The sequence below is a fragment of the Bradyrhizobium sp. CCBAU 11430 genome, assembly GCF_028128855.1.
Taxonomy (GTDB): Bacteria; Pseudomonadota; Alphaproteobacteria; order Rhizobiales; family Xanthobacteraceae; genus Bradyrhizobium; species Bradyrhizobium ottawaense.
Genome location: NZ_LBJV01000069.1, coordinates 168,376 through 223,783, shown reverse-complemented (window position 1 = coordinate 223,783; position 55,408 = coordinate 168,376). Strand labels below are relative to the sequence as shown.

Annotated in this window: 57 protein-coding genes and 1 tRNA gene (2 of these 58 running past the window's edge); 25 read left to right on the top strand and 33 right to left on the bottom strand. The window is 64.9% G+C overall.

Annotated elements, in window-relative coordinates:
- From ugpA to XI04_RS29440, 5 genes are all read left to right on the top strand, one after another.
- Positions 1-207, top strand: the final stretch of a protein-coding gene (gene ugpA / locus XI04_RS29460; RefSeq protein WP_028139466.1) for a sn-glycerol-3-phosphate ABC transporter permease UgpA. The gene continues 675 nt to the left of window position 1, outside the view; 207 of the gene's 882 nt are visible here — the last part of the coding sequence; its start codon lies beyond the left edge, outside the window; the stop codon is at positions 205-207.
- Positions 207-1,055, top strand: a complete 849-nt coding sequence (gene ugpE / locus XI04_RS29455; RefSeq protein ID WP_028139465.1) for a sn-glycerol-3-phosphate ABC transporter permease UgpE — start codon at positions 207-209, stop codon at positions 1,053-1,055. Before ugpA ends, ugpE begins: the two co-directional genes overlap by 1 nt.
- Before the next feature lie 13 nt (positions 1,056-1,068).
- Entirely contained in the window at positions 1,069-2,157 is a 1,089-nt protein-coding gene (locus XI04_RS29450; protein WP_028139464.1) for a sn-glycerol-3-phosphate import ATP-binding protein UgpC, read from the top strand.
- Positions 2,158-2,419: 262 nt separating this feature from the next.
- A complete protein-coding gene (locus XI04_RS29445; RefSeq protein ID WP_028139463.1) occupies positions 2,420-2,845 on the top strand; it encodes an Hsp20 family protein in 426 nt (141 codons plus the stop codon).
- A 50-nt stretch (positions 2,846-2,895) separates the two neighbouring features.
- On the top strand, positions 2,896-3,168 hold the full coding sequence (locus tag XI04_RS29440) for a DUF1150 family protein (protein ID WP_007598581.1): 273 nt from the start codon (positions 2,896-2,898) through the stop codon (positions 3,166-3,168).
- Positions 3,169-3,296: 128 nt separating this feature from the next.
- Here the strand turns inward: XI04_RS29440 and XI04_RS29435 are convergent, their stop codons facing one another.
- The 13 genes from XI04_RS29435 to XI04_RS29375 form a co-directional block, all read right to left on the bottom strand.
- Positions 3,297-4,319, bottom strand: a complete 1,023-nt coding sequence (locus XI04_RS29435) for a glycoside hydrolase family 5 protein (RefSeq protein ID WP_271623870.1) — start codon at positions 4,317-4,319, stop codon at positions 3,297-3,299.
- A gap of 13 nt (positions 4,320-4,332) precedes the next feature.
- On the bottom strand, positions 4,333-5,628 hold the full coding sequence (locus tag XI04_RS29430) for an O-antigen ligase family protein (RefSeq protein WP_212477482.1): 1,296 nt from the start codon (positions 5,626-5,628) through the stop codon (positions 4,333-4,335).
- A 33-nt stretch (positions 5,629-5,661) separates the two neighbouring features.
- Positions 5,662-8,901 (bottom strand): autotransporter outer membrane beta-barrel domain-containing protein, encoded by a 3,240-nt coding sequence (locus XI04_RS29425; RefSeq protein ID WP_212477484.1) that lies wholly within the window; start codon positions 8,899-8,901, stop codon positions 5,662-5,664.
- 182 nt (positions 8,902-9,083) lie between these two features.
- Positions 9,084-9,545 carry a PTS IIA-like nitrogen regulatory protein PtsN gene (ptsN, locus tag XI04_RS29420; RefSeq protein ID WP_014438750.1) on the bottom strand — a complete coding sequence of 154 codons (462 nt, stop codon included), beginning with the start codon at positions 9,543-9,545 and terminating at the stop codon, positions 9,084-9,086.
- 231 nt (positions 9,546-9,776) lie between these two features.
- Positions 9,777-10,403 (bottom strand): ribosome hibernation-promoting factor, HPF/YfiA family, encoded by a 627-nt coding sequence (gene hpf, locus XI04_RS29415; RefSeq protein ID WP_028139460.1) that lies wholly within the window; start codon positions 10,401-10,403, stop codon positions 9,777-9,779.
- Between the two features lie 201 nt (positions 10,404-10,604).
- Positions 10,605-12,236 (bottom strand): RNA polymerase factor sigma-54, encoded by a 1,632-nt coding sequence (gene rpoN / locus XI04_RS29410; protein WP_038950982.1) that lies wholly within the window; start codon positions 12,234-12,236, stop codon positions 10,605-10,607.
- 90 nt (positions 12,237-12,326) lie between these two features.
- A complete protein-coding gene (gene lptB / locus XI04_RS29405; RefSeq protein WP_212477486.1) occupies positions 12,327-13,334 on the bottom strand; it encodes an LPS export ABC transporter ATP-binding protein in 1,008 nt (335 codons plus the stop codon).
- Positions 13,335-13,556: 222 nt separating this feature from the next.
- Positions 13,557-14,270 (bottom strand): LptA/OstA family protein, encoded by a 714-nt coding sequence (locus XI04_RS29400; protein WP_271610553.1) that lies wholly within the window; start codon positions 14,268-14,270, stop codon positions 13,557-13,559.
- 4 nt (positions 14,271-14,274) lie between these two features.
- Positions 14,275-15,009 (bottom strand): LPS export ABC transporter periplasmic protein LptC, encoded by a 735-nt coding sequence (gene lptC / locus XI04_RS29395; protein WP_271610554.1) that lies wholly within the window; start codon positions 15,007-15,009, stop codon positions 14,275-14,277.
- A gap of 159 nt (positions 15,010-15,168) precedes the next feature.
- Positions 15,169-15,783 carry a ribonuclease D gene (locus XI04_RS29390; RefSeq protein WP_018323452.1) on the bottom strand — a complete coding sequence of 205 codons (615 nt, stop codon included), beginning with the start codon at positions 15,781-15,783 and terminating at the stop codon, positions 15,169-15,171.
- Between the two features lie 103 nt (positions 15,784-15,886).
- Positions 15,887-17,188: a UbiA family prenyltransferase gene (locus XI04_RS29385; RefSeq protein ID WP_271610555.1), complete on the bottom strand. Its 1,302-nt coding sequence runs from the start codon at positions 17,186-17,188 to the stop codon at positions 15,887-15,889.
- A gap of 229 nt (positions 17,189-17,417) precedes the next feature.
- Entirely contained in the window at positions 17,418-17,993 is a 576-nt protein-coding gene (locus XI04_RS29380) for a hypothetical protein (protein ID WP_244625910.1), read from the bottom strand.
- Positions 17,993-19,156, bottom strand: a complete 1,164-nt coding sequence (locus tag XI04_RS29375) for a hypothetical protein (protein WP_271610556.1) — start codon at positions 19,154-19,156, stop codon at positions 17,993-17,995. Before XI04_RS29375 ends, XI04_RS29380 begins: the two co-directional genes overlap by 1 nt.
- Here XI04_RS29375 and XI04_RS29370 point away from each other — a divergent pair.
- The 3 genes from XI04_RS29370 to XI04_RS29360 all read left to right on the top strand — a co-directional run bounded on the left by XI04_RS29370 (position 19,155) and on the right by XI04_RS29360 (position 22,039).
- On the top strand, positions 19,155-19,565 hold the full coding sequence (locus tag XI04_RS29370) for a hypothetical protein (protein ID WP_271610557.1): 411 nt from the start codon (positions 19,155-19,157) through the stop codon (positions 19,563-19,565). The two genes, XI04_RS29375 and XI04_RS29370, sit on opposite strands and share 2 nt — an antisense overlap.
- 354 nt (positions 19,566-19,919) lie before the next feature.
- Positions 19,920-21,191, top strand: a complete 1,272-nt coding sequence (locus XI04_RS29365) for an MFS transporter (RefSeq protein WP_038972315.1) — start codon at positions 19,920-19,922, stop codon at positions 21,189-21,191.
- 365 nt (positions 21,192-21,556) lie between these two features.
- Positions 21,557-22,039 carry a lysozyme inhibitor LprI family protein gene (locus tag XI04_RS29360; protein ID WP_271610559.1) on the top strand — a complete coding sequence of 161 codons (483 nt, stop codon included), beginning with the start codon at positions 21,557-21,559 and terminating at the stop codon, positions 22,037-22,039.
- Positions 22,040-22,345: 306 nt separating this feature from the next.
- On the opposite strand, the gene XI04_RS29355 is transcribed toward XI04_RS29360, so the two are convergent.
- Positions 22,346-22,432 (bottom strand) — tRNA-Leu (locus tag XI04_RS29355).
- 151 nt (positions 22,433-22,583) lie between these two features.
- On the opposite strand from XI04_RS29355, the gene XI04_RS29350 reads away from it, so the two are divergent.
- Positions 22,584-23,549, top strand: a complete 966-nt coding sequence (locus tag XI04_RS29350; RefSeq protein ID WP_095424860.1) for a complex I NDUFA9 subunit family protein — start codon at positions 22,584-22,586, stop codon at positions 23,547-23,549.
- A gap of 60 nt (positions 23,550-23,609) precedes the next feature.
- Here the strand turns inward: XI04_RS29350 and XI04_RS29345 are convergent, their stop codons facing one another.
- The 3 genes from XI04_RS29345 to XI04_RS29335 form a co-directional block, all read right to left on the bottom strand.
- The gene (locus XI04_RS29345; protein ID WP_271610560.1) at positions 23,610-24,350 is read right to left on the bottom strand and encodes an SDR family oxidoreductase; all 741 of its coding nucleotides are present in this window, start codon (positions 24,348-24,350) and stop codon (positions 23,610-23,612) included.
- A gap of 3 nt (positions 24,351-24,353) precedes the next feature.
- Entirely contained in the window at positions 24,354-25,679 is a 1,326-nt protein-coding gene (locus tag XI04_RS29340) for an FAD-binding oxidoreductase (RefSeq protein ID WP_271610561.1), read from the bottom strand.
- Positions 25,680-25,801: 122 nt separating this feature from the next.
- Positions 25,802-26,608, bottom strand: a complete 807-nt coding sequence (locus tag XI04_RS29335) for an undecaprenyl-diphosphate phosphatase (protein ID WP_028139439.1) — start codon at positions 26,606-26,608, stop codon at positions 25,802-25,804.
- A gap of 169 nt (positions 26,609-26,777) precedes the next feature.
- On the opposite strand from XI04_RS29335, the gene XI04_RS29330 reads away from it, so the two are divergent.
- The 3 genes from XI04_RS29330 (at position 26,778) to XI04_RS29320 (ending at position 29,591) form a co-directional block, all read left to right on the top strand.
- Positions 26,778-27,470, top strand: coding sequence for a glutathione S-transferase family protein (locus XI04_RS29330; protein WP_028139438.1), 693 nt, complete (start codon positions 26,778-26,780; stop codon positions 27,468-27,470).
- Positions 27,419-28,594: a tRNA epoxyqueuosine(34) reductase QueG gene (gene queG / locus XI04_RS29325; RefSeq protein ID WP_271610562.1), complete on the top strand. Its 1,176-nt coding sequence runs from the start codon at positions 27,419-27,421 to the stop codon at positions 28,592-28,594. Before XI04_RS29330 ends, queG begins: the two co-directional genes overlap by 52 nt.
- A gap of 199 nt (positions 28,595-28,793) precedes the next feature.
- The gene (locus XI04_RS29320) at positions 28,794-29,591 is read left to right on the top strand and encodes an acyl-CoA thioesterase domain-containing protein (RefSeq protein ID WP_271610563.1); all 798 of its coding nucleotides are present in this window, start codon (positions 28,794-28,796) and stop codon (positions 29,589-29,591) included.
- A 132-nt stretch (positions 29,592-29,723) separates the two neighbouring features.
- Here XI04_RS29320 and XI04_RS29315 read toward each other — a convergent pair whose 3' ends face one another.
- Together XI04_RS29315 and XI04_RS29310 are read right to left on the bottom strand one after the other, a co-directional pair.
- The gene (locus XI04_RS29315) at positions 29,724-30,191 is read right to left on the bottom strand and encodes a nuclear transport factor 2 family protein (RefSeq protein WP_028139435.1); all 468 of its coding nucleotides are present in this window, start codon (positions 30,189-30,191) and stop codon (positions 29,724-29,726) included.
- A 29-nt stretch (positions 30,192-30,220) separates the two neighbouring features.
- Positions 30,221-31,006 (bottom strand): alpha/beta hydrolase, encoded by a 786-nt coding sequence (locus XI04_RS29310; RefSeq protein ID WP_271610564.1) that lies wholly within the window; start codon positions 31,004-31,006, stop codon positions 30,221-30,223.
- A gap of 246 nt (positions 31,007-31,252) precedes the next feature.
- Between XI04_RS29310 and infC the strand changes: the two genes are divergently transcribed.
- Entirely contained in the window at positions 31,253-31,792 is a 540-nt protein-coding gene (infC, locus tag XI04_RS29305) for a translation initiation factor IF-3 (protein WP_080670072.1), read from the top strand.
- A gap of 196 nt (positions 31,793-31,988) precedes the next feature.
- Here the strand turns inward: infC and XI04_RS29300 are convergent, their stop codons facing one another.
- On the bottom strand, positions 31,989-32,393 hold the full coding sequence (locus XI04_RS29300; protein WP_038972318.1) for a hypothetical protein: 405 nt from the start codon (positions 32,391-32,393) through the stop codon (positions 31,989-31,991).
- A gap of 271 nt (positions 32,394-32,664) precedes the next feature.
- On the opposite strand from XI04_RS29300, the gene rpmI reads away from it, so the two are divergent.
- Positions 32,665-32,865 (top strand): 50S ribosomal protein L35, encoded by a 201-nt coding sequence (gene rpmI, locus XI04_RS29295; RefSeq protein ID WP_008143958.1) that lies wholly within the window; start codon positions 32,665-32,667, stop codon positions 32,863-32,865.
- Positions 32,866-32,945: 80 nt separating this feature from the next.
- Entirely contained in the window at positions 32,946-33,305 is a 360-nt protein-coding gene (rplT, locus tag XI04_RS29290; protein ID WP_027561620.1) for a 50S ribosomal protein L20, read from the top strand.
- Positions 33,306-33,316: 11 nt separating this feature from the next.
- On the opposite strand, the gene XI04_RS29285 is transcribed toward rplT, so the two are convergent.
- Positions 33,317-33,736, bottom strand: coding sequence for a hypothetical protein (locus XI04_RS29285; protein ID WP_370157269.1), 420 nt, complete (start codon positions 33,734-33,736; stop codon positions 33,317-33,319).
- Positions 33,737-33,880: 144 nt separating this feature from the next.
- Between XI04_RS29285 and pheS the strand changes: the two genes are divergently transcribed.
- The 4 genes from pheS (at position 33,881) to XI04_RS29265 (ending at position 38,686) form a co-directional block, all read left to right on the top strand.
- Entirely contained in the window at positions 33,881-34,963 is a 1,083-nt protein-coding gene (gene pheS / locus XI04_RS29280; RefSeq protein ID WP_271610566.1) for a phenylalanine--tRNA ligase subunit alpha, read from the top strand.
- 104 nt (positions 34,964-35,067) lie between these two features.
- Positions 35,068-35,514: an endonuclease domain-containing protein gene (locus XI04_RS29275; RefSeq protein WP_212428946.1), complete on the top strand. Its 447-nt coding sequence runs from the start codon at positions 35,068-35,070 to the stop codon at positions 35,512-35,514.
- Positions 35,511-37,919 carry a phenylalanine--tRNA ligase subunit beta gene (gene pheT / locus XI04_RS29270; protein ID WP_271610567.1) on the top strand — a complete coding sequence of 803 codons (2,409 nt, stop codon included), beginning with the start codon at positions 35,511-35,513 and terminating at the stop codon, positions 37,917-37,919. The genes XI04_RS29275 and pheT overlap by 4 nt, the downstream gene beginning before the upstream one ends.
- Complete coding sequence (locus tag XI04_RS29265) at positions 37,916-38,686, top strand: sulfite exporter TauE/SafE family protein (protein WP_271610568.1); 771 nt, start codon at positions 37,916-37,918, stop codon at positions 38,684-38,686. Before pheT ends, XI04_RS29265 begins: the two co-directional genes overlap by 4 nt.
- A 179-nt stretch (positions 38,687-38,865) precedes the next feature.
- On the opposite strand, the gene XI04_RS29260 is transcribed toward XI04_RS29265, so the two are convergent.
- Positions 38,866-40,257, bottom strand: coding sequence for a flavin monoamine oxidase family protein (locus XI04_RS29260; protein WP_271610569.1), 1,392 nt, complete (start codon positions 40,255-40,257; stop codon positions 38,866-38,868).
- Between the two features lie 192 nt (positions 40,258-40,449).
- On the opposite strand from XI04_RS29260, the gene XI04_RS29255 reads away from it, so the two are divergent.
- The gene (locus XI04_RS29255) at positions 40,450-41,427 is read left to right on the top strand and encodes a YiiX/YebB-like N1pC/P60 family cysteine hydrolase (protein WP_038972297.1); all 978 of its coding nucleotides are present in this window, start codon (positions 40,450-40,452) and stop codon (positions 41,425-41,427) included.
- 193 nt (positions 41,428-41,620) lie between these two features.
- On the opposite strand, the gene XI04_RS29250 is transcribed toward XI04_RS29255, so the two are convergent.
- Positions 41,621-41,896, bottom strand: coding sequence for a metal-sensitive transcriptional regulator (locus XI04_RS29250; protein ID WP_007598521.1), 276 nt, complete (start codon positions 41,894-41,896; stop codon positions 41,621-41,623).
- Positions 41,897-41,961: 65 nt separating this feature from the next.
- On the opposite strand from XI04_RS29250, the gene XI04_RS29245 reads away from it, so the two are divergent.
- From XI04_RS29245 to XI04_RS29235, 3 genes are all read left to right on the top strand, one after another.
- The gene (locus XI04_RS29245; RefSeq protein ID WP_271610570.1) at positions 41,962-44,412 is read left to right on the top strand and encodes a heavy metal translocating P-type ATPase; all 2,451 of its coding nucleotides are present in this window, start codon (positions 41,962-41,964) and stop codon (positions 44,410-44,412) included.
- A 58-nt stretch (positions 44,413-44,470) separates the two neighbouring features.
- Positions 44,471-44,917: a nickel-responsive transcriptional regulator NikR gene (gene nikR / locus XI04_RS29240; RefSeq protein ID WP_097668245.1), complete on the top strand. Its 447-nt coding sequence runs from the start codon at positions 44,471-44,473 to the stop codon at positions 44,915-44,917.
- A gap of 222 nt (positions 44,918-45,139) precedes the next feature.
- Entirely contained in the window at positions 45,140-45,880 is a 741-nt protein-coding gene (locus XI04_RS29235) for a sulfate transporter family protein (RefSeq protein WP_104466041.1), read from the top strand.
- A gap of 6 nt (positions 45,881-45,886) precedes the next feature.
- Here XI04_RS29235 and XI04_RS29230 read toward each other — a convergent pair whose 3' ends face one another.
- The 3 genes from XI04_RS29230 to nth all read right to left on the bottom strand — a co-directional run bounded on the left by XI04_RS29230 (position 45,887) and on the right by nth (position 49,551).
- Positions 45,887-47,515, bottom strand: a complete 1,629-nt coding sequence (locus XI04_RS29230) for an MFS transporter (protein WP_271610571.1) — start codon at positions 47,513-47,515, stop codon at positions 45,887-45,889.
- On the bottom strand, positions 47,502-48,641 hold the full coding sequence (locus XI04_RS29225) for an HlyD family secretion protein (protein ID WP_271610572.1): 1,140 nt from the start codon (positions 48,639-48,641) through the stop codon (positions 47,502-47,504). The genes XI04_RS29230 and XI04_RS29225 overlap by 14 nt, the downstream gene beginning before the upstream one ends.
- 157 nt (positions 48,642-48,798) lie before the next feature.
- Positions 48,799-49,551, bottom strand: a complete 753-nt coding sequence (gene nth, locus XI04_RS29220) for an endonuclease III (RefSeq protein ID WP_271610573.1) — start codon at positions 49,549-49,551, stop codon at positions 48,799-48,801.
- A 22-nt stretch (positions 49,552-49,573) separates the two neighbouring features.
- On the opposite strand from nth, the gene XI04_RS29215 reads away from it, so the two are divergent.
- Both XI04_RS29215 and XI04_RS29210 read left to right on the top strand, forming a co-directional pair.
- On the top strand, positions 49,574-50,104 hold the full coding sequence (locus XI04_RS29215) for a DUF2244 domain-containing protein (RefSeq protein WP_271610574.1): 531 nt from the start codon (positions 49,574-49,576) through the stop codon (positions 50,102-50,104).
- Positions 50,105-50,158: 54 nt separating this feature from the next.
- A complete protein-coding gene (locus XI04_RS29210) occupies positions 50,159-51,055 on the top strand; it encodes a methylated-DNA--[protein]-cysteine S-methyltransferase (RefSeq protein ID WP_038948642.1) in 897 nt (298 codons plus the stop codon).
- 145 nt (positions 51,056-51,200) lie between these two features.
- Here XI04_RS29210 and XI04_RS29205 read toward each other — a convergent pair whose 3' ends face one another.
- The 7 genes from XI04_RS29205 to dnaJ form a co-directional block, all read right to left on the bottom strand.
- Positions 51,201-51,824 carry a 2,3-bisphosphoglycerate-dependent phosphoglycerate mutase gene (locus tag XI04_RS29205; RefSeq protein ID WP_028139417.1) on the bottom strand — a complete coding sequence of 208 codons (624 nt, stop codon included), beginning with the start codon at positions 51,822-51,824 and terminating at the stop codon, positions 51,201-51,203.
- Positions 51,825-51,907: 83 nt separating this feature from the next.
- On the bottom strand, positions 51,908-52,723 hold the full coding sequence (gene dapB, locus XI04_RS29200; RefSeq protein ID WP_028139416.1) for a 4-hydroxy-tetrahydrodipicolinate reductase: 816 nt from the start codon (positions 52,721-52,723) through the stop codon (positions 51,908-51,910).
- A 231-nt stretch (positions 52,724-52,954) separates the two neighbouring features.
- Complete coding sequence (locus XI04_RS29195; protein ID WP_027566211.1) at positions 52,955-53,266, bottom strand: DUF1330 domain-containing protein; 312 nt, start codon at positions 53,264-53,266, stop codon at positions 52,955-52,957.
- Between the two features lie 80 nt (positions 53,267-53,346).
- Entirely contained in the window at positions 53,347-54,054 is a 708-nt protein-coding gene (gene pyrF / locus XI04_RS29190; protein ID WP_028139415.1) for an orotidine-5'-phosphate decarboxylase, read from the bottom strand.
- Between the two features lie 6 nt (positions 54,055-54,060).
- Positions 54,061-54,639, bottom strand: a complete 579-nt coding sequence (locus XI04_RS29185) for an NADPH-dependent FMN reductase (protein WP_271610575.1) — start codon at positions 54,637-54,639, stop codon at positions 54,061-54,063.
- A gap of 57 nt (positions 54,640-54,696) precedes the next feature.
- Entirely contained in the window at positions 54,697-55,296 is a 600-nt protein-coding gene (locus XI04_RS29180; RefSeq protein ID WP_038948644.1) for a class I SAM-dependent methyltransferase, read from the bottom strand.
- Positions 55,297-55,384: 88 nt separating this feature from the next.
- A protein-coding gene (gene dnaJ, locus XI04_RS29175) for a molecular chaperone DnaJ (protein ID WP_028139412.1) crosses the window boundary here: on the bottom strand, positions 55,385-55,408 show its 3' end. Its footprint extends 1,104 nt past the window's final position; the window shows 24 of its 1,128 coding nt (coding positions 1,105-1,128); its start codon lies beyond the right edge, outside the window; its stop codon occupies positions 55,385-55,387.

Sequence of the window (55,408 nt, the reverse complement as noted above, 5' to 3'; positions counted from 1 at the left end):
TTCTTCGACACGTTCGGCATCATCGACACCATGACCCGCGGCGGTCCCGGCAAGTCGACCGAGACGCTGGTCTACAAGGTCTATTCCGACGGCCTGCTCGGCGGCAATCTCGGCAGCTCCGCCGCGCAATCGGTGATCCTGATGGTGATGGTCATCGTGCTGACGGGAATCCAGTTCCGCTTCGTCGAACGCAAGGTGACCTACTGATGGTCGAGGAAGAGGGCTTTCGGCGCTACGTCGCGCACATCATTCTCTGGATCGGAATCGCGATCGTCGCCTTCCCGGTCTACATCGCGTTCGTCGCCTCGACCCAGGACAATGCGCTGATCGCGAACGGGCAGATGTCGCTGCTGCCGGGCGGTCATTTCTTCGAGACCTATTATCAAACCATCTTCGTCGGCACGAGCGGCTCGACCCGCGAGCCTGTCGGCAACATGATGCTGAACTCGCTGGTGATGGCGCTGCTGATCGCGGTCGGCAAGATTGCGATCTCGATCATCTCGGCCTATGCGATCGTGTATTTCCGCTTTCCGTTCCGGATGCCGATCTTCTGGATCATCTTCATCACCCTGATGCTGCCGGTCGAGGTCCGCATCTATCCGACCTACAAGATCGTCGCCGATCTGCACATGCTCGACAGCTATGCGGGCCTCGCGCTGCCGCTGATCGCCTCGGCCACCGCAACGCTGCTGTTCCGACAGTTCTTCATGACGGTGCCGGACGAATTGCTCGAGGCCTCGCGCATCGACGGCGCGGGTCCCTTGCGCTTCTTCTGGGATACGCTGCTGCCGCTGTCGCGCACCAACATGGCGGCGCTGTTCGTGATCCTGTTCATCCTCGGCTGGAATCAATATCTCTGGCCGCTGCTCATCACCACCCGCGACGACATGCAGACCATCCAGGTCGGCATCCGCAAGATGATCACCACCACCGACGCGCTGACCGAATGGCCGATCGTGATGGCGACCGCCATGCTGGCCATGCTGCCGCCGGTGTTCGTCGTCGTCGTCATGCAGAAACTGTTCGTGCGCGGCCTCGTCGAGACGGAAAAGTAAGAAGTGAGTTTTCATGGCTAACGTCACCCTGCGCAACGTCCGCAAGACCTATCTCGGCGGCTTCGAGGCCATCAAGGGCGTCAACGTCGATGTCGGCGACGGACAGTTCTGCGTGCTGGTCGGCCCCTCCGGCTGCGGCAAGTCGACATTGCTGCGCATGGTCGCGGGCCTCGAGACCGTCACCGGCGGCGAGATCGATATCGGCGGACGTGTGGTCAACCAGGTCGAGCCCGCCGATCGCGACATCGCGATGGTGTTCCAGAACTACGCGCTCTATCCGCATATGAGCGTCTACAACAACATGGCCTACGGCCTGCGCAACCGTGGCATGAAGGAAGCCGAGATCAAGTCCCGCGTCGACGAAGCCGCACGCGTGCTCGAGCTCACGCCGATGCTGGAGCGCAAGCCGCGTCAGCTCTCCGGCGGCCAGCGTCAGCGCGTCGCCATGGGCCGCGCCATCGTGCGCCAGCCGAAGGTGTTTCTGTTCGACGAGCCGCTGTCGAACCTCGATGCGAAACTCCGCATCGCGATGCGCGTCGAGATCCGCAAATTGCAGCGCCGGCTCAACACGACGTCGATCTACGTCACCCACGACCAGCTCGAAGCCATGACGCTCGCCGACGTCCTTGTTGTGATGAACGGCGGCCAGGTCGAGCAGGTCGGCAATCCGCTTGCGATCTACGAGAAGCCGGCAACCACCTTCGTCGCCTCCTTCATCGGCGCGCCGCCGATGAATTTGATGTCGACGCGCCCGGAGGAGATCAGGTCGCAGCTTGCGGGCAGCGCGGCGGCCGACGCCGGCATTCTCGGCATCCGCCCGGAAGACTTCGTCATCACCGACCAGACCCCGGGCGGCGGCGTCGCTTTGCCGCTGACGGTGGAGGCGATCGAGCGCGTCGGCGCCGAAACCTTCGTCTACGGCTCGCGCGAGCAGGAAGAGCAGCGTGTCGCCGCCACGCCGGGCGAGCTGCCGCCCGGCGAGATCATCGTCCGCATTCCCGGAACCGAGGCTCCCGCCATCGGCGCGAAAATCCGCGTCGCGGCGCTGCGGGCGAAGCTGCATTTGTTCAGCGGCGACGGGCGGACGCGGCTGGAGGCCTGATCGGTTCCGAAAGGCCGGACAACACAAAACGCGAAAACAACCCCATGCACAGTACAAGGGGGTCTGTTTTTGTTGAGATAAATGGCCCGCCTGATGTCGTCATGCGCGGGCTTGTCCCGGGCATGACGACAGGAAATGGCCAATCCACAGCTTCCCGGCTACCTGCTTGAACCAACACGGGAACATGCCCATATTGCTGATCAAGGGGTGCCTCTCAGGGCCCTGATGCACCAAAGTCGCTTCTGCGAGGACTTTGTAAACTATGTCTCGTGTTCCCACGTTATCCAGTCCGTTCCTTCTGGGCTTCGACGAGATTGAGCGCGTGCTCGATCGCGTCGTCAAAGGTGCCGACGGCTATCCTCCCTACAATATCGAGAGGTGTGGCGGCGCGGACGGCCAGCCCGAGCGCTTACGTATCACGCTGGCGGTCGCCGGATTCACGCGCGACCAACTCGATGTAACCATTGAGGAAAACCAGCTCGTGATCCGCGGGCGGCAGCAGGACGACAAGACCCGGCAATACATCCATCGCGGCATCGCCGCGCGCCACTTCCAGCGCACCTTCGTGCTGGCGGAGGGGATGCTGGTGCTGGGTGCGGATCTGAAGAACGGGTTGTTGTCGATCGATCTGGCCCGGCCTGAACCGGAGAGGATCGTTAAGACAATCGCTATCAATGAGCACGAATAATGGAACGAGTAGCGGACTCGACCGCTTAGTGTTCCAGAGGAGTCGAGACCATGAGTGAAGGTCACGTTGCGTTCGAATACGAAGCCAAGAATGTCTCGCCCGAGACGCTGGCAACCCTTGGCGAAGGCCATATCGCCTATGTGAAGCAGATCCGCTCCGAGGACGTGCCGGGCCTGTTTCCCGAGGCGCCGAAAATCGCGCCGGGCTTAAAACTCTTCGCGCTCCACGCCGCCGACGGCACGCCGATCATGCTGACCGACAGCCGGGAAGCTGCGATCGCCAATGCCTGGAGCAACGAGCTGCAAGCCGTCAGCGTGCACTGAGCGCACGTCGCACGAATAGAGTTTCCAGCGGGCATGCCTTCTTGCGAAGGCGTGCCCGTTTCCATTTTGACGCGATGACGGTGCTCGAGGCCGCAGCGTGCTCAACTCTCGAGTCCCGAACGCGCGCTTCAACGCACCGCCGGGATCAGCGCCGGCAGGACGTCCGGCTTCCAGGTTTGACGCGCGCTGTCGAAGGCCGCGAAATCATGGTCGAACTGCCAATAGGCCCATGCCCAGCCAAGCCGATCCGCACTTCGCGCCACGAACGACAGATATCGCGTCCGGGCCTCGGCCGGAGCGCGCTCGTACACGCCGAACTCGCCGAGATAGATCGGGCGCTTTTCCTTTTCGGACCAGCTACGGATCTTTTCGAAGTCGGCGAGAGCCTTCTGTTCGTCCTCCGGACTGCCCCAATCGAGCGGCCCGAGCCGCGAAAACGTTGGGGACCACGGCGCACCCTGATGCGTGAAGCGTATCGGCGCGTAATAGTGAAACGTGACGATGAGGTTTCTGTCACCTGATGGCAGGGCCAGCTCCTCGACCGGCATGTCATCGACGTTGAGAACGGCAGCAATGACCGTCCGGCCGGGGTTGCTGGTGCGGATGATGCCGAGACATTCGTTCAGAAGGGCGTTCCAACTGGCCGACGTCATCTGCCCGCCGGGCTCATTGAGGACCTCGAAGACAAGCTTCGGATATCTTCCGGCATAGCGCTCGGCGATTTGCGTCCAGAATGCCTTCAGCTTCTCGGCGCATGCGGACACGTCGCGCTGGCAGGTATCCGTATCGTGCTCGTCGAGAATGGGGATAAGCTTCCGGGCGAGCACCTCCTCGATCACGGCATCAAGCCGCCTCAAGACGATTTCATCCAGCAGATACCCTTCGCCCATGAACTTGAAGCCGAAGAAATTGATCCGAACGTGCGAGAACCCGGCCTTTCGGATGGCCGTGAGGTTGTCCAGACGAAATGGCGCGTTCCGGCCTCCCTCCCAGATGCCGTCGTAGCCGAGGATGTTGATGCCGCGCCCCAACTCTCCTGGGGCGCGCGCGGTGCCCTGTTTGGCTGCGTCGGCCCGAGAGCAGATCGCGAGCATGGCTATCGCCAAGGCGAGACCGAAGGTCACCGACCAGCGGGCGCAGATGGCATTCATGCTGCTTTCTCCATCATGGCAGCAGGGATTGCTGCGGCACCGGCCTGCACACCGCGAAGAAGAACGCGACGAGAAGCACCGACGTGAACATCGTCGAGCGCAGGAACATCGTCTCCGTGAAGTTCGATTGAAAGCTCAGGACGACAAATCCGATGATGAGAGCGCAATGGGAGCGATCGATCGACCGGGTGGCGATCAAGTACAGGACCTTTTCCGAAAACAGATAGACGCTCGCGACGAACAGAAAATATCCCAGAAACCCCGTTTCGATCAGCACCGCGATGTAACCGCTATGATAATTGTCGAGCACCCAGCCATGGTTCTGGTTGAAATAGTCGTAAATCGAAGGGCGCGTCCAGAATCCGTTGATGCCAAAGCCCAGCAGGGGCGCGTCGTTGAAATGGCTGATGGCGTACTGCCAAATGAAAGTCCGCTCGGTCAAGTCGATGGTCGATTCACCGCCGAGACGAAAGGAATCGTACCCCGTCAGATAGAAATACAGAAACAGCAGGGCGGCCAGGATGCACATGATGAATGGCAGCACCGCATAGACTCTCATGCAGCGGATCGACCACATCGAGGTCACGAGCAGCCCACACGCGGCAACGGCAACGGCGCCGGCACCACGGGATTCCGAGGCGATGACGCAGGTCGATGCCAGGAGAAACGTCGCGAGAAAAGCGATCCATCCCTGCCCCGTCATCTTCTGATAGCAGGCAAAGAACATCAGATATGCGCTGATGAAACCGAGCGTCTGCTTCGATTCGTAGATTCCTTGCCACTGGCCGTTGTGCATCCAGCTCTGGTCGACGCCGATCTCGGGCACGAAGATGGCACACAAGGCCGAGGCGGCGACCAGAATGAAGAACCCGAGTGCCGTCGATCCGACGATCTCGTCCACGTCGATACGGATAATGAGGCAGTACGCGCCGAAAGTCGTTATCACGAGAGCCGCACTCTTCATGATCGCTGCAGCGGCGAGGCTGGTCCAGAGAACCGACATGGCGGCAAGGGCGTAGAATGCCACCAGCGCGATGAGGTCAGGATTGGGCTGCACGCGCAGGCAAGGACGCACGAAGGCACTGGCGTAGATCAGGATGACCCACATCAGGAGCGCGACAGCCTGTTGCAGATAGCTCCACTCTGCAGGCAGCAGCGCAGGGTGGAAGACGCCCATCGAGGCGACCACGTTGACGGTGATCGAGCCGCGGATCACGGTTCTGGCAAGCTTCTCGACGCCAGGGCTGGGCGCCTTCCAGATTGCGCTTTCGTGTCCCTCGGAATCTGACGCGGTGCGCAGGCTGGTCATGAGCTGACCACCCCGGCCTGCCCGGCGCAGGCTTCACCACCCATATCGCACGACGCCCTTTCCGGCATAGCTGCGCGTGACGCTCGAGAACTCGCCCTCGAATGTCGCTGCCGCGGACCAGCCGTTCAGCCAAGTCTTCTCCGCCGACGCGGTGACGAGCGCGGCATCGGCGGCTTGCGCTGCGCCGTTGACCACGAAGCTCGAACCGGGCAGCGCCTGGAAGGTCGCGCCGATCGAACGGTCGGGATTGGAATTGTGTGCCCAGGCGAGGCGAACGCGCAGCGTGGCGATGCCGTCGGCCATGGCGAAGGACTTGTCGCTGCGCAGGCCGAATTCGCTGCGGCCGGCGGTGGCGGCGTCCGAAGCGTAGCTGAGAGCGAACGTGTCATTGCCGGTGACCGCCCGCTCGGTGTAGGCCGGCAGGTCGAACCTCGTGAACTGGGCCGCCGCATAGGGCGAGATGCCGACACCGCCGATCCACGGCGCCACGAAGCGATAGCCGCCTTCGATCCGAGCGGAATAGGCGTTGGCCTTGAAACGGGCCTGGAGATGATCCGCACCGGCGATGGTGACGGTGCGATCGGTGGTGACGTCCTGCCAGCCATAGGCCAGAGCGCCCGTGACATAGGCGGCGCCGGCATTGTGCCGCACGAAGGCGCCGGCCTGGAACAGGTCGGAGCGGCCGGTGCCGCCATTCGTCACCGAGAAGCTGGTGCCGCCGCCGGCGAGCGCAAAGCCGGCCACGGTATTTGGCGAGAGCCAATAATCCGCACCGGCGACCGCGCCGGCGATCCGGCTGGTGGCGGTGCCGGAGCCGAGCGCCGCGTTCCCGTCGGTGGTCTGCGAGCCACCGAAGCCCGCAGCCCACACGCTCCAGCGGGACTCGAAGGTCTGCGCAGGCGGCGCTTTGCGAGAGATCGCGGCGTAGGCGTCACGCGGGTCGCGGTTAAGCTTGCGGCCGCCGGCATAAGCCAGCACGTCACCATCGTCGGCTGCGTATCCCGTCGCGCCGGCCGCCGGCAGAGGATTGCTGCGCCCGGCCAGGAAGGGATCGGTCAGCGTGCCCATGAACTGGTTCATGGCGTTGAAGGTCGTCTGCTGCGCGCCGGTCGCGGTCTCGCCCGAGGCTTGCGTCAGGGCGCCCATCAAGGGCGTGCCGGCCAACGCAAACAGCGGGTTGAAGCCCGCCGGCAGCGCCGCGCCTGATATCAGCGGAGCGTCGATCCCCGCCGCCACGTTCCGCACATTGACGCTGGCATTGGCGGGCAGCGTATACGACAGCAGCCCGGGATCGAGCGTCAGCAGCACGTCGTTGCCGGCGTAGCTCAGCCGCGCATTGCGCGCGAAGCTGTTTGCGGTCAGGAAATCCACACCCGTGAAACTGCCGTTCAAATTGCCCGCGCTCGCGATCGTGTAGGTCGTCGTCGTCGCAAGGCGCGCGGTCGGATCCACGACCACCTTGCCGCCGAGGCTCGCCGTGCCCGTGACGTCGAGCCGGTCGGCGGCGTGACCGGCGACGTCCACGACGAACCGGCCGCTCGCGCCCTGGACGAAATCGCCGGTCAGCATCGTGGTGCCGACCGTGCCGACGCCAAGCGGCGCCAACATGCCGGCGTTGCTCAGCAGATTGCCGGCGCCAAGGTCCACCGTCGCACCGCTGTCAAACACGCTGCCGGCGAGATTGTTGAAGGCATTGCTGCCGCCGCCGAGCGCGACATTGCCGATGACGATGCCGGAATTGTTCACGGTGTCGTTGCCGGTGGTTGCCAGCACGGCATTGAGCCCGCCGGCGACCTTCGCCGTCGCGCCGATGGTGACGGTGTTGGTTGCGCCGCCGTCCAGCCGGATGCCCGTCAGCGCGCCGGACAAGACGCCTCCGCTGACCGTGACCTCGAGATTACCGCCCCCGCTCGCGTTGATGGCGTTGCCTGAGGCCGACGAGACAGTGCCGATGCTGGTCACCGTGACATCGCCGGGCGCAGAGGCGTGAATGCCATCGGCAAATGCGCTGACAGTCCCGCGGCTGATGAGGGAGGCGAAGCCGCCGTGCGATTGAACGCGAATTCCTTCGCCTGCGGTCGAGACAATGTCGCCGGTGCTGTCCACCGTCGCGAGATATCCGGGCACGTTCGACATGAGCGCGAAGATGCCATAGTCGGTCGCGCTGATGTTTCCCCGGCTGGTGACCCCGACTGCAGCTTGCCCGACGATGTACATGCCGGAGCCGTGGCTCGCGGCGATGTTGCCGACGCTGTTTACCCCGACACCCATTCCGGTCGCGGCGATGCCCGTATCGCGGCCAGTGAGGTCGCCGCGGCTGGTGATGCTGATGCTGTCCCCCGCCGCTATGAACAGTGCGTTGCGTCCAGCCGAGATGTTGCCGTTATTCACGACCGTCGCGGAGGCGCTCGAGTTGTCGATGTAGATTCCGTCGAGTGTCACGGCCATGTCGCCGCGTTGCGAGACAGCGATGTCGCCGAAGACGGAATATGCAGCGATCCCAACGGCACCTGTGATGTTTCCCGTGCTGCTGACGGTAACCCCGAAGTCGGCGGCGGCCAGAATTCCGCTGGCAGCGGCGTTGATGTTTCCGAGTGTCGTGACACTTACCGTGGCAGCGCGTGTTTCGGCGAACACCCCGTAGGTCGTCCTGGACGTGATGTCACCCGTGTGCGCGACAACGATGTTGCCGTTGCTTCCTCCAGGCCCTTGGTATCGCGCGTGAATGCCGTCGCTATACGCGTCGATCGTGCCGCTGCTGGTGATCCTTATGTCGGTGGTACCGAAGAAACCGCCGGTCGTGGTGACGTAGATGCCGGCGCCGCCGGCCGAGCTGATGTTGCCTGCGTGATTGATCGTCACGTCGCCGTCGGTCGAGGCGGAGACTGCGTCGGTGATGCCTGTCACCCTGATCGTCCGCAGCGAGAGATCACTGTTGATCGTAATGCTGCCACTGCCGCGACTGTAGGAAATGGCGGCGACGCCCGAGGCCGGCGCGATGTCGGTCGTCAGCGCATTGAGGTTGAGCGTGCCGACCGCGGCCTGGTCGAAATCGGCGGCGCCGATGCCGGCCGATTGATCGCCGCTGCAGGTGGCGGTGCCACCGACCGTCGTGCAGCCGCTTGGCCCGGCCAGCGCCGGCCCGGGCTGCGTCAGCCACAATGCACCGCTTGCCACCGTACCGAGCAGCGCCAGGCGCAAGCCGCTGCTCGCATCGGGCCGTTCTCCCGCCGCCGCGCCACGACGCAACGGCGCGCTTCCATTCCGTATCACGTCTGCTCAGTCCCATTGGTCTCGAGCGACTCTTAGCGGACCTTGACGCCGCCCGATGTGCCGTGCGTCTCAAACGGGAAGATTTTGATACCGTCTACCTTGGCTATCCAACGGTGCGCATGCCACGACGCTGCCAACGCCGTGCGATCTGGAAGGCCAACACAGAGCAGGGGAAAGCGACGTCAGGCCGCCGTTGCCGGCGGCAGCGCCAGCACGGAATAGATCGCCTGGGCATCGCGCGAAGCGCGCAGCTTCTTGGCGATGTCCTGGTCGCGCAGCAGGCGGGCGATGCGGGCGAGCGCCTTGAGATGATCGGCGCCGGCGCCTTCGGGGGCGAGCAGCAGGAAGACGAGATCGACCGGCTGGCCGTCCATCGCCTCGAAATCGATCGGGCGGTCGAGGCGTGCGAACAGGCCAAAAATCTTTTCGAGCTTGGGCAGCTTGCCGTGCGGAATGGCAACGCCATAGCCGACCGCCGTGGTGCCGAGCTTCTCCCGCTGCAGCAGCACCTCGAACACGGAGCGTTCGTTCTGCCCGGTCAGCTCGGCGGCCCTGGCCGCGAGCTCCTGCAGGGCCTGCTTCTTGCTGTTGACCTTCAATGCCGGGAGAATCGCCTCGGGTGCGACCAGATCGGTAATCGGCATGGAGGGTTTCCGAGGTGAATTAAACCGTCAGGTTCCGAATTGGCCGGCTTGGAGAGAAACCACGCCGGGCCGGCGTCAAGAAGGTCAAGCAGGAGGAGGACTTAGCCCAAATCCCGTTAAGTCCTGATGTGGGGCGCTTCTACTCCAACGCAATCCCGGTGCCAACTCCCGCGTGCGGCTTTGCCCCGGTCATTGTTAAGGCCTGCGGATGGTACGGGGCCGGTTTTTTGCCTATCCCCCGGCCCTGCTGTTCCCCTTGCCATCCGCGCCGGCATCCGTTTTGGCTCCGGGCGGGTCGATCCAGCCCACATTGCCGTCGGCCCGGCGGTAAATGATGTTCACCCGGCCGCTGGAGCCATGCTGAAAGACCAGGCAGGGAGCCCCGCTCAGGTCGAGTTCCATGACGGCCTCACTGACCGACAGCGGCTTCAGCGAGGTGGTGGCCTCGGCGATGATGACGGGGCTGTAGCCGGTGACCTCGTCCTCGCCCTCCGGGGCCTCGAGCACGTAGCTGGTGGCATCGAGCGCAGCCATCGCTTCGGAGGCGACATGGGCCTTGCGGGCGGAGCGGTCCTTGAGCCGGTTCTTGTAGCGGCGCAGCCGCTTCTCGATCATCAGCAGCGCCTGATCGGCGCTGGCATAGGCATCCGGCGCGTTCGAATCGGCCTCCAGCGTGATTCCGGAATCCAGGTGCAGGGCGCAATCGGTGCGGAAGCCGAAGCCGTCCTTGCTGAGCGTGATGTGGCCGGAATAATTGCCGTCGAAATATTTGCGCAGCACCTCGTCGGTGCGGTCGGAAACGCGGCCGCGCAGGGCCTCGCCGACGCTGATGCTCTTTCCCGAGATTCTGAGAGTCATGTGATGCCTCGCTTGGTTCACGTGCTCGCGGTGCGATGCCACGTCATCGCACCTCTGGAATATTGCCTGCGCATGATCTCGCCGCAAACGCCTTTGGCGCTTGTCGGGAAGCAAAACCGCTGGACACTTTTCCGGATCATGCGCGTGCTTGGATCCGTCTCGACGGGAGGTCGAGAGTAGCGCGATTTCGCGCCAGCGCAATCAGGCCGGTTCGGTGTTGCGGGAACGATCGGACAAGGCGGTAGAGAGGACGTTACCAAGAGCGCTCTGCTTGTCGCGGCGACGTTGCACCGAGGAAGGAATGCGCATGGCTTCGCGGTACTTCGCGACCGTGCGGCGGGCAATATCAATGCCCGAGGCGCGCAAGCGTTCCACGATGGTGTCGTCCGACAGGATCGCCGCGGGCTCCTCCGAATCGATCAGCTGCTTGATGTGGTGGCGCACGGCTTCGGCGGAGTGCGCCTCGCCGCCGTCGGCCGACGCGATCGAGGCGGTGAAGAAATATTTCAGCTCAAATGTGCCGCGATTTGTCGCCATGTACTTGTTGGCGGTGACGCGCGACACCGTGGATTCATGCATCTGGATGGCGTCGGCGACGGCCTTTAGATTCAGCGGCCGCAAATGCGCGACGCCATGGGTGAAGAAGCCGTCCTGCTGGCGCACGATCTCGGTTGCAACTTTCAGGATGGTGCGGGCGCGCTGGTCGAGCGCGCGCACCAGCCAGGTCGCGTTCTGGAGCGCGTCGGTGAAATAGGACTTGTCGCCGTCCTTGCCGATCTTCTTCGACAGCTCGGAATAGTAGGTCTGGTTGACCAGCACGCGCGGCAAGGTGTCGCTGTTGAGCTCGACATGCCAGCCGCCGTCGGGACCCGGGCGGACATAGACGTCGGGCACCATGGTCTGCAGACGCGCCGAGCCGAACTTCATGCCGGGCTTGGGATTGAGGCGGCGGATCTCGCCGATCATGTCGGCGATGTCCTCGTCGTCGACGCCGCAGATCTTGCGCAGGGCCACGATGTCGCGCTTGGCCAGGAGATCGAGATGCTCGACCAGGGCCTGCATCGCGGGGTCGTAGCGGTCGAGTTCGCGGAGCTGGATCGCCAGGCATTCGCTCAAATTGCGCGCACAGACCCCGGGCGGATCGAATTTTTGCAGCACGGCAAGGACGCCCTCGACGTCGGCTTGCGTCGCGCCAAGGCGCTCGGCGGCCTGGCCGAGATCGCCCGGCAGATAGCCGGCCTCGTCGACGAGGTCGATCAAATACTGGCCGATCATGCGCTGGGCAGGTGCGGTGAAGGCCACCGAGAGCTGCTCGGCCAGATGGTCGCCGAGTGTGGTTTCCGCGGCGACGAAGGCTTCGAGATTGTAGTCCTCGTCGCCGGAGGCACCGCCGCCCCATTCCGTATAGGTGGTCGGCGCTGCATCCTGGGCGTTGCGCGCTGCGGCCTCGGCCGGCTCCTCGGAGAAGACGTTGTCCAGGCCCGTATCCAGGGTCTGCTCGATCTCGGCGCGGGTGCCGAGATCCTTGCTCATCCATTCTTCCTGGCCGGGCTCGAAGGCCTCGCCGCTGCCGCCAAAGCCATCGTCGCCCTGACCATCACCCTGGCCGCCGGACTCCTCGCCATCGCTGTACTGGCCGGCCTCGGCCGGGGCCTCGCCCGCGGGGGCCTCGTCATTGGCCCGTTCCAGCAGGGGGTTACGCTCGAGCTCCTCTTCCACGAAGGTCGTGAGATCGAGATTGGACAATTGCAGCAGCTTGATCGCCTGCATCAACTGCGGCGTCATGACCAGCGACTGCGATTGCCGGAACTCTAATCTCTGCGTGAGCGCCATGAAGCAAGAACCGTTCCCAAAAATTGGTCCGATTTTTGCTTATCCTAGTCCGGGCCCGATGTACACGTCTTGACGAAACCCAAAAACGGGCTAGAGGCGGAATTCCTCGCCAAGGTAAAGGCGGCGCACGTCCGGATCGGCGACGATCTCATCCGGGCTCCCCTCGGTCAAGATTTCACCGGCATAGACGATGTAGGCGCGATCGGTGAGGCCGAGCGTCTCACGGACATTGTGGTCGGTGATGAGCACGCCGATGCCGCGATTGGTGAGATGGCGGACGAGGTCCTGGATGTCGCCGACCGCGATCGGGTCGATGCCGGCGAAGGGCTCGTCGAGCAGCATGTAGTTCGGCCGCGTCGCCAGCGCACGCGCGATCTCGACGCGGCGCCGCTCGCCACCGGACAGCGCGATCGACGGCGATTTGCGCAGCCGCGTGATGTTGAACTCGTCGAGCAGCGAATCGAGCTGCTGCTCGCGCTTCTTGCGCGAGGGCTCGACCACCTCGAGCACGGCGCGGATGTTCTGCTCGACGGTGAGGCCGCGGAAGATCGAGGCTTCCTGCGGCAGATAGCCGATGCCGAGCCGCGCGCGCTGATACATCGGCAGCTTGGTGACGTCGTGGCCGTCGAGCTCGATGGCACCGCGATCGGCCTTGATCAGGCCGGTGATCATGTAGAACACGGTGGTCTTGCCGGCGCCGTTCGGACCGAGCAGGCCGACCGCCTCGCCGCGGCGCACATAGATGCTGACGCCGCGCACCACCTGGCGGCTGCCGAAGGCCTTTTCCACGCTATGCACAGCCAGGAAGCCCGGCCGCTTCAACAGCTGCGGCCCGCCGGCGCCGTTCGGCTTGGCGGCGGCCCTGACGGGGTGAACCGCCGGCTGGCGCGGCGCCTCGGCTTGATAGTCGCCTTGATAGTCGCCCGGGAACTGATCGGGCGCATGGATCGCCTGGTCGCGGGCCATCGGCGCGTCCCGGATCGGGCTGGTCACGAGCCCGCCGACGCCGTCACCGAGCGCGGTGATGTCCTGACGCGCAAATCCTGGCCGGCCGCGCTTGGCGGGGCGCCGACGGAACATGCTGAAGAGATCGACCATCCCCGCCTTTTAGCCTTTCGCGACGATCCTGCGCGAATTCGCGCGATCTGCCGCACCGGCCGTTCGACTAGCCGGTGCAGCATGAGTGAAGGGATGTCTCATGCCCAGTGAAACACGCCCGAAAAGCGGCGGACCCCGCTTCGAAAGCCCTGCGCGCTAGATACAGTCTCGCCGGCCAAGCTTCAACCTCGGTTCGGCCACGTCCGAACCAAGCTGTTGAATTCATTTCGGTTTAGTTGCACCGGGCAATTGCAAAGGCGGCGCCCCGCCGGGCTTGCCCGAACCGCAATCATTGCCGCCGCCCTGGGGCAGCAGGGCCTGAACCCGGCCGTTGTCGGATTCCACCCGCGACACGCCCGTCGTCATGTCGACCATCAAACGGTCGCCGCGCAGCACGTTCTTGCACTGCGTCAGGACGACTTGGCCGCCGCCGCCCAGCATGGTGATGAGATTGGTCCTGGTGTCGAACACGGCGGTCTCGCCGGTCACCACCTGGTCCTTCTGGGTGACCACGACATTGCCGCGCGCTTCCAGCCGCTTGATCGAGGAACTGCCGCCGGGGCCCGGCTGCGCGGACTGCATCGGCGCGCCCTTGGTCGCCTTGGCCGCAGGCTGCGGCGTGGCGGGCTTGTCGCCGCCCGACTCGTAGAACACCACCAGCGTCTTCGAGGTCATGGTGGTGTCGCCCTGGACGACCTTCACATTGCCGGCGAAGGTCGCCTCCTTCTTCTTGTCGCGCATCTCGAGCGAGGCGGCCTCGATCTGAATCGGCTGATCACGGTTCTGCGAAAAACCCTGCATCGCGTTCGGCACGCCCTGCATCGTGCTCTGCGCAAAAGCGGTGCCGGTTGCAGCAAGCACGACAATGGCGGCGAGCGCAGCTGCACTGAAGATGGCGCTGCGCTTGTTGTCGTTGCGCGGAAAAGACCTGATCATGAAATCACTTTGAATTGGCAGATTTGTTCTTTGACTTGGCCGGCGGCGCCGACGGCGCGGGCTCGGCCGGCGCAGGCTGAGCGGCGGCGGGGTCATCCAGCTTGTCCAGATGCATCACCACATTGCCTTCGAAGCGGATGACGTCGCCGCCTTCCGTAATGCGTAAGCGGTCCGCGGTCAGCGTGCCGTTGGTCAGCTTGACGTCGACGCGCTCGTCCGAGGAGACCGTGCCCTTGCCCATGTCCACGAAGGCCGAGTTCAGCCGGGCCTCGTAGCCGGTTGAGGTGCGCAGGAAGATGTCCTTGTGCAGATCGAGCTGCTGCTGCTTGTTGTCGAAGCGGCCGGTGCGGGCATCGAGGAACAGGGTGGATTGATCCTCCATCAGCACTTTCGCGCGCAGGTCGGAGAGATCGACATGATCGGGATCGGTGATGTCCTGTGTCGCAGTCTTGGCCCAGAGCTCGTAGGGCCGCTGGTCCGGCGTGTAGCCCGCCAGATGCGGCGATTCCATCGTGATCTTGGTGCCCGACACCACCAGGTTTCCGGAATCGAGCGGCAGCTTCGGCATCAGCATGCGGAACGGATTGAAGACCGAGACGCCGACGATCGCGGCCATCGACAACAGCACTGCAGCCGGCACCGCGAGGCGCAGAATCCGCACCAGACGGCTGTGGCGCGCCGCGCTGGCAAACTTCGCCGCAAGCGCGGCGTCGTAGGTGGGATTGTGGGCCGAATTCACCTGAGCTCCTGAGGTGCCGCTCGCCAGGCCGGGTTGCAGGCCGCTCCATTGTACCCGTGACCGCCGCAATATGCAGCCTTGTACATATCAGGCTTGGACAGGCCGCACGAAAGTGTCCGAAACGGGGCGCAGCCCGAAGTCTAACCGGCGGGCGAGGGCTCAGGAATGCGCGAAAATGTCCTCCTCCGCCCAGCCCTGGAGGTCGAGCAGGGCGCGGGTCGGCAGGAAGTCGAAACAGGCTTTGGCCAGCGCGGTGCGGCCCTCCCGCACCAGCATGGCGTCGAGCCGTTCGCGCAAGGCATGCAGGTGCAGCACGTCCGAGGCGGCATAGGCGAGCTGCGGCTCGGTCAGGCTGTCGGAACCCCAGTCGCTGGATTGCTGCTGCTTGGAGAGATCGACATTGAGCACCTCGCGCACGAGGTCTTTCAAGCCGTGGCGATCGGTGTAGGTGCGGGTCAGGCGCGAGGCAATCTTGGTGCAATAAATCGGGCCGGTCATGACGCCGAAGGTCTGGTACAGCACCGCGACGTCGAACCGCGCGAAGTGGAAGATCTTGGTGATGGCGGGATTGGCCAGCAGCGCCTTGAGGTTCGGCGCGTCGGTGTGTCCCTTGGGGATCTGCACCACGTCGGCGCTGCCGTCGCCGGGCGAGAGCTGCACCACGCAGAGCCGGTCGCGGTGCGGGTTCAGCCCCATGGTCTCGGTGTCGATCGCCACCGCTCCGGTGTAGCGGGACAGGTCGGGCAGGTCGCCGCGATGCAGGCGTACGGTCATGGCGTTTCAAAACCTCGGGTCTAATCGGTGCGTCGGCAAATAGCGAGTTCGGATTGCCCGCGATGTAGCCATTGCCGGCGGGCCGCGCAAGCACGGGCTTCGCTCAGATCGCCGCCAGCATGATGCAGATCATCGCCGCGACCGCAATGCGGCTGGGGCCGTCGCGGAAGGCGTACAGAATCGGGTCATCGGGCATCTCGCGGCGATGCGCCATCATCAGGGCGCGGCCGAACCAGTACAGCAGCAGCGGATTGAGCAGCCACAGCATCCAGGGACGGCTGTACAGCGGCGTCACCGCGGACGAGGAGACGTAGAGCGAGAACACGGTCACCGCGTTCATCGCGCTCGCCGCCGCCATCGCGGCGATGATTTGCAGATCGGTGACGCGATAGTCGCGATTGGAAGGATCGGAAAGGCCGGCGCTCTCGCGCATGCTGAGCTCGCTGAAGCGCTTGATCAGCGCCAGCGACGTGAACACGAAGAGCGAGAAGATCAGCAGCCATTCCGATAGCACCACGCCGACGCCGACCGCGCCGGCGACGATGCGAAGCGTGTAGAGACCGGCGAGCGTGACGATGTCGACCAGCATCTTGCGCTTGAGCGCGAGCGAATAGGCGATGGTGGTGACAAGATAGGCGCCGAGCACGCCGAGAAACAGAGGCGAGATGCAGAGGCCGGCCACGACCGCGAACAGCCACAACGCAGGGATCGCTGATAGCGCGGACGAGATCGGCAGATCTCCGGCCGCCAGCGCGCGATGGCGCTTGGTCGGATGCTGCCGGTCCGCTGCGAGATCCAGGAGATCATTCATCAGATAGGCGCCAGACGCACAGGCCGAGAACGCCAGGAACGCCAGCAGCGCGGAGCCAAAGCTGGCAAAATTCAACTGATGCGCGGTGATGACAGGCACGAACACCAGCGTGTTCTTGGCGTATTGATAGACGCGCAGCGCCTTGGCCCAGGTCCTGAGGCTGGTCTTGAGGCTGGCGTTGCGGCTGCGATTTTCGATGCGCTCGATGGCGCCGGGATCGAACGGCAGGTTTTCTCCCGCAGCCAGATCGGCCGGCGCAACGACACCGTCAAAGCCGAGATGCGCGGCAATGCCGGCGGCATGACGGGCGAAGCGGCCAGCCACCAGATAGATCTTCGCGCCCCGCGCCCGCGCAGCGAGCGCCCGGTTCAACACGTCGGAATCATAGGGCAGATGGGCGTAGTCGATCTCGGCGCGCGCCAGGATATCCGTGAGTGCCGCCATGCCCGGTCGTCCGCCCGCGCCGAAGCGGGCGAGCATGCGGGCGGGGCTGGAGAACAGCGCCTCCATCAGCAACTCGGACCGCAGCAGGCCGCCTTCGAGATCGATGACGAGCGTCCGCGTGGCCGCCGCCGTGACCAACGGCTCGGGCACGCCAGGATCATACTGCCGGGCAGGCTGCTCCATCCGAAAACGCTCTGACTTGCCGCAAACTGACCGGCATCCGGCCGGGGAGCAGGGAAATGGACGGTCAGGACACTAGGGGAGCATTCGCTAAGGGCGGCTTAATCGGGGCTGCCAGGAGCAGCGAGAACAGGGTGGGGCGCGGCCGCCAATCCGGCGACAAACGAAGACTTATCAATGAGATAGTGCTCAGAAACGCTCACGGCGTCTTCTTCTGCGCAGGCACAGCCGGCTTCACGGGCGTCACCTGGGCTTGCGGCTGGGGGGATGCGGCTTCCGGCGTAGAGATCGCGATGGCGATCAGACGCCATTGCCCGGCCACGGTCTGAAACGTGAGATCGAACTGGATCTGCTGCGGCCGGGTCGGGATGTAACCTGCCAAGCGCAGCATTCCGCGCTGATCGAGCGCGGGCGCGTCGCTGAATTGCGGCGCCAGCAATGCCGCACCGTAGAGATCGAAGTTGCGGCGCCGCAGATCGAGAAAATTCAGCGCGAGATCGGCGGCGGTGTTGCGCGCCTGGAAATCGGGCGCAGCAAGGTCGCGCAGCACCGTGTAATTGCCCGTGCGGTTGGCATCGTTGAGCGTGAGCAGCGTCGAGCGGATCAGATAGAGAGCCTGCTCCAGTGTGACGGGCAGCGACGGCAGCGCGGCAGCCGCAGCCTGCGCAGGCGTTTTCTGCTGCGCCATCGCCCCGTCGCTTCCGCAGCACAGCAGCAGCGCCAGTGCCGTCACGGCTCGCGCGATCAATTGCATCGAATTGCCAAAGCCTGACATCACCAGCCGACGCGCATTCCGACGCGGCCGCCCAATCCGCCCCCGTTGGTGCCGTAGGTCAGGCCGCCGCTGGCCTGCACATGCTCGCTGACGCGCAGCGCCGCACTCATGGAGAGCGCATTGGTGTTCTGAAACGTACCCCAGTTCATGCTCATCGCGATCTTCTCGGACGGCATCAGCCAGGGCGAGCCTGACATCGCAAAGGCCATCGCGACGCCGTTGATCGCCTTGCCGGTCCTGCCGTCGAGGTCGTTGAGGCGGGCATTGATGCCTGCGAGCTGGCTGTTGATGCTTGCGATATCCGCGGGGCTCGCAAACCCGAGTGCACTGAGCGAGGTGGAGGCGAGATTGCCGGCCGCGTCCGTGGTGACGAGTTGCACGGGTCCGGACTGCGCGGCCGCGCTCGCGGCCGAGGTGACGCCTGTCATCGTGTAGGTATTGCTCGCGCTGCCGTAGACCTGCTGGTTGGCGCGGGTCGCGGTGGCGCCGTTGCCGATCGCGGTGGAGTTGGCGAAGGTTGCGGAGGCGCCATTGCCGAAGGCCGAGGAATTTGCGCCGGTCGCGTTGGAGCCGTTGCCCACCGCAGTGTTCGCGACACCGTTTCCGCTCGCGTTGGCGCCGTTTCCGACCGCAATGTTGAAGCTGCCGGTGCCGCTGGCATTGGATTGCGCCCCGTTCGCGATATTCCTCGAATTGGCGCCGCTGGCATTCGCCAGATAGCCGCTCGCCGCGTTGGAGCTGTTGGCGCCAAATGCGATGGCGGCGTTGCCGGTGGCGACGTTGTTGCTTCCGGACCCGCTCGCATTGGTATTCATGCCGGTCGCGATATTGGAGCTGTTGTCGCCGGTCGCGTTGGAGTTGACGCCGGACGCGATGTTGCCGCTGCCGTTGCCGAAGGCGTTGGCGTTGCTCCCCGTCGCCGTGTTGGCGCTGGCGTCGCCGTAGGCCTTGGCGACAAACCCGTTCGCAACATTTCTGCTGTTGTTGCCGGAGGCATTGGAACTGCGCCCTGTCGCAACGTTCCTGCTGTTGTCTCCGTTGGCCAGGGCGGTCAGCCCGGACGCAAGATTGCCGCTGTTGTTGCCGCTGGCATTGGCTCCGGCGCCGGCCGCGATATTGGTGCTGTTGTCACCGCCGGCTTTCGCGTTGTTTCCGGACGCCATGTTTTTGCTGCCATCACCGCTGGCGATGGCTCCCACCCCGGTCGCGCTGTTGAAGCTGTTGTTGCCGCTGGCGTCGGCATTGTTTCCCGTCGCTCCATTGGAGCTGCTATCGCCGCTGGCGTTAGCGCCTGCCCCGATCGCGGAGTTGTTGCTGCCCGCACCCACAGCGGAGGCGGAGGGTCCACAGGCAAAATTGCCCCCTGAGCCGGCCGCCGTGGCGCCTTGCTCAGACGCGGCACCATCCACGCACACGAACTGGGCCCGGGCTTCCGGCCCGCCGGCGCAGGCCGCGATCACGGCAATGAGCGCCGTTGCAAGAAAAGCGGTGACCGGCGCCCGCAATGAAATGGTCATGTTCGTTCCCCACCCCGTCTTCCAAACCCGCAACCGGCAAGAAGAGGAAGAATGAAGACCGCCGTCACTTCCAGCCCCAATTCACTTCCAGCCCCAAGCCGCCGCCACGCCAACGCGATCTCTCAAAGCATGCGGCCCGTGGCTTTGGGAAGACGCGCGATGCACGAAAGCCTGCGCGGCCTATCGTCCTCCCATATTCATGGGGGCCGCCCGGTGTCCCGGCTTCTCAATCCGCGCACTCGTTTCGCGAAGAGGCGGACCGTTTGCCGAATGCCCGGCTGTTGCATGGAACCCACAACGGCGCACGAACTGCCCGTTTCGGCGGAGCCTCTGGCGCGCGCGCCGTGGAAATCGTGCGGGCCCACCCCATCTGCCAGTTTCGCTCCCCGCGACCCACGAATCGAGATCCATGACCGAACAGATGCTCGCCGCGCCGATCGACGATCCATCAGGACGCCAGCGCGGCTTCTCGCGCTATCAGGCGCTCCTCATCGCGCTGCTCGCGTTCACGCAGTTCACGATCATCCTCGACTTCATCATCATGTCGCCGCTCGGCGCCATCCTGATGCCCGCGCTCGACATCACGGCCGGGCAATTCGGCGTCGCGGTGTCGGCCTACGCGTTCAGCGCGGGCATTTCGGGCGTGCTGGCCGCCGGCTTTGCCGATCGTTTCGACCGCAAGCGCCTGCTGCTGTTCTTCTATGTCGGCTTCACGCTCGGCACCATGCTCTGCGCCGCCGCGCAGAATTATCACGTGCTGCTGCTCGGCCGGATCGTGACCGGATTGTTCGGGGGCGTGATCGGCTCGGTGGTGCTCGCCATCATCACCGATCTATTCCCGCTGCACCTGCGCGGCCGCGTGATGGGCTTCGTCCAGACGGCGTTCGCCGCGAGCCAGGTGCTGGGTATTCCGGCCGGGCTGTTTCTCGCCAATCACTGGAGCTGGCACGTCTGCTTCATTGCGATCGTGATCGTGTCGATCGCGGCGATCGCCATCATCGCCTTCGCCATGGAGCCGGTCGACGCGCATCTGAAATCGAAGCAGGACAAGAACCCGTTCCACCATCTGATCGCGACGATCGGACAGCCGCGCTATACGCTGGCCTTCGCCGTCACGACGCTGCTGGCGACCGGCGGCTATATGCTGATGCCGTTCTCCAGCGCCTTCACCGTGCACAATCTCGGCATCGACATCACGCACCTGCCGACGATCTATCTCGTCTCCGGCCTGTTCAGCATCGTCACGGGGCCACTGGTCGGCAGGGCAAGCGATGCGTTCGGCAAATATCCGACCTTCGTCTTCGGCAGCGTGGTGTCCGTCATCATGGTGCTGATCTACACCCATCTCGGCCACGTCGCGCTTACGACGGCGATCCTCGTCAACGTGCTGATGTTCGTCGGCATCTTCTCGCGCATGATCCCGTCGCAGGCCCTGATGTCGGCAATCCCGGATCCCGACCAGCGCGGCTCCTTCAGCGCGGTCAGCGCCTCGCTGCAGCAGCTCTCCGGCGGGCTCGGCTCGGTGCTCGCCGGCGCGATCATCGCGCAAGCACCCGACGGCTCGCTGATCCATTTCGACCGGATCGGCTACGTCGTCGTCGCCTCTGCGATCGTCTCGCTGGTCGCGATGTATTTTGTGCAGAAGGCGGTGGCGGAGCGGGCGGGGAAAAGGGTGGTATGAGGGGCAGCAAAGGCGACTGAGCCGGCAGACCGTGCATCGCATGCGTGACGATCAGGACGCCACCCACGGCGCTCTTGCGCGTTGGGACGCGATAGCCAGTGCGTGCCTTAACCGGTCCCGCCGTCATTAGTCGTCAGCGTAGCTCCTGTTCCACATTAAGGTGAACCGACACTGGGCCTTCGATGACCAAAGTTGCATGTATCACGTTTTGGTCGAAAATCTCGTTAGTCAGGTCAAGGCGCATTCAAAGGCATTGATTGGAGAGGGCGTAGCCGAAGCCGCATACCCCCCTCGTTTCCCCCTTCCCACTCGCCGTCCGGCCCTTCCGCCACACCGGCCGGTCGATGCGCGAACGGAGATCTCCAATGAAGCTTAAACTTGCCGCCGCGATGCTCGCCGCTAGCCTCCCGCTCGCATCGATGGCTTTCGCCCAGGGCACCGCGCCAGCCGACCTTGCAGTGATCGATGCCTGCCTGAAGACCGAGAAAACCGGCGGTTTCGGCAGCGCGTGCGTCGGGCTCGTCGCCGACCCCTGCATCAAAGCGGCAGAGGGCGCGAATGACGATGTCGCCAAATGGAAAGCCTGCGCGGCGCGCGAACTCGCCGTTTGGACGCAAAAAACCAGTGAGGCGCTCAAGAAGGTTCAGGCTGGCGGGTTCGCCGACGTGATCAAGGCGGCCAACGACTCGCAGAAAACTTTCGCCGCGTCGCGTGATCGCCTCTGCGCGGCCGTCGACCAGGTCGACCCCGGCATGTACCGGGGCGGCGCGAGCTACTGCCGCCTGCGTGAGACCGCGAACCGCTCGCTGAGCCTGATCAAGCTCGGCGCCGCGGTCAACGAGCACTGAGACCTCTCAGGCTCTTGGGGTCATCAGCTTTGCCGACCTTTTCCCACCTAGCGACGACGGCTTCGGCCGCGAGCGCAGTGGACGTCGTTCGTAGCTCACCTGGCACCCGGGCAACGGCTGTCGGCGCGTAGCGCTTGCCTAAGCGACTGACAAAGCCAGCCGCCTCAAGCTCGCCGGCGATCTGAGTCGACCCGACGATCGATCTAGGCCATTCGGTACGCTATGAGCGCTGTGTCCCGGTTATGTGTACCGGTCAGCGGCTCAAATTCCCTGCAAATGAGCGATTTCAACCACTTGGGTTGGGGGTGGTGCCCAGGAAAGGACTCGAACCTTCACGGCCGTTAAGCCACTGGCACCTGAAGCCAGCGCGTCTACCAATTCCACCACCTGGGCATGCCGTTTGGGGCACGGAGGCGGTTACTACGGTTCGGTGACGCCGTTGTCAATTCATGCGTGACCCGGGTTTGGGGATGCCGATTGCGCATCGCAAACCGGCCCGATACAAGCCTGACAAGACGCACTCTTTTCCGCAGGAACGGCTCCCATGGCATCGAATCTGGACACGCTCGTCACGGTTTTCGGCGGATCGGGGTTTTTGGGCCGGAATGTCGTCCGCGCGCTGTGCAAGCGCGATTACCGGGTCCGGGTCGCGGTGCGGCGGCCGGAACTGGCCGGATACCTCCAGCCCTCCGGCAAGGTCGGGCAGGTCCACACCGTGCAGGCCAATTTGCGCTATCCGGCCTCGGTCGAGGCGGCGCTGCGTGATTCGCACGTCGTCATCAACCTCGTGGGCGTCCTCACCGAGGGCGGCGCGCAGACCTTTGACGCCGTCCAGGCCAGGGGTGCCGAAACGGTCGCCAAGGCAGCGGCCGCGGCCGGCGCCGGCCTGGTGCATGTCTCGGCGATCGGGGCCGATGCCGAATCGCCCTCGCGCTATGCCAAGGCCAAGGCGGCCGGCGAAGCCGCGGTGTCGGCTGCGGTGCCCTCGGCCACGATCTTCCGCCCCTCCGTGATGTTCGGCCCCGAGGACCAGTTCACCAACCGGTTCGCCGCGCTGGCCCGGATGTCGCCGGTGCTGCCGCTGATCGGCGGCGAGACCAGGATGCAGCCGGTCTATGTCGGCGACGTCGCCACCGCGATCGCGGACGCCGTCGACGGCAAGGCCAAGGCGGGCGCGACCTACGAGCTCGGCGGGCCGGAAGTGCTGACCATGCGCGAGATCATCGAGGCCATCCTCGAGATCACCGCGCGCAAGCCGGCGCTGATCCCGCTGCCGTTCGGCCTCGCCCGCTTCCAGGCGAACTTCCTGCAATTCGCGCCGGGCGCCTTCAAGCTGACGCCGGACCAGGTCACGATGCTCGAGCGTGACAATGTCGTGTCGGATGCGGCGAAGGCCGCCAGCCTGACGCTGGAAGGGCTCGGCATAACAGGCGATTCGCTGGAGGCGATCGCCCCGCAATATCTCTGGCGCTTCCGCGCCGCCGGTCAGTTCCAGCGTATGAGCGTGTGAGGTGGGTGTCACCTCTCCCGCTTGCGGGAGAGGGAGCAGACCGCCGCCGCGGCTACAGCCTCAAAACTTCAGCTTCTTGAACACCGCTTCCGGCAGCGTCTTGATGATCAGCATCACGAGGCGCCATTTGCCGCTGACATAGACGACGTCGGTCTTGTTCTCGACTGCCCGGAGAATGGCATCGCCAACCACCGGCGCTTCGACGGTGAGCGGGCCGATCAGCTTCATGCCATCAGTCATCTTGGTGCGGACGAAGCCGGGCTTGACGGTGACGACATGCACGCCGCCACGGCTGGCGCGGGCGCGCAAGCCCGACAGGAAAGCGGAGAAGCCGGCCTTGGCCGAGCCATAGACATAGTTCGAGGCCCGGCCGCGATCGCCGGCCACGGACGACACGCCGACAAGCGTGCCGCTGCCGCGGCCTAAGAATTTTTCGGCGAACAGGCCGAGGATCAGCGAGGGGCCTTCGTAGTTCGAGCGCATGATCGCGGTGGCGTGGACGAGATCGCTCTCGGCATTCTGCTGCATACCGAGCAGGCCGACGATCGAGATGACGACATCGGGCAATGCCGGCAGGCCGCTCACAAAGCCCTCGAATGAGGCGGTGTCGAGCACATCGAATTTGTAGAGACCGACGTCGATCGCGTAACGCGCGCGCAGATCGGCCGCGTCAGGCTCCAGCGCGGCGACGTCGCGGCCGGCGAGTGCGACATCGTATCCCGCCTTGGCAAAGGCGCGCGCGGCGGCGCGGCCGATGTCGGAGGAGCCGCCGAGCACCAAGACAGATTTGCGTGACGTCACGGCCTAGACCTCATCAAACAGACGCTGTGAAAGTTTCGATCGGATATTGCCGGCGGGATCGAGCGATTTGCGGATCGCGTTGAAACGCTGCAAGGCAGGATAGCCCGCCGCGAAGGTCGCGCGCGACTGGCGCGCGTCTTTCGCCAGATACAGCCGGCCGCCGGCGGCGACGACCAGGCGATCGATCTCGTCGAGGAAATTCAGGATGTCGCCCTTCACCGGGAAATCCAGCGCCAGCGTGTAGCCGGGCAGCGGGAACGACAGGATGCCGTCACCCTGGCCGAGCTTCTTGAGCACGGCGAGGAAGGAAGCGTCGCCGCGCCGCGCGACACGATCCAGGATGTCGCCGAGCACGCCGCGCGCGCCGGCTTGCGGGATCACGCATTGATGCTGCAGGAAGCCGCGCTTGCCATAGATGCGATTCCACTCACCGACGCTGTCGAGCGGAAAGAAATACGGATAGAGCGAGACCACATGGCTGCCGCCGGCGCGCCGCGCGCCCATGCGATAGTAAAGCTCGTTGAAGGCGCGGACGCTGGTGCGGTTCAGTGCCATCGACGGCAGGTCGACGGGCACGCTGAGGCGAGACTCCTTGCCGACCGGAAATGCATCGGCGCCTTCCGTCAGCTCGCCCCTGCCCGCGTGCTCGCCGAGATAGATCAGCGAACGGCCGAGATCGCGGCCTCGTGCCACGCAATCGATCCACGCCACCGAATAGGTCGCGGCATCGCCCGCCTCGAGCGCGCGCATCGCGGCATCGAGATCGGACGCGGAGATCACCCGCTCGCGGATCCACCCGGTCTCGACCCGGCGCAGCCGCATCGTCGCTTCGAGGATGATGCCGGTCAGGCCCATGCCGCCGACGGTCGCGAAGAACGCATCGGAGTTCTGTTCGCGCGAGGCTTCAATGACCTCGCCCTGCCCGGTGCGCAGCAGGAGGCTGTCGACATAGCGGCCGAAGCCGCCCTCGCAATGATGGTTCTTGCCGTGAACGTCGGCGGCGATGGCGCCGCCGATCGAGACGAAGCGGGTGCCGGGCACGACGAAAGGCAGAAAGCCACGCGGGCTAAAGGTGTCGATCAGGTCCGACAGGAGAACGCCGGCTTCCAGGCGGATGCGCCCGGTTGCCGGATCGAACGACCTGACCCGGTCGAAGCCGGTCATGCCGATCGTCCTGACGGCGCCGATCGCGGCATCGCCATAGGCGCGGCCATTGCCGCGCGCGACGGTGCCGGCCGAGATGGCTTCGCCGACTGCCGCGAACGAGCGCGGGCGCAGCACATCGCTATCGACGACCGGGAAACGCCCCCAGCCGCTGACGAGGGTCATGGCTCAGCTCCTGTGCCGGACGCGCGCCGCCCGGCGTTGGAAACTGACTACCCATCAAAAGCTTATTTTGGGTTGAAAACGCCTGCCAGCCGAACTGCCGTAGCCCGGATGGAGCCAGACAGTTAACGCCCCAGCGCCAGCGCGATCAGGCCGAGCGTGCCGACGATGACGCGCCACCAGGCGAACACCACGAAGCCGTGCCGGGTGACATATTCCAGGAACGTCTTGACCACGATGATCGCGGTGATGAACGACACCACGAAGCCGATCGCGACGATGCCCATGTGGTCCATCGTCATCTCGGAGCGGTTCTTGTAGAAGTCGTAGGCGAACGCACCGATCATGGTGGGGATGGCGAGGAAGAACGAGAACTCCGCCGCCGCGCGCTTGTCGGCGCCGAGGAACATCGCGGCGACGATGCTGGCGCCGGAACGCGACACGCCCGGGATCATCGCCACGCACTGCGCGATGCCGATATAGAGATACATCAGCAGCGGAAACCTCGTGGCGTCATGCTCGCGCGGCTTGAGATCGAGCTTGTCGACCCAGAGCAGGATGGCGCCGCCGACGATCAGCGTGAAGCACACGACCCAGGGATTGAACAGCACGCTCTTGATGTATTTGCCGGCGACGAGGCCGACGATCACAGCTGGCAGGAACGCGACCAGCACGCCGAGCACGAAGCGGCGCGAATAGGTGTCGCCCGTGAAGAAGCCGATCACGACATCCCAGAGCTTCTTGAAGTACAGCCCGACGATCGCGAGGATCGCACCCAGCTGGATCAGAACCGTAAACGAATCCCAGAAGGCGCCTTCGCCGAGATGGAAGAAGCGTTCCGCGAGCAGCAAATGGCCGGTCGAGGACACGGGAAGGAACTCGGTCACACCCTCGATGATGCCGAGGATCACTGCCCGTATTGCGTCTGACATATTTACGGTCCATTTCGGCTGGAAAAGCGGGGCCCTTCTCGCCTATTCGCCCCCATGCCGCAATCGCAAAATGCGAAATCACGCCCTTGCCTCGCGGTTTTGAAGGACTAGTGTGGCGCCGCACAAACATTGATGGAATCTTAAGCACCATCAAATAGTCAAAGGCTTCATGTTTACGCTGTTTCATCATCCGTTCTGTCCGCATTCGCGTTTCATCCGCCTGATCGCGGGCGAATACGGGCTCGACCTCAAGCTGGTGGAAGAGCGCAGCTGGGAGCGGCGCGAGGCATTTTTGTTGCTCAATGCGGCCGGCACGACGCCTGTGATGGTGGACGACGAGCAGCCGCCGATCCCGGGCGCTGCGATCATCGCCGAATATGTCGACGAGGCCTATGGCGCCGGGATGGGACCCAAGCGCCTGATGCCGGAAGCCATCGGCGAGCGTGTCGAGGTTCGCCGTCTGATGGCCTGGTTCAACGAAAAATTCTTCGAGGAGGTCTCGCATCCTCTCGTCACCGAGCGCATCTACAAGCGCTTCATGAGCGAGGAGAACGGCGGCGGGCCGCCCTCGGCCGACGTGATGCGCGCCGCCAAGGCCAATGTGCGCTATCATCTGGCCTATATCGGCTGGCTGGCGCAGACCCGTAATTTCCTTGCCGGCGACCGGCTCACTTACGCGGATCTCGCCGCCGCGGCGCATCTCTCGGCGATCGACTATCTGGGCGACGTGCCATGGAGCGAGGACGACGCAGCAAAGGCATGGTACGCGCGGGTGAAGTCCCGCCCGTCGTTCCGTCCGCTGCTGAGCGAATGGCTGGCCGGCGTGCCGGCGTCGCGGACCTACGTGGACCTGGATTTCTGAATTCCGATCCGACTGAACTGAAGACGGCGCTCACGCGCGAGGCGCGGGCGCTCGGCTTCGACTGCATCGGCGTCACCGCACCTGGCACGATCGAGAGTGCCGGAAAATACTTCCTCGAATTCATCGCCTCCGGCGGCCATGGCGACATGGACTGGCTCGCGGCGCAGCCGGAGCGCCGGGTCGATCCGCGCGGGCTGTGGAGCGACGTGCGCTCGGTGATCATGCTCGGCGTCAATTACGGCCCGGACCAGGATCCGCTCGCGATTCTCGAGCAGCGCACGCGCGCGGCGATCTCGGTCTATGCGCAGGGCGACGACTATCACGATCTCATCAAGAAGCGGCTGAAGGCGCTGGCGCGCTGGCTGGTCGCGACCGCGCCGTCGGACGTGAAGGTGTTCGTCGACACCGCAGCGGTGATGGAGAAGCCGCTGGCGCAAGCTGCGCATCTGGGCTGGCAGGGCAAGCACACTAACCTCGTCTCGCGCGAGTTCGGCTCGTGGCTTTTCCTCGGCGCGATCTACACCACGCTGGAGCTGCCGCGCGACGCTGCCGAGATCGATCATTGCGGCTCGTGCCAGGCCTGTCTCGACATCTGCCCGACGGCGGCGTTTCCCGCGCCCTACAAGCTCGATGCGAGGCGTTGCATCTCCTATCTCACCATCGAGAACAAGGGACCGATCCCGCACGAATTTCGCAAAGCCATCGGCAACCGCATCTATGGCTGCGACGATTGCCTCGCTGCGTGTCCCTGGAACAAGTTTGCGCAGGAGGGGCGCGAAGCCAAGCTCGCCGCACGCAGCGAATTGCGCGCGCCTGGTCTCGCCGAGCTGGCACGCCTCGACGACGCCGCGTTCCGCGCGCTGTTCACGAAATCGCCGGTCAAGCGCATCGGCCGCGATCGGTTTTTGCGCAACGTGCTGATTGCGATTGGCAACTCGGGTGACGTGACGTTGTCGGAAGAGGCGCGGCGGTTGCTGGAGGATGCGAGCCCGCTGGTGCGTGGCGCGGCGGTGTGGGCGCTGGGGCAACTGGTGGGGCGGGAAGAGTTTGAGGCGATGAAGACCGCTGCGTTAGACGACGAACGCGACGACAGCGTGCGTGAGGAGTGGCAGACCGTCGCCTAACCCACCCGTCATTCCCCGCGAAGGCGGGGAATCCAGTACGCCGCGGCTTCTCGATTTTGTCACGGCCGTCTCGGACTACTGGATCGCCCGGTCAAGCCGGGCGAAGACACCTGTTGTTGTGGCGAGAGCTTGCGCGCCTGACTCTCACGACGGCACCACCACCCTTGATTTCCCCGCGCGTTTCTTCAATCTCGCGCGCATGACAAACCTGCCTTTCTTCACCCGCAACAGTGATACATTCCATCCGACGGAAGCCGCCAACGGTCCGTGGGATCCGAAATCGCTGCACGGACGCGTCGTCGTCGGGCTGCTCGGCTTCGCCATCGAGGAGCGCCATTCCGGTCCCGAATTGGTGCCGGCGCGGCTCACCGTCGACATGTTTCGGCTGCCGACCATCGACAAGCCGATCGAGGTGACGACGCGTCTCGTGCGCGACGGCTTGCGCATCCGCGTGGTCGAAGCGGAATTCGTCTCCGGCGGTGTCAGCATGGCGCGGGCCTCGTGCCAGCTGCTGCGCAAGACGCAAAATCCTGATGGCAAGGTCTGGTCGCCGCCGAACTGGGACGCACCGAAGCCGGCCGACATTCCAAAACCCACCGATCCCAGGCTCGGCATGAACGGCAAATGGACGACGCGCCCCATTGTCGGTCATATGGGCTCGCTCGGTCCGCGAAGACTCTGGATGAGCGAGGTGCGCGAGCTCGTCGCGGGCGTGCCGATGACACCGTTCGTCCATGTCGCAACGGGTGCGGATTTCGCCAGCCCCTTTGCCAACGCCGGCGACAACGGGCTCGGCTACATCAACAGCGACGTCACGATCTATCTGCACCGCCTGCCGGTGACGAACTGGATCGGCTTCGAGGTGGTGAACCACCACGCCACCGACGGCGTCGCGATCGGCGAATGCTGGCTCTATGACGAACAGGGCCCGATCGGCACCGCGACGGTGGCCGCGCTGGCGCAGCGCAAGCCGATGGCCAATCCGTCGAAGCGATAGACTATTCAGCGTCATTCCGGGAACGCGCAGCGTGAGCCCGAAATCCATGCCGCCTCGCGCTTTGACGTCCGATGGATTCCGGGTTCGCGCCAAGTGGCGCGCCCCGGAATGACGATGGAGAGAGTTGCGCCTCTACTTCAAATGCCGCTTCATCTCCGGCCGTGCCTTCAGAACGGCGCCCTGCTTGGCGACGATCTTGGCAATCCGCTCCGGCGCAAACTTCAGGTCGACGAATGCCGGCGCGGTATTGGCGACCTCGTGATAGCTCACGATCTTGCCGCCCTTCAGTGTCATGATCGCAACGCCCTCGAACATCGCCCGCGCGCCGTTCGCTTCCGGCAGGGTCGAACGATAGCTGAAGGTGTAGCGCGCATAGAGCGTGGTGCCGTCGGTGACGGGATCGTGCATGTCCCAGCGGAAATCGGTCGCCGTGCGATAGAACCAGTCGTCGATCATCGCGGCGATCTTCTCGTGGCCGGCGAAGGCGCCGTAGAACACGTCGTGATAGACGCCGTCCTCGGTGAACAGCTCGGCGAACGCTTTGCCGTTGCGCTGCTCGACCGCATCGCAGAAGGCGCGCAGCATGGCGGTGGTGGTCATTGGATTGCCTCCTGAAGGAAGAAGGCACTTCACTCGATCTCAGCCACCGCGGCAAGAATGCGCGCGATGTCCTGCGGGCGGGAGAGGCGGTGATCGCCGTCCTGGATCATGGTCAGCACGACGTCGTCGGCCGGCAGGCGATGCGTCAGCGCGAAAGCGTGCTGCCAGGGCACATCAGGATCCTTCGCACCTTGCAGGATGCGGACCGGGCAGCCGAGATCGATGGCGCTGCCGAGCACGAGATGGTTGCGGCCCTCCTCGATCAGGTTCCGCGTGATCGGATAGGGCGAGCCGTCGCCATATTCGGACGGCCGCAGCCAGACACCCTTGGTCTCGATCTCCTGCTTCACCGCGGGCGAAAATTTCTTCCACATCAGCTCTTCGGTGAAGTCGGGCGCCGGCGCGATCAGCACGAGCCCTGCGAGCGAGGCCGCGCCAGAACGCTTCCTGATCTCGCGCGCGAGCAGCAGCGCCATCCAGCCGCCCATGGAGGAGCCGATCAGGACCTGCGGGCCATCGCAGAACCGTTCGAACACCGCCACGCACTCCTCCAACCAGCGTCCGATGGTTCCGTCGGCGAAATCGCCGCCGGATTCGCCGTGACCGGAATAGTCGAACCGGACCATGGCGCGGCCGTGGTCCCGGGCCCAGGCGTCCAGTGCCAGGGCCTTGCTGCCCTGCATGTCCGATTTGAATCCGCCGAGCCAGACCAGCCCGGGCCCCTGCCCGCGCCGGCTGCGCACCGCGATCCTGCGTGCTGAGGGGCCCTCACCCACATCGATGGAGTCGAGTACGGCATCAATTGCATGGCTCATGGAACGTTTAACCTGGCTGCGCGGTTTGAGCTGTCGGGTCGTATTCCGCAGCGCCGGAGACCGGCATTGTCCCTTTGGGACGCTTGCGGAACGGAAGCAAGGTGTCTATGTCGGTCAGCGTGCCCAGGCGTGGCCGAAATACCTCGCATTTGAGGGTTTTTCGTTTCACGCACGAGCGAATTGCTTGCCGGCAAACGCATCTTCCTGCAAAATAGCAGCCTCTTTCACAACTTTGGAGAACCACCCATTCGCCGTCCCAATAAAGCCCCGCCCGTCGCCAGCAAAGATGGGCCGCGCATCAATGATGATATTCGCAATGCGCAGATCCAGCTGATCGATCAGGCCGGTGACAACAAAGGCACGGTCGAGACCGTCATGGCCATCCGGATGGCCCAGGAAGCCGGCATGGATCTGGTCGAGATCTCGCCGAACGTCAGCCCTCCCGTCTGCAAGATCATGGACTACGGGAAATATAAGTATTCGGCCCAGAAAAAAGCCGCCGAAGCCCGCAAGCGGCAGAAGATCGTCGAGATCAAGGAGATCAAGCTCCGCCCGATGATCGACGACCACGATTACGACGTGAAGATGCGCGCGATGCAGCGGTTCTTCGAAGAGGGCGACAAGGTCAAGATCACGCTGCGCTATCGCGGTCGCGAAATGGCGCACCAGGAGATCGGCACCAAGCTGCTCGACAAGATCAAGACCGACGTCGCCGAGCTCGCCAAGGTCGAGCAGGACGCCCGATTTGAGGGCCGTCAGGTCGTCATGGTTCTGGCGCCGCGCTGACGCCGGTTGCTTGGAACTCAAGAGTTCAACGGCCCGTCCGGATCTCCGGCGGGCCGTTTTGTTTTGGGCGAGGTGCGAGCCGCGAGCGCCGGGTGAGGGTTCTGTCCTCTTGGGGGGTTCTCGCCAGCGGAGACACCGTCTCCCCAGCCCTTCCCCGCAAGCGGGGGAGGGAGCGCGCCATTTTTCCCGGCGACAGCTACGTCCTCGTCGCCTGCCAGGTGCCGCTGCAACGATCGCCGGAAATGATGCCCTTCCACGACCCTGTGCCGTTCACGCCGGCGAGCCGGCCGCCGCCGCTGGCATGGGACGCGCCGACCGAGACCTGGACCGCCACAGCACCGCCGCGATTGACCTTGCCGGAGACCCGGCCGCCGCCGGCGGACGACACCCGGCTACCGGTCACGGTGAAGGGGACGCTGTAGCCGGAGCTGCAATTGCCACGCGTGGTGGCGAAGGTGACGTTCCAGATGCCGTCATAGCCGCCGACCCGGGCATCGGCCGTCGATGGCAGCGCGGTCGTGGCGAGCACGGCCAGAAGCGCCAGATGGCGCGGACGGGCGAAAACAGTCGAAGAGGGAAGCGATCGGGAAAAATGGGCCATTTTGGTCCTGCTCCAGGCGACAGGCTTGCACATGAGGGTCGCAATGCCGAATAGTCGCCGGGCTGGTTTCGCCGGTTCATCGTTGCCAATCGGCCTGTCCTCTGTCATAAGCCCAGCCTTCATCGCCCGGCTGATTAAGGGCTGCCGTGGCGGTGTTTCGTGCGGGTTTCACGCTTGTTCGTAAAACCTGAGCACAATCAACGCTCTAACGAGCATTTTTGACGGCCAGCCGCCTTCGCGGGCGGAACTCTGTGGCCATTAGGAGAGCCAAATGCCCAAGCTGAAGACCAAATCGGGCGCTAAAAAGCGCTTCAAGGTGACTGCCACCGGCAAAGTGATGTTCGCCCATCGCGGCAAGCGTCACGGCATGATCAAGCGGACGAAGAAGCAGATCCGTCAGCTGCGCGGCACCGCGGTGCTGTTCAAGACCGACGGCGACAACGTCAAGAAGTACTTCTTGCCGAACGCCTGATCGCGTCCACGATCATTGCCAACCGTGCCGCGTCTTGCGCGGCAATCCGATAACCAAAGTCATCTCTGAAGGATTTTGTCATGTCTCGCGTCAAACGCGGTGTGACCGCCCACGCCAAGCACAAGAAAGTCTACAAGGCCGCCAAGGGTTTCTACGGCCGCCGCAAGAACACCATCCGCGCCGCCAAGCCGGCCGTGGAGAAGGCCCAGCAGTACGCGTTCCGTGATCGCAAGCGCAAGAAGCGGACCTTCCGCGCGCTCTGGATCCAGCGCATCAACGCTGCCGTTCGTCCGTTCGGCCTGACCTACAGCCGATTTATCGACGGCATGGCCAAGTCCGGGATCACCGTGGACCGCAAGGTGCTGTCGGATCTCGCGATCAGCGAGCCCGCGGCGTTCCAGGCGATCGCCGAGAAGGCCAAGGCTGCGCTCGCTGCCTGAGCCCTGCGGCCCTAGCGGCCGGCTTTGCCGGCCTTCAGCGCACGTTGCGAGTAGCGCTGGGCGACCTCCGCCCGGCAGAAGGCCGTGGCCGAGATATACATGGTGCCGGACTTGCTCCGGTACTTCTGGTCGCAGACCCGCAACTCGCGCTGGTAGCTGAGCTTCTGTGGCGGCTGCAGCTGGCCGATGAAATCGACCTCGCACTTCTTCTCGACGACGTCACCGAACTGTACGTCGCCGCTGGCGCCGTATGCGCAGGCCTCGAACTGCTTCATGGCACGCTCGCAGCCCGGCGCCGCGTTCAGGGCCACGACGATGTCATCCATCGACGTGGATTTGGCCTGGCATTCTTCGGCGGCGAGAGCCGCGCCTCCCAGAAAGCCTTCCAAGAGAACCAGGGCCGGGCCGGCCACCCAGAATCGCAAACGCATCGTCCCCTCCTTCGCGTTCAGGTTGGTGCCAGCCATGCCTTTACGGTTCAAATGCCCCGCATTTACGACGTCCAATCGGCTTGACGTTCCGCCCCGGCTGCGGCCACAACCCGGCAGCCTTTTGCAAGTTTGAGGGATCCGACCGTGTCCGACCTCGCCAGTCTCGTTCAATCCATCCTCGCGCAGATCAGTGCTGCCGACGACGAAGCGGCCCTCGAAGCCGTCCGCGTTGCCTCGCTCGGCAAGAAGGGCTCGATCTCAGCCTTGCTGGCAACGCTCGGCAAGATGTCGCCGGACGAGCGCAAGATACAGGGCGCCGCGATCAACCAGGCGAAGGACGAGGTCACCCAGGCGCTCGCCGCCCGTCGCGACGTGCTGAAATCGGCGGCGCTCGATGCGCGGCTCGCGTCCGAGACCGTCGATGTCACGCTGCCGCTGCGCGATGCGCCGACGGAAGCCGGCCGTATCCATCCGCTGAGCCAGGTCTGGGACGAGCTGACCACGATCTTCGCCGACATGGGATTCTCGGTCGCCGAAGGCCCCGACATCGAGACCGACGATTACAACTTCACCAAGCTGAATTTTCCGGAAGGCCATCCGGCGCGCGAGATGCACGACACCTTCTTCTTCCATCCGAAGGAGGACGGCTCGCGCATGCTGCTTCGAACCCACACCTCGCCGGTGCAGGTGCGCACCATGCTGAGCCAGAAGCCGCCGATCCGCGTGATCTGCCCGGGCCGCACCTACCGCATCGATTCGGACGCGACCCACACGCCGCAATTCCACCAGGTCGAAGGCCTCGTCATCGACAAGACTTCGCATCTCGGCCACCTCAAATGGATCCTGCACGAGTTCTGCAAGGCGTTCTTCGAGGTCGACCACATCAACATGCGCTTCCGCCCGTCGTTCTTCCCGTTCACCGAGCCGTCGCTGGAAGTCGACATCCAGTGCCGCCGCGACAAGGGCGAGATCCGCTTCGGCGAGGGCGAGGACTGGCTCGAGATTCTCGGCTGCGGCATGGTGCACCCGAACGTGCTGCGCGCCTGCGGCATCGATCCCGATGAGTATCAGGGCTTCGCCTGGGGCATGGGCATCGACCGCATCGCCATGCTGAAATACGGCATCGCCGACCTCCGCCAGCTGTTCGACAGCGACGTTCGCTGGCTGTCCCATTACGGCTTCAAGCCGCTGGAGGTGCCGACGCTGGCTGGGGGGTTGAGCTCGTGATGCTCTGCTGGGACACGATCGCCCCAGCGGCGAGGACAGTCGGACTCCCTCTCCCGCTTGCGGGGGAGGGTTGGGGTGGGGGTCTCTCCTCGATGGGGTTGCCAATGGTCGATCCTGAACATCCGGACTGGAAGAAATCGGCCAAGCTGCGAGCCAATGCTCGCGCGCTCAGGCGCGATTCAACCGATGCAGAGCGAATCCTCTGGTCGGAGCTACGTGGCAACCGGTTGAATGGCGTGAGCTTCCGCCGCCAAGTGCCGATCGAGCACTATGTCGCCGATTTTGTCTGCCACGCAGCCAAGCTCGTCATCGAGCTCGATGGCGGCCAACACTTTTCGAATGAAGGCGAGCGCGCCGATGCGCGTCGCTCTGCCGTGATCGAAGCAAAAGGCTTCAAGGTACTCCGCTTCAGCAATCTCGATGTCATGACAAATCGTGGCGGCGTTCTCGAAACCATCGCGACCACCGTCGCGGAGAGAGCCCCCACCCCAACCCTCCCCCGCAAGCGGGAGAGGGAGCAGACCGTCTCCGTGGAGAAAAAACAGCCATGAAATTCACCCTCTCCTGGCTGAAGGATCATCTCGAGACCGACGAGCCGCTCGACAAGCTCGCCGAGAAGCTCACCATGATCGGGCTCGAGGTCGAGAACATCGAGGACAAGGCGAAGGCGCTGAAGCCCTTCACCATCGCGAAGGTGATCTCGGCCGAGCAGCATCCGAATGCGGATCGCCTGCGCGTCTGCATGGTCGATACCGGTGACGGCGGTGCGCCGGTGCAGGTCGTGTGCGGCGCGCCGAATGCGCGTGCGGGTCTCGTCAGCGTGTTCTCGCCGCCCGGCACCTACATTCCCGGCAAGGACATCACGCTGGGCGTCGGCACCATCCGCGGCGTCGAGAGCCGCGGCATGCTGTGCTCGGCGGCCGAGCTGCAGATCTCCAACGACCATGACGGCATCATGGAATTACCGCCGGACGCACCCGTTGGCGCCGGCTATGCCGAATGGGCTGCGCTTGGCGATCCCATGATCGAGATCAACCTGACGCCCAACCGGCAGGACTGCACCGGCGTGCACGGCATCGCGCGCGACCTTGCCGCCGCCGACATGGGCAAGTTCAGGGATCCCGCCATCAAGCCGATCAAGGGCGAGTTCGCGTGCCCCGTGAAGGTCACGGTCGAGGATTCCACGCTGTGTCCAGGCTTCGCGCTCCGCCTCGTGCGTGGCGTCAAGAACGGTCCGTCGCCGGAATGGCTGCAGAAGCGGCTGACCGCGATCGGGCTGCGCCCGATCAACGCGCTGGTCGACATCACCAACTTCATGACCTACGACCGCGCACGGCCGCTGCACGTGTTCGACGCCAGGAAGGTGAAGGGCAATCTCGTCGTGCGCCGCGCGCGCGAGGGCGAGACGCTGCTCGCGCTCGACGGCCGCACCTACAATCTCGATCCCGCCATCTGCGTGATCGCGGACGAGCACGGCGTCGAATCGCTCGCCGGCATCATGGGCGGCGAAGCCTCCGGCTGCGATGATGATACCACCGACGTGCTGATCGAATCGGCACTGTGGAACGAGATCAACATCGCCCAGACCGGCCGCAAGCTCGGCATCAATTCGGACGCGCGCTACCGCTTCGAGCGCGGCGTCGATCCGGCCTTCATGGTGCCGGGGCTGGAACTGGCGACCAGGCTGGTGATGGAGATGTGCGGCGGCACGCCGTCCGAGACCGTCGTGGTCGGCAAGGCCTTTGGCGATGACCGGGTGATCGATTTCCCGGTGACCGAGGTCAAGCGCCTCTCCGGCATCGAGGTGCCGCAGCCGGAGATGAAGCGCATCCTGACCCATCTCGGTTTCATGATGGCGGGCCCGGGGCCGGTGGTGAAGGTCGCGGTGCCGTCGTGGCGCACGGATGTGCACGGCAAGGCCGACATCGTCGAGGAGATCGTCCGCATCTACGGCGTCGACAAGGTGCCGATGACGCCGTTCGAGCGCGGCGAGGACGCGCGCAAATCGGTGCTGACACCGCTCCAGCTGCGCACCCGCCGCGCCCGGCGCGCGCTCGCAAGCCGCGGCATCATCGAAGCGGTGACCTGGTCGTTCATCACGAAGTCCGCGGCAAAATTGTTCGGCGGCGGCCAGCGCGAGCTCGAAGTCGCCAACCCGATCGCGTCTGATCTCTCTGACATGCGCCCGACGCTGCTCGCGGGCCTGATCGCGGCCGCACAGGCGAACGCCAATCGCGGCGTGAGCGATGTCGCGCTGTTCGAGGTTGGACAAATTTTCAAGGGCGATCGCCCGCAGGATCAGTTCATGGCGGCGAGCGGCGTACGCCGCGGCTTTGCCTCCTCGGAAGGTCTGGGACGGCACTGGTCGGGCTCGACCCAGGCTGATGTGTTCGACGCCAAGGCGGATGCGCTGGCCGTGCTGGCAGCCGCCGGCGCGCCGATGCAGGCGCTGCAGATCGTCGCCGGCGGTCCGGCATGGCTGCATCCGGGCCGCTCCGGCACGATCCAGATCGGGCCGCAGAACGTGCTCGGGCATTTCGGCGAGGTGCACCCGAGAGCGCTCGAGGCGCTCGGCGCCGACGGTCCGCTGATGGTGTTCGAGGTGATCCTCGACCGTATCCCCGAGGCGAAGAAGAAGCCGACCCGCGCCAAGCCCGTGATCGAGCTCTCGGCATTCCAGCCCGTCACGCGCGACTTCGCGTTCATCGTCGATCGTACCGTGAAGGCCGGCAACATCGTGCGAGCCGCGCAGGGCGTCGACAAGAAGCTGATCACCGGCGTGGACGTGTTCGACGTCTACGAGGGCAAGGGCATCGACGACGACAAGAAGTCGATCGCGATCGCGGTGACGATCCAGCCGCGCGAGAAGACGTTGACCGATCAGGAGATCGAAGCTGTCGCGGCGAAGATCGTGGCCGAGGTCACGAAGAAGACGGGCGGCACTCTTCGCGGATGACCCTGGCGGATTTTCTCCCGAAGGACGTCAGCCTCACCATTGCGATGGCGCTCTGCGCCGTCGCCTTCGTTTCCGGCACTGCACGCGGCTTCTCCGGCTTCGGCTCGGCGCTGATCTTCATGCCGCTGGCAAGCAGCATTGCTGCGCCACGGCTCGTCGCCGCCTTGCTTCTGGTGATCGATTTCGTAGCGGCGGCACCGCTGCTGCCCGACGCATGGCGTAAGGCCGACCGCAAGGCGACCGCGGTCATCGTGCTGGGCGCGCTGGTCGGCGTGCCCGTCGGCACCTATTTCCTCAGCGTGCTCGAGCCCGTCACCACGCGCTGGATCATCTCCTGCTTCGTCGCCGCGCTGTTGCTCCTCCTGCTGTCGGGTTGGCGCTATCGCGGCAAGGACCACTCCTGGCTCTCGGTCGGCATCGGCGGCCTGTCGGGCTTCTGTAGTGGCCTCGCGCAGACCGGCGGCCCGCCGATCGTCGGCTACTGGCTCGGCCGCCCGATCGCGCCGATCGTCGCGCGCGCCAATATCGTGCTCTTCTTCGGCGCGTCTGATTTCTTCTCGATGATCAGTTACGCGTCCACGGGTCTGATCAGCCGCGAGTCGCTCGTGCTCTCGCTGATCGTCGGGCCGGGCTATGCGGCTGGCGTCGCATTCGGCGCCTCGCTGTTCGGCCGCGCCAGCGAGAAAGTATTTCGCGCGATTTGCTATGGTCTAATCGCGATGGCGGTGATCGCGGGACTGCCGGTGCTGGACGGGGTGTTGCGCTGATTATCTCCGCTGTCGTCCCTGCGAACGCAGGGACCCATACCGCGTGATCTATCGATAAGACACAAGTGACAGTCCCGACGACGATCTCTCAACTGCGAGGCTTCGTCAAACGTCTCCCTGTGGTTATGGGTCCCTGCGTTCGCAGGGACGACGGCGGAGTGTTTGGCGGCTTGATTGCCTTACTGCCGCGGCGCTCTGCGCTTTTTCGTCGATTGCGTCGGCACATCGGTGGTGTCGTCCTTGAGCGCACCGATCTTGCGCAAGGCTGCGTCCGCAGCGCGCTCGCCACTTTCCCAGGCGCCGTCGACGGTGCCCCACAGCGTCTCGTGCGTGGCTTCGCCGGCAAGGAACACGTTGCCGATCGGCTCGCTCAGGATTTTTCGCGACAGCTGGCCGCCAGGGGAAGCCGCCGACATCGCACCCAGGACGTAGGGCGAGGCGGTCCAGCGCGTAGCGCTGGTCTTCCCGACGGCAGCCGCAGCCTCGCTACCGAACAATTTCGTGATCCATTCCCTGGCGAAGGCGACCATCGCCTTCTCGCCCTGCTCGGAGAGATCGCGGCCGAACGCGCCGCCGACGTCGATCGAGCACAGCGAGGAGCCGCCGATATTGGCGTACATCAGCGCCGTGCGCGCCGAATTGCTCTGCTCGATAAGGATATCGTCGCGCGACAGGCCGAGCGGATTGCCGGGCAATTGCAGCACGATCCGATCATAGCTGCCGAGGCCCAGCTTTGACGCCGCGTCCAACGTGCGTTTGGGAATGTCGGGCGTGAACTTGAGCGCGCCCGATGTCAGCACGTTGGTCGAGACCGTGACGATGACGGCGCGCGCGGCGATCTTGCCGGCTTGCGTCTCCACGGTGACGTCGCGGTTGCTCCAGCTGATGCGGCTCGCCGGCGTCGACAGCGCCACCGGCGCCTGCTCGCCGAGCTTGGTGATTAGCGTGCCCAGGCCCTGACGGCAGGCGATCGCCGCGTTGCGATCCTGCGCGCGTCCCTTGTCGATCGCGGACAGCTCCTTCAGGTCCTTGCCCGCAAAGCCCGCACCCAGCATGAACTCGGCCGCGCCCGTCCAGTCGCCGAGATCCTTCGGCAGCACGGAGGCGCAAGAGGTATCCAGCTTGGCCCGCGAGGCATCGTCGATGGCACGATTGGCGCGCACCAGCGCCGCCAGGAATTGCTCGGTCTCGCCCGCGCGCGCGTTGCGGCGGCCGATGCGCATCTTCTGGCCCGATGGCGCCGGCAGCACGTCCAGCCCGACACTGCGCGCCAGCCGGATCATCGGATTGGTGTCGGGATTGTGCATCCAGCGCGCACCACGGTCGAACGGCACCTCGAAGGTGGTGCTGTCGGTGATACAGCGGCCGCCGATCTGCGATGCCGCTTCCATCACGACGACCTTGCGGCCCGTCGCCATGATGCGCCGCGCCGCGGCGATTCCGGCGGCCCCCGCACCGATCACGACGATATCCGCCTCGCGCGGCAGGGGCGCGGCGGTTGCGCGCAGGACCGGCATTGCGGCGGCAAGACCCGCCGACGCCGAAAGGAAACCGCGGCGCGTGATTGTCATGTCATGGTTTCCGAGGACTTGCGGCGAACGGGAACAGTCAGCGAACCTTGCCGCATCTGATGTTGCACGGCAACCATCATGGTGAATCAATCGTGCTTGAAGTCACGGAGTGATGAACCGAATTGCAAGACGTTTCGACCATGATAGAGAAGGGAAAAAGACGGCCGCAAAAGGTCGTGGGGGGAGTTGGAAATGGGGACGGTCCTAGATTCAGTCGGCAAGCTGATTGCCGCGTACCTCTCCAAGGAGGTGCCGGGCTACGAGCCGTTCACGCCGAGCGACCCGGAGCACTTGCGCGGCGTGATCGAGCCCGGCGACGTGCTGCTGGTCGAGGGCAACAACCGCATCTCAGGCATCATCAAATATCTGACGCAGTCGACCTGGTCGCATGCCGCGCTCTATGTCGGCCCGGTCGAGGGCGCCGCGGAGGCCGACGGCGAACCGCATGTGCTGATCGAGGCCAATATCGGCGAAGGCGTCACGTCTGCGCCGCTGTCGAAATATTTCCCGTATCACACCCGGGTCTGCCGCCCGGTCGGGCTGTCCTACGAGGACCGCACCACGGTCTGCCGCTATGCGATCAACCGCATCGGCTTCGGCTACGACACCAAGAACATCGTCGACCTCATGCGCTTCTTGTTCCCGTTGCCGGTGCCGCAGCGCTGGCGGCGACGCATGATCGCGATCGGCTCGGGCGATCCGACCAAGATCATCTGCTCGGCGCTGATCGCGCAGGCGTTCGATGCGGTGCGCTATCCGATCCTGCCCAAGATCACCAAGGCCGGCAGCCGCGCCGCCCGCCGCGAGATCCTGCACATCCGCGATTCCTCGCTCTACATGCCCCGCGACTTCGACATCTCGCCCTATTTCGAAGTCGTCAAACCCACCATCGTGCACGGGTTCGACTACACCGCCCTGCACTGGGCCGACAAGCAGAAGCCGCTCGAGGAGGTAGCGGGCACATTCAGTGTGTTTCCAGAAACGATCAGTGCGCCGCCGCTCGTTCCTGAGGCGGTTGACGAAGAGGCGCCGGCTGAAATTCCGGCTGCGCAAGTGAGTGCACAGCCTGCGGTGACGGCTGAAAGCGTTCCCGGGCCTGTCCCGCTGCTGAAGAAGCTGGCGATGTACCGCCCGAGGCGCCGTGGCCGGGCGAGAGAAATTGCGGCGTAACCGCTGTCGTCCCTGCGAAAGCAGGGACCCATACCGCGTGATCTATCGAGTGGTCGCGGTAGACGTACCGAACAACGAGTCTTCGCCAACATCTCCCTGGGGTTATGGATCCCTGCGTTCGCAGGGACGACACCGGAGTTATGGCGCGATCTCGCTCAACAACAATCATCACGAGCGCAGCGACGGTGAAAACCTACCGCTCCGCCCGTCCGATCACCGCCATCAGCTCCGCGATCTTCTCGCGTTGGTCGGCCTTGTCGCCGCTCGCGATCGCGTGCTCGACGCAATGGGCGACGTGGTCCTTGAGGACCTCTTCCTCGACCCGGCGCAGTGCGGCACGCACCGCGGAGATCTGCGTCACGATGTCGATGCAGTAGCGGTCCTCCTCTACCATTTTCGAGAGGCCGCGAACCTGGCCCTCGATCCGGCCGAGGCGTTTTCCGACAGATGCCTTGATGTCCTTGCGCATGGGGTCTATATACCCCTACCGGGTATGGGTTGCAAGACCCCGGGTACAAGGCCGGAGCAGGGACAATGAACGAACACAGGCATCATCAGGGCGGGGACGCACATTCCGGATGCGGTTGTTCCGCCAAAACGGAAGCGACCAAGCCGGCGGCGTCCTCCTGCTGCGGCGGGCACGGCAATCATGCCGGCCACGGCCATCATCACACGCATGACCATGGCGATGCGGCCAGCAAGGTGCACGACCCCGTCTGCGGCATGACGGTCGATCCCACGACCGCGAAGCACCGCTTCGACCATCACGGCGAGACCTTCCATTTCTGCTCGGCCGGCTGCCGCACCAAGTTTGCCGCCGATCCCGCAAAATATCTCGCCAAGGACAAGGCGCCCGAGCCGGAGATGCCCGCGGGCACGATCTACACCTGCCCGATGCATCCGGAGATCCGCCAGGTCGGACCCGGCAGCTGTCCGATCTGCGGCATGGCGCTGGAGCCGGAAGTGGCAAGCCTGGAGACCGGCCCCAACCCCGAGCTCGCCGACATGACGCGGCGGTTCTGGATCGGCGGCGCGCTGGCGCTGCCGGCCGTGGTGCTGGAGATGGGCGGCCATCTCGCGGGCCCGCACAATTGGATCGATCAGACGCTGTCGAACTGGATCCAGCTCGCCTTCGCCACCCCCGTGGTGCTATGGGCCGGCTGGCCGTTCTTCGTTCGCGGCTGGCAGTCGCTGCTGACGCGCAACCTCAACATGTTCACGCTGATCGCGATGGGCACCGGGGTTGCCTATGTCTACAGCATCATCGGCACCGTCGTGCCGCAGATCTTCCCCGCCACGTTCCGCGGCCATGAAGGTGCTGTTGCCGTCTATTTCGAAGCGGCTGCCGTCATCACCGTGCTGGTGCTGCTCGGCCAGGTGCTGGAGCTGCGCGCCCGTGACGCAACCTCCGGCGCGATCAAGGCGCTGCTTCAGCTTGCGCCGAAGACCGCGCGCCGCGTCGATGACGACGGCAGCGAGCACGAGGTCGAAATCGACGCGCTGCATGCCGGCGAACGCCTGCGTGTCCGTCCCGGCGAAAAGGTGCCTGTCGACGGCGTGATCCTCGAGGGCCGCTCCTCGCTCGACGAATCGCTCGTCACCGGCGAGTCCATGCCGGTGACGAAGGAGAGCGGCGCGAAGGTGATCGCCGGCACGCTGAACCAGTCGGGCAGCTTCATCATGCGCGCCGACAAGGTCGGACGCGAGACGCTGCTGTCGCAGATCGTGCAAATGGTCGCGGACGCGCAGCGCTCGCGCGCGCCGATCCAGCGGTTGGCCGATCAGGTCGCGGGCTGGTTCGTGCCCACCGTCATCGTCGTCGCGATCGCCGCCTTTGCCGCCTGGGCCTGGTTCGGACCTGAGCCGCGGCTGGCCTTCGGCCTGGTCGCTGCCGTCAGCGTGCTGATCATCGCCTGCCCCTGTGCGCTGGGCCTCGCAACCCCGATGTCGATCATGGTCGGCGTCGGCCGCGGGGCGCAAGGCGGCGTGCTGATCAAGAACGCCGAGGCGCTGGAGCGGATGGAGAAGATCGACACGCTGGTGGTCGACAAGACGGGCACGCTGACCGAGGGCAAGCCCAAGGTGGTCGCGATCGTGCCGGCGTCGGGTTTTGCGGAGGATGACATCCTCAAGCTTGCCGCCAGCGTCGAGCGCGCCAGCGAGCATCCTTTGGCCGACGCGATCATGCGCGCCGCCAAGGAGAAGCAGCTGGCCCTCGGCCAGGTCGAGCAATTCGACTCGCCGACCGGCAAGGGCGCGACCGGCAAGGTCGACGGCAAGACCATCGTGCTCGGCAATGCCAGATATCTGACGTCGATCGGCATCGACACTACCGCGCTCGACACTGACGCCGAACGGCTACGCCAGGACGGCGCCACCGTGATCAACATGGCCGTCGACGGCCGGCTGGCCGGCCTGTTCGCGATCGCCGATCCGGTCAAGGCCTCGACCCCGGAGGCGCTGAAGGCGTTAGCTGCCGAAGGCATCAAGGTGATCATGTTGACCGGCGACAACCGCACGACGGCCGAGGCCGTGGCGCGCCGGCTCGGCATTGCCGAGGTCGAGGCCGAGGTGCTTCCGGACCAGAAGAGCGCGGTGGTCACCAGGCTGCAAAAGGCCGGCCGCATCGTCGCGATGGCCGGCGACGGCGTCAACGATGCGCCCGCGCTGGCCGCCGCAGAAGTCGGCATCGCCATGGGCACCGGCACCGACGTGGCGATGGAGAGCGCCGGCGTGACCCTGCTCAAGGGCGACCTCGTCGGCATCGTCCGGGCGCGAAAGCTGTCGCAGGCGACGATGAGCAACATCCGGCAAAACCTGTTCTTCGCCTTCATCTACAACGCCGCCGGCATTCCGATCGCGGCCGGCATCCTCTATCCCGCCTTCGGCGTGTTGCTCTCGCCGATCATCGCCGCGGCGGCGATGGCGCTGTCCTCAGTCAGCGTGGTCGGAAATGCGCTGCGGCTGCGGGCGACGCGGCTGTGAGGGGGACGAAATCCGTGTAAGACAGGTCCATTCAGCGGGTACGCGCGGAGAGGACCTGATGCAGCGAATTACCATCACGATCGAGGACGATCTGCTGGCCGAGATCGACGCGGCGGCGGAAGCCCGCGGCTACCAGAACCGCTCCGAGATCATCCGCGATCTCGCCCGCGCCGGACTGCAGCAGAGCACCGAGGACACCGCGCAGACCGGCCAATGCGTGGCCGGTCTCGTCTATGTCTACGACCACGCCGCCCGCGATCTGTCAAAACGCCTGGTGCAGGAATTCCACGGCCATCACGACCTCGCGCTGGCGACGCTGCACGTCCATCTCGACGACAACAATTGCATGGAGATGACGGCGCTGCGCGGCGATGCCGCCGAAGTCAGGCATTTCGCCGACCACATCATCGCCGAACGCGGCGTGCGCTACGGCCGCGTGGTGATGATCCCGACGGGCGAAGGCAAGCAGGGGAAGGCGCGGAAGCACGGGCACCGGCATGGGTAGGAGCGAGTTTGCGTGCCCCGGACGCGGCGCAGCGCTTCTTCAGCGGTGCGCCGCTGAGCTGGGGCCCATCTCGCCGCAAGCTCCTGGGTCCCGGCTCAGCAGCGCGCCATTGCATGCCGCACTGCGTCCGGGACACGGTCGTGCCTTGGGCAACCGCCCTCCCTTGCCGAAGCCGCATTGGGTGTCTACCTCTCGCAGGGTGATTACCTCAGAGGGTCCCCCATGCTGGATGCCGCCATCAAGGCGCTGTCGCAAATGATCTCGCCGCCGATGCGCTCGATCCTGTGGCGATCAGTCGGGCTTGCGCTCGTGCTGATCACCGTGCTGGCGATCGGGCTGCAGCGGCTGCTGAGCTGGTTTGCGACCTCCGGTGAGGTCTGGCTGGAAGGCCTGCTCGGGCCGGGCTGGCACACCTCGCTCGAGGTCTTGTCCTGGATCGTCTCGATCGCGGCGGGCCTTGGCGTCGTGTTCGGCGGCGTCTTCCTGATGCCCGCGATCACCTCGCTGGTGGCGAGCCTGTTCGTCGACGACGTCGCCGACATCGTCGAGCGCGAGCATTATCCCGCCGAGCAGCCGGGCCTCGCGCTGCCGTTCAGCCAGGCGATCTTCGAGGGCATCAAGACCGCGCTCCTGACCATCCTGGTCTATCTGATCGCGTTGCCGCTGGTGCTTTTCGCCGGGGCAGGCTTCCTGATCTTCTTCGTCGCCGCCGCCTGGCTGCTCGGCCGCGAATATTTCGAGCTCGCCGCGATGCGCTTCCGCTCGCCGGAAGAGGCCAAGGCGATGCGGCGCGACAATGCCGCCACCATCTTCACCGCCGGCCTCTTCATCGCCGCCTTTGTCTCGATCCCGATCGTGAACCTGGCGACGCCGATCTTCGGCATGGCCTTCATGGTCCACATGCACAAGCGGCTGTCGGGCCCGCGGCCCGAGCTGATCGAGCCGGCGCGGCAGATGCGGTAACGCGTTCTACGTCACCTGCACGCCGCACTTGCGCAGCACCGTCTTGGCGAAGCCGAATGGCGCCGGCGTGAACGGGCCGGCCGGCGCACGGGTGATCAGTGCGAGGACACCGAGCGCGGCTATCGCGAGCCAGAAACACAGCCAGAAGCCGTCGATATAGGCGAGCACATTGGCCTCGCGCTGCACGATGCCCGCCAGCGTGCCGATCGCGCGCGGCTGTGCCAGTCCGGCGCCGTGGGCAGCGAAGTGATCGGCAAGCTGCTTCAGCATCCGCACCACGTCGACATCGCCGACGCCGAGGTTTTGGCCGAGATAGAAGGAGTGGACTTGCTCGCGCACGCGCAGCCATGTCCCCATCAGCGCCACGCCGATCTCGGCGCCGCCGAGCCGCATGATCTGGATATAGGCGGCGAACGACGTCGCGCGGCTCGGGTCGGAGTTCGACAGCAGCGTGATGATCAGCGGCAGCAAGGTCAGCGACTGCCCGATCGCCTGGAGCAGCACGATGCCGACAAAGTCCTCGCGCGCCCAGTCATGGGTGAGCTGCGTGCCCCAGAGATTGGCGGCGGCGAAGCAGGCGAAACCCACGACAATCACGGTGCGCGTATCGAAATGCCGCAGCAGCCAGATCGAGAGCGGCACCAGCACGAACATCGGGAGCGCGCCATAGGTGAGCAGCAGCACGCCGCTCTGCTCGGGCCTGAGCAGGGCGATGGCAGCGAGGAAATTCGGCACCAGCGAGGCGTTGGACAGGCTGGTCAGCGTGTAGAGCAGGATCAGCACCAGCCCCAATCCGATATTGCGCGAGAACAAGACGTTCACATGCGCCCAGGGCTGCCGCACCAGCGACTCGTTGACGAGGAAGCCTGCGAACAGCACCGCGCCACCGACGAGCAGCGCCATCACCGTTCCCGAACCCAGCCAGTCCAGCCGGTTGCCCTGATCGAGCCCGGCGTAAATCATCGCGACACCTGCGCCGAGCAGCAGCATGCCGCCCCAATCCGCCTCGCGCAGCAGCGCGCGGTTCACGGGCTCGTTCGGTGTGCCGAGATAGACCATCAGCCCCATCAGCGGCGCGATCACGACGCTCTGCCAGTACAGCCATTGCCAGCCGAGATGGTCGACATAGAAGCCGACCAGCGAGCTCGAGGTATCGAGCGCAAAGCCGACGCGGATCGAATAGATCGAGATCGCCGGCAGCCACCACCGGATCGGCAGATTGCGGAACACGATCATCAGCGTCGCCGGCACGAAGGTGCCGAGCAGGAGGCCATGCACGACGCTGAGCGCGAGCAGCGTTGGATAATCGTGCACGAAGGGAACGATCAGCGAGATGACGGCATAGACCAGGCTCGGAACGCCAAGCACGCGCCGCAGCCCGAACACGGTCGCGAGCCATGCCACTGCCGGCGCGATGAAGATCTGCGAGCCGATGCCGGCGGTCGAGAGCCAGGCGCCCTCGTCGAAGCTGAGCGAGAACGCGCCGCGCAGGTCGGGCAGGCCGACCGTGGTCAGGCGGCTGTCGAAATTGGCGAGGAAGGAGCCGAGCAGCACCGCCGCAACGGCGAACAGCGGCCGCGGCGCGACGCCGCCGCGCGACAGCGGTCCGCGATCGGCATCGTCATTTTCCGCCATTGCCGGCCTTGGTGTCGATGCGGGTGACGACCGACATGCCCGGCACCAGCCGCGCCAGCAGCGGCTGGTTATCATCGAGCTGGATCCGCACCGGAATGCGTTGCACGACCTTGGTGAAATTGCCGGTGGCGTTATCGGGCGGCAGCAGCGCCACTTGCGCCCCCGTCGCCGGCGCGATGCGCTCGACCGTGCCGCGCAGCGTCTCGCGCGGAAAACTGTCGACGGTGATCTCGACCGGCTGGCCCGGCGCGACGTGCGTCAGCTGGGTCTCCTTGTAGTTCGCGATCACATAGACCTTCGGCAGCGGCACCACGTTGATGAGGTTGGTGCCGATATTGACGTAGTCGCCGGGCTGCACCTGGCGCTCGCCGACGACGCCGTCGAACGGCGCCGATATCCTGGTGTAGCCGAGCTTGAGCTTCGCACCCGCCAGCGTTGCCTTGGCCGCGGCGACATCGGCGGCGCGCTGCTTCCGGGTGCCTTGCAGGACTTCGAGCTGATGCTGCTGGGCTGCGATCACGGCGCGGCTCGCGCGCACGTCGGCCTGCGCCTTGGCGTAAGCAGCCACCGCCTGCTCGAGCCGCTGCCGCGTGCCGGCTTCGGTCTGCGACAGCGATTGCTGACGCTCCTGCTCCTGCCGCGCCTCGACCTCCAGGGCTTCCGCGGAGAGCCGCGCCGCCTGCGCCTGCGCGATCGTCGCATATTGCAGCTCGATCTGGTTGGCCAGATTGTCGAGCGTGGCTTGCGCGGCGGCGACCGAAGCTTCGGACTGCGCGACCTGGGCCTCGTAGTCGGCGGGATCGATCTGGATCAGGAGATCACCGGCCTTGACGCGCTGGAAGTCGGTCACGGCGACGGTCAGCACTTCGCCCGAGACACGGCTGGAAAGCCGCGTCAACTCGGCGCGCACATAGGCATCATTGGTGGTCTGGATCGCCGCATTGCCGACCCATTCGTCGAAACGCAGCGTCGCCAGCGCGACGAAGCCGAGCGCGACGATCACGGCGAACAGCGGGATCGCGAACCGGCTCCAGAGTGAGGTCGCCGGAGGCTGTGTCGGCTTGGGCGGTGAGGCTGGTGCTGCGGCGGCCGATGGCGGCGACGAGACCTGTTCCTGTTGACTCACGACATGCCCCCCAAAATCGGCTGCGCTTGAACTCGAATCTCACCGCCGTCATTCCGGGATGGTCCGAAGGACCAGACCCGGAATCTCGAGATTCTCAGGTGCGCAATGGCGCACCATAGTTCGATGCTGCGCATCGCCCCGGAATGACATCGGTTGCTCAGATCGTCTTCTCCGGCCACCGGCACAGATCGTTGATCAGGCAGACCTCGCAGCGCGGCTTGCGTGCGAGGCAAGTATAGCGGCCGTGCAGGATCAGCCAATGATGGGCATGCAGCATGAACTCGGCCGGGATCACCTTTTCGAGACCAAGCTCGACTTCGAGCGGCGTCTTGCCGGGCGCAAGTCCCGTGCGGTTGCCGACGCGGAAGACATGCGTGTCGACCGCCATGGTGTGCTCGCCGAAGGCCATGTTGAGCACGACGTTGGCGGTCTTGCGTCCGGCGCCGGGCAACGACTCGATCTCGGCGCGCGTGCGCGGCACCTCGCCGCCGAACTCGCTGAGCACCTTGGCGGACAGCGCGATCACGTTCCTTGCCTTGGTGCGGTAGAGGCCGATGGTCTTGATGTACTCGCGCAAGCGCTCCTCGCCGAGATCGAGCATCCTCTGCGGGGTGTCAGCGAATTCGAACAAGGCGCGCGTCGCCTTGTTGACGCCGGCGTCGGTTGCCTGCGCCGACAGCACCACGGCGACCAGCAGCGTGAACGGATTGACGTGCTCGAGCTCACCTTTCGGTTCCGGGTTGGCTTTGCGGAAGCGGCTGAAGACCTCGTGGACCTCGGCGGGCGTCCAGCGCTTTATCGCCTTGAGCGTCTTTTTGGCGGGCGCGTTCGGCTTCGCGACGATCGCCTTTGCCTTCTTCTTCGGCACCGGCGCTTTGCGCGGAGCCGGCTTGCGGGTGATTTTCGCCATGATCGGGATATACTGAGGGACGATGAGCACAGGCAACGAAATTGAGGGCAGCGATCCTGATCCGCGCGAGGTGCAGATCTTCTCCGCGCTGCTGACGCCGCACCGCTCGCTGAACCGCACCGGCTTCCTCGCCGTGATGCTGTTCCTGAGCGTGGTCAGCTTCGTCACGGGCCTCGCCTTCCTGATGATGGGTGCCTGGCCGGTGTTCGGTTTCTTCGGCCTCGACGTGCTCGTGATCTGGTGGGCCTTCAAGGCCAATTTCCGCGCGGCGCGGGCCAGCGAAGAGATCGTGGTCACGCCGTCGGAGCTGCGGGTGCGCCGCGTCAGCCATCGCGGCCAGGTCTCGGAATGGACGTTCAATCCGCTCTGGGTCCGGCTCGACCAGGAGGTCGACGAGGAATACGGCATCGAGCACCTCTATCTGATCTCCCGCGGCCGCCGGCTGCTCATTGCCGGTTTTCTCGGACCTGAGGAAAAAGCAAGCTTTTACAATGCCTTGGTCGGCGCCCTGAACGCCGCCCGGCGCGGCCCGACCTACAATCCGGTGACCTGAGCGCAGTCAGAAATCGGGTGGTTTCCCACCCGTCCCTCTCCTACATTTCCAGTCATGATGACACTCGCCATACATGACCAGCGCCTGGCCAGGCCGGGCACCCAGAACGCCGCGCTGCGCGACTATGATTCGGTGCGCCGGGCGATCGCCTTCATCTCGGAGAACTGGCGCGCGCAGCCGACCATCGAGGCGATGGCGGATGCGGCCGGGGTCACGCCGGATGAGCTGCACCATCTGTTCCGCCGCTGGGCCTCGATCACACCGAAGGCTTTCATGCAGGCGCTGACGCTCGATCACGCCAAGGGTCTGCTGCGGGACTCCGCGAGCATCCTCGACGCCGCGCTCGACTCCGGGCTGTCAGGCCCGGGACGGCTGCACGATCTCTTCGTGACCCATGAAGCGATGTCGCCGGGCGAATGGAAGAACGGCGGCGCCGGCCTGACCTTGCGTTACGGCTTTCACCCCTCGCCGTTCGGCACCGCGATCGTGATCGCGACCGACCGCGGCCTGTCAGGACTTGCCTTCGCCGATCACGGCGAGGAGGAGGTTGCGCTCGCTGACATGACCCGGCGCTGGCCGAACGCGACCTATTTCGAAGATCACGAAGGCACCGCGCCGCTGGCGCAGCGCATCTTCGATCCAAAACTGTGGCGGCCGGACCAGCCGCTGCGCGTGGTGATGATCGGCACCGATTTCGAGGTGCGGGTGTGGGAGACGCTGCTGAAAATCCCGATGGGCCGCGCGGTGTCCTATTCCGACATCGCCTGTAACATCAACAGCCCGAAGGCCTCGCGCGCCGTCGGCGCGGCGGTCGGCAAGAACCCGGTCTCGTTCGTCGTGCCCTGCCACCGCGCGCTCGGCAAGAGCGGCACACTGACGGGCTATCACTGGGGCATCACCCGCAAGCAGGCGATGCTGGGCTGGGAAGCCGGGCAGCTGGGGGTGCAGTAGGCGAGACGCCGTAGGGTGGGTTAGCCGAAGGCGTAACCCACCTCTTTGGTTTTCACGGTGACAGAAGTGGTGGGTTACGCCAGCGACTGCGCCTCGCGCAGCCGCTATCTAACCCACCCTACGGCACCGCGCCTGCGGCGAAAGCCTAACCCGCCAGATCGAGCTTCGAGGCCACCGTCGAATCGGCATTGAGCCGGTAGATGATCGGCACACCCGTCGCCAGCTCGCGCTTCAAAATGCCTTCGGGCGAGAGCTTTTCCAGCACCATGATCAGCGCGCGCAGCGAATTGCCATGGGCGGCGACCAGCGTGCGCTTGCCGTTGAGCACGCCGGGCAGGATCTCCTGCACGTAGTACGGCAATGCACGTGCAAGGGTGTCCTTCAGGCTTTCGCCGCCGGGCGGCGGCACGTCGTAGGAGCGGCGCCAGATCAGCACCTGGTCCTCACCCCATTTCTTGCGCGCGTCGTCCTTGTTGAGGCCGGAGAGATCGCCGTAATCGCGCTCGTTCAGCGCGAGGTTCTTCGTCGTCGGCAGGCCCTCCTGGCCGAGCTCGCCGAGAATGAGGTCGAGCGTGTGCTGCGCGCGGGTGAGCACCGAAGTGTAGGCGACGTCGAACACGAGGCCCTGCGCCTTCAACTTGCGGCCGGCTTCCGTGGCTTCCTTGACCCCGAGCTCGGTGAGGTCAGGGTCCTTCCAACCCGTGAACAGGTTCTTCAGATTCCATTCGCTCTGGCCGTGGCGCACGAGCACGAGAAGACGTTCGCTCATTGACTGCTTTCCGTTCGGGTTATTTGTTTGAGCATGATCTTGTCGGAAAACCGCTCCACACTTTTCCGGATCATGCTCGTCGATCAGATATCGGCGAGGCCGAGCACGTCGGCCATGGAGTAGTGGCCCGGCTTCTTGCCATGCGCCCACAGCGCCGCCTTCAGCGCGCCATGGGCGAACAGCATGCGATCCTCGGCCTGGTGCGACAGCGTCAGGCGCTCGAACGGGCCGAGGAAGGTGACGCTGTGATCGCCGGCGACGGTGCCGCCGCGCAACGAGGCGAAACCGATATTGCCCGGCCTGCGCGCGCCGGTGATGCCGTCACGGCCACGCTCGGAATGGTCATCGAGGGTGACGCCGCGGCCGCTGGCTGCGGCCTGCCCCAGCATCAGCGCGGTGCCGGATGGCGCATCGACCTTCATCCGGTGATGGGTCTCGACGATCTCGATATCAAAACTCTGGTCGAGCGCCTTGGCGACGCGCTTGACCACGGCGGCCAGCAGATTGACGCCGAGGCTCATATTGCCTGATTGCACCACGACGGCGCGGTTGGTGACGCTCTTGATCACGGCATTGTCGGAGCCCGACAATCCGGTCGTGCCGACGACATGCACGATCCCGCGCTGTGCCGCGATCGCGACATTTGCGATGGTCGCCGCCGGAACGGTGAAGTCGAGGATGCCGTCGGCCTCCTTCGACATCGCCCAGAGGTCAGCGGAGAGCTTGATGTCGTTGGCCGGCAGTCCTGCGAGCACACCGGCATCCTTGCCGAGCAGCTCCGAGCCGGGCGCCTCGAGCGCGCCGGCCAGCACCGCGCCTTTGCTCTCGGCAATCGCCCGCACCAGCGCGCGGCCCATCCGGCCACCGGCTCCAGCAACAATCAGGCGCATGTCGGACATGGTGTGATCCTCTCATGGCCGTTGTAGCGGGGGGACGCAGTTCCGGCAACCGAGGGGGGAGCAGACGGGCGACCCTCTCTAAAGCGTCATGGCCGGGCTTGTCCCGGCCATCCGCGCCTTGCCACGCGCAGGAAGAACGTGGATGCCCGGGACAAGCCCGGGCATGACGACCCCTCGTGAACGTTCAAATGCGACGGCCCCTCCCGCGCAGGGGAAGACCAGCAGCACGCCTCAGCCGTCAGACGGCTGCGGGCCGTCATAGCCCTCGATGATGATGAGGTCGGCGACCGAGTGCGGCTGGCGCACCTTGATGTTGGCCTGGTATTCCGGCGAATTGTAGCAGGCGATCGCGGTCTCGTAGTCCGGGAATTCGATCACGACGTTGCGGGTGCGGCTGGCGCCTTCGACGGTGGTGAACTTTCCGGCGCGGACGACGAAGCGACCACCCCACTTCTTGAAGATCGGGCCGTTGGCGACGGCGTAGGGCTTGTAGCCCTCGTCACTGCTCACATCGACGCGCCCGATCCAGTAGCCTTTTGCCATTGTTCTTCTCCCTGTTGTTGCTGATCTTCATTTGAGCATGATCTGATCGGAAAACCGCTTCACACTTTTCCGGATCGTGCTCAGAGCGCCTGCGCGATCTCGGCCTGGATGGCTTCCGCAATCGCCTTCGGATCGGCGGCTTCGACGACCGGCCGTCCGACGACGAGATAATCGGCGCCGGCGGCGATCGCGCGGCCCGGCGTCATGATGCGCTTCTGGTCGCCGGTCGCCGAACCGACCGGCCGGATGCCGGGGGTGACGAGATGCATCTGGTGGCCGACGATCTTGCGCAAGGCCCCAACTTCCTCCGGCGACGACACCAGTCCGTCGATGCCAAGCACCTGCGCCTGCTGCGCGCGGGCCTCGACCAGCTCGGAGACGCCGAGCCGATAGCCGGCCGCATGCAGATCGTCCTCGTTGTAGGATGTCAGCACCGTGACGGCGAGGATCTTCAGGCTGGAATTGCCGCGGCCTTCGACTGCGCCCTTCATGGTCTGCGGATAGGCGTGCACGGTGAGGAAGGTGGCGCCGAGCCTGGTGATGCTTTCGACGCCTTGCATCACGGTGTTGCCGATGTCGTGCAGCTTGAGATCGAGAAAGACCTTCTTGCCCTTGTCGGCGAGCTTGCCGACCAGCGGCAATCCGCCGGCATAAGCGAGCCGATAACCGATCTTGTAGAAGCTGACGCTGTCGCCGAGACGATTGATCGTCGCCTCCGCGGCATCGACGCTGGGCAGATCGAGCGCGACGATCAGGCGGTCCTTGGGGGCGATCTCGGCTGGCGTCATGTCACCTCACATCATGCGTTGGGAAAAGTCGATCAACTGCGCCACCAACTCCTTCAACGCGGCGATATCGCCCTCGTTCTTGAGCCTGTCCATATCGTCATAGGCCTGGTCGGCAAAGGCAAGCGTGAGCTGGCTGGCAATCACATTGGCGTGGCAGGAGGTCAGGATCAGCCGCAGCGCCTGCAGGGCACGGGCCGCGCCGAGCCGGCTCTGCGAGGCGCCGGCGAGCGCGAAGGTGCGGTTGCGAAACACATCGCCGCGCGCCTCGTGCAGATCGTGCACGCGGCTGACCCAGTCGATTGCGTTCTTGAGCAGCGGCGGCACCGAGGCATTGTATTCGGGCGAGACGATCAGCACGCCATGATGCGCGCCGATCATGCGCTTGAGGTTGATCGCGTGCTTCGGCAGCCCAGACTTGGCCTGGAGATCGCCGTCATAGATCGGCAGCGGAAAATCGGCGAGCGAGATGCGGGTGACGTCCACGCCGGCCCGGGCAAACTCATAGGCGGCGACCGCCGCCAGCTTCGCATTGTGCGAGCCGGTGCGCAGCGAGCCGGGAATGATAAGGATCTTGGGAGCTGACATCCAATCCAATGCGTTCGGCGAAACGAGCCCGCCGCGCAAAGAACCGAGCCGGCGGAATTAGTGCTTGCGATACACCCAGACGCGGGCGGGCGGAAGGTTCATCCAGATCCGTTCCGAAGCCTCTGTGGACACGCCGGGCAGCGATTTCGGGATCGGCGGCACGACCGCATAGGTGAACTGGACGAAGGGCGCGCCGGGCGCGAGCGCCGTGAAGGCGTCGCGGATCAGCCGCAGCCGCGTCAGCATCGGCTTTGTCACCAGCGGCAGGCCGGAGACGACCGCGGAGGCCGGCGCGCTCAGGACGTTCCAGAGCGTGTCACGCAGGCGATAGGCATCGCCCTGCACCACCTTGGCCTGCGGATAGCGGTCGCGCAGCAGGGCGCAGAAGCCGGGATTGTATTCGACGAGGACGAGACGCTTCTGGTCGACGCCGCGCTCGATCAGGGCCGAGGTGATGGCGCCGGTGCCGGGTCCGAGCTCGACCACAGGCGCGTCCGAATCGACATCGACGTAATGGGCCATGGTCCGGGCCAGCAGCTTGCCCGACGGCATCACCGCGCCCATGTGCAGGGGCTTTTCGATCCATGATCTGAGAAAGCGCACCTCATCGTCGAGACGAGGCTTCTTCAACGCACGCGCGGACGATGGCAATGGCATGTCAGGACCGGACGGGACCGCGGGACCGCGGCGTGTCAGAAAATGGTCATAAAGACGTATAGGCCGAAGGCGGTATGGTCAAGCCGGGTCAACTCGCCCGATTACCGAAGAA

Excerpts from the sequence above, each read along its gene's own strand:
- XI04_RS29340 (WP_271610561.1), bottom strand. The coding sequence starts at position 25,679 with ATGACCCTCGTCAGCGGCTGGGGGCGTTTCCCGGTCGTCGATAGCGAT.
- ptsN (WP_014438750.1), bottom strand. The coding sequence starts at position 9,545 with ATGCCGATTACCGATCTGGTCGCACCCGAGGCGATTCTCCCGGCATTG.
- XI04_RS29375 (WP_271610556.1), bottom strand. The coding sequence starts at position 19,156 with ATGGCGTCCGGAAACAACGCGAAAGCCGGCGGTGACAACAGCACCAAT.
- XI04_RS29360 (WP_271610559.1), top strand. The coding sequence starts at position 21,557 with ATGAAGCTTAAACTTGCCGCCGCGATGCTCGCCGCTAGCCTCCCGCTC.
- XI04_RS29400 (WP_271610553.1), bottom strand. The coding sequence starts at position 14,270 with ATGATCAGGTCTTTTCCGCGCAACGACAACAAGCGCAGCGCCATCTTC.
- dapB (WP_028139416.1), bottom strand. The coding sequence starts at position 52,723 with ATGTCCGACATGCGCCTGATTGTTGCTGGAGCCGGTGGCCGGATGGGC.
- XI04_RS29205 (WP_028139417.1), bottom strand. The coding sequence starts at position 51,824 with ATGAGCGAACGTCTTCTCGTGCTCGTGCGCCACGGCCAGAGCGAATGG.
- rplT (WP_027561620.1), top strand. The coding sequence starts at position 32,946 with ATGTCTCGCGTCAAACGCGGTGTGACCGCCCACGCCAAGCACAAGAAA.
- ugpE (WP_028139465.1), top strand. The coding sequence starts at position 207 with ATGGTCGAGGAAGAGGGCTTTCGGCGCTACGTCGCGCACATCATTCTC.
- XI04_RS29265 (WP_271610568.1), top strand. The coding sequence starts at position 37,916 with ATGACCCTGGCGGATTTTCTCCCGAAGGACGTCAGCCTCACCATTGCG.
- rpoN (WP_038950982.1), bottom strand. The coding sequence starts at position 12,236 with ATGGCGCTCACGCAGAGATTAGAGTTCCGGCAATCGCAGTCGCTGGTC.
- XI04_RS29235 (WP_104466041.1), top strand. The coding sequence starts at position 45,140 with ATGCTGGATGCCGCCATCAAGGCGCTGTCGCAAATGATCTCGCCGCCG.
- XI04_RS29245 (WP_271610570.1), top strand. The coding sequence starts at position 41,962 with ATGAACGAACACAGGCATCATCAGGGCGGGGACGCACATTCCGGATGC.
- XI04_RS29380 (WP_244625910.1), bottom strand. The coding sequence starts at position 17,993 with ATGTCAGGCTTTGGCAATTCGATGCAATTGATCGCGCGAGCCGTGACG.
- XI04_RS29185 (WP_271610575.1), bottom strand. The coding sequence starts at position 54,639 with ATGTCAGCTCCCAAGATCCTTATCATTCCCGGCTCGCTGCGCACCGGC.
- nth (WP_271610573.1), bottom strand. The coding sequence starts at position 49,551 with ATGGCGAAAATCACCCGCAAGCCGGCTCCGCGCAAAGCGCCGGTGCCG.
- XI04_RS29370 (WP_271610557.1), top strand. The coding sequence starts at position 19,155 with ATGTTTTTGCTGCCATCACCGCTGGCGATGGCTCCCACCCCGGTCGCG.
- queG (WP_271610562.1), top strand. The coding sequence starts at position 27,419 with ATGGCTGGCCGGCGTGCCGGCGTCGCGGACCTACGTGGACCTGGATTT.
- rpmI (WP_008143958.1), top strand. The coding sequence starts at position 32,665 with ATGCCCAAGCTGAAGACCAAATCGGGCGCTAAAAAGCGCTTCAAGGTG.
- XI04_RS29315 (WP_028139435.1), bottom strand. The coding sequence starts at position 30,191 with ATGACCACCACCGCCATGCTGCGCGCCTTCTGCGATGCGGTCGAGCAG.
- XI04_RS29350 (WP_095424860.1), top strand. The coding sequence starts at position 22,584 with ATGGCATCGAATCTGGACACGCTCGTCACGGTTTTCGGCGGATCGGGG.
- XI04_RS29430 (WP_212477482.1), bottom strand. The coding sequence starts at position 5,628 with ATGACCAGCCTGCGCACCGCGTCAGATTCCGAGGGACACGAAAGCGCA.
- XI04_RS29440 (WP_007598581.1), top strand. The coding sequence starts at position 2,896 with ATGAGTGAAGGTCACGTTGCGTTCGAATACGAAGCCAAGAATGTCTCG.
- XI04_RS29450 (WP_028139464.1), top strand. The coding sequence starts at position 1,069 with ATGGCTAACGTCACCCTGCGCAACGTCCGCAAGACCTATCTCGGCGGC.
- XI04_RS29285 (WP_370157269.1), bottom strand. The coding sequence starts at position 33,736 with ATGCGTTTGCGATTCTGGGTGGCCGGCCCGGCCCTGGTTCTCTTGGAA.
- pheT (WP_271610567.1), top strand. The coding sequence starts at position 35,511 with ATGAAATTCACCCTCTCCTGGCTGAAGGATCATCTCGAGACCGACGAG.
- XI04_RS29275 (WP_212428946.1), top strand. The coding sequence starts at position 35,068 with ATGGTCGATCCTGAACATCCGGACTGGAAGAAATCGGCCAAGCTGCGA.
- XI04_RS29300 (WP_038972318.1), bottom strand. The coding sequence starts at position 32,393 with ATGGCCCATTTTTCCCGATCGCTTCCCTCTTCGACTGTTTTCGCCCGT.
- XI04_RS29435 (WP_271623870.1), bottom strand. The coding sequence starts at position 4,319 with ATGAATGCCATCTGCGCCCGCTGGTCGGTGACCTTCGGTCTCGCCTTG.
- XI04_RS29250 (WP_007598521.1), bottom strand. The coding sequence starts at position 41,896 with ATGCGCAAGGACATCAAGGCATCTGTCGGAAAACGCCTCGGCCGGATC.
- XI04_RS29390 (WP_018323452.1), bottom strand. The coding sequence starts at position 15,783 with ATGACCGTACGCCTGCATCGCGGCGACCTGCCCGACCTGTCCCGCTAC.
- XI04_RS29320 (WP_271610563.1), top strand. The coding sequence starts at position 28,794 with ATGACAAACCTGCCTTTCTTCACCCGCAACAGTGATACATTCCATCCG.
- XI04_RS29445 (WP_028139463.1), top strand. The coding sequence starts at position 2,420 with ATGTCTCGTGTTCCCACGTTATCCAGTCCGTTCCTTCTGGGCTTCGAC.
- XI04_RS29210 (WP_038948642.1), top strand. The coding sequence starts at position 50,159 with ATGATGACACTCGCCATACATGACCAGCGCCTGGCCAGGCCGGGCACC.
- XI04_RS29335 (WP_028139439.1), bottom strand. The coding sequence starts at position 26,608 with ATGTCAGACGCAATACGGGCAGTGATCCTCGGCATCATCGAGGGTGTG.
- XI04_RS29215 (WP_271610574.1), top strand. The coding sequence starts at position 49,574 with ATGAGCACAGGCAACGAAATTGAGGGCAGCGATCCTGATCCGCGCGAG.
- nikR (WP_097668245.1), top strand. The coding sequence starts at position 44,471 with ATGCAGCGAATTACCATCACGATCGAGGACGATCTGCTGGCCGAGATC.
- XI04_RS29230 (WP_271610571.1), bottom strand. The coding sequence starts at position 47,515 with ATGGCGGAAAATGACGATGCCGATCGCGGACCGCTGTCGCGCGGCGGC.
- hpf (WP_028139460.1), bottom strand. The coding sequence starts at position 10,403 with ATGACTCTCAGAATCTCGGGAAAGAGCATCAGCGTCGGCGAGGCCCTG.
- XI04_RS29260 (WP_271610569.1), bottom strand. The coding sequence starts at position 40,257 with ATGACAATCACGCGCCGCGGTTTCCTTTCGGCGTCGGCGGGTCTTGCC.
- XI04_RS29310 (WP_271610564.1), bottom strand. The coding sequence starts at position 31,006 with ATGAGCCATGCAATTGATGCCGTACTCGACTCCATCGATGTGGGTGAG.
- XI04_RS29255 (WP_038972297.1), top strand. The coding sequence starts at position 40,450 with ATGGGGACGGTCCTAGATTCAGTCGGCAAGCTGATTGCCGCGTACCTC.
- XI04_RS29365 (WP_038972315.1), top strand. The coding sequence starts at position 19,920 with ATGACCGAACAGATGCTCGCCGCGCCGATCGACGATCCATCAGGACGC.
- pyrF (WP_028139415.1), bottom strand. The coding sequence starts at position 54,054 with ATGACGCCAGCCGAGATCGCCCCCAAGGACCGCCTGATCGTCGCGCTC.
- XI04_RS29180 (WP_038948644.1), bottom strand. The coding sequence starts at position 55,296 with ATGCCATTGCCATCGTCCGCGCGTGCGTTGAAGAAGCCTCGTCTCGAC.
- lptB (WP_212477486.1), bottom strand. The coding sequence starts at position 13,334 with ATGGTCGATCTCTTCAGCATGTTCCGTCGGCGCCCCGCCAAGCGCGGC.
- XI04_RS29195 (WP_027566211.1), bottom strand. The coding sequence starts at position 53,266 with ATGGCAAAAGGCTACTGGATCGGGCGCGTCGATGTGAGCAGTGACGAG.
- XI04_RS29330 (WP_028139438.1), top strand. The coding sequence starts at position 26,778 with ATGTTTACGCTGTTTCATCATCCGTTCTGTCCGCATTCGCGTTTCATC.